We start from the raw sequence: 57671 nt of genomic DNA, 5'->3' as shown, positions 1-57671 counted from the left end.
ACCACGCCGAGGAATCCGCGATAACGAAGATCTGCCGCCCCAGATGGCTCCATTCGGCCAGCGGCAGGCCGGGCGGAAGGGACAGCGCCGTACGCCGCGTGGTGGAACGGCCGTTCACCGACAAGCGGTTGGGGGGACGCGACGGGGCCGGAGACGTCGGCGCCTGGCTCGCGGACGGGTGGCCCGAAGCGCGGACCGCCGGGTTCGTCACGGGGCCGGCTCCGCGCGAATCTCCCATGGACATGCTGCGCACCTCACCTGCCGATCTGGGACGCGCTTCCTCGTCAACCCGACCGGACAACCGCCGGCCTGCTCCGCAGGGCCGCGGTCCGCCGACCGGGCCGCACGCGATCAACCGTGCTGGGCCCATCATCCGTGGCGGCAGGTTGCAGCGCGGTGACAGCGTTCCTCTCCTGTGCCTGCTTTCACCTCAACCACCGCTGCGGGTGGACCGTGGGTTGCACCGCGGTTACGGCAGGCGTTCCGGCGCAGTAACCCTCCCCCCGATCTACTTGTCACCAAACCCCGAGCCGACGGTGCCGGCCCGCTGCCGCGCCGGACGAGGAGGATCCATGGCCACCCAGACCCGGTACTGCGCCGAGTGCCGCGCGGCGTTCACCTGGACGAGCAGCAGCCCCAGCAGGAGGTTCTGCGGGCCGCGGTGCAAGGCGCGGTGGTGGCGCGGCCAGAATCGGCAGGTCGCCGCGGGGGCCAACGGCGCGGCGCCGGGGGCCGAGCCGCACGTGCCGCGGGTGCCGGAGCAGCCGGCTCTCGGCACAGCGCACGCGTGTCCCAACTGCGGACAGCAGCTCACGGTGGTGAACGTGGTGGTCCCGCTCGGGGACAGCCCCGGCGGTGGCCGGGGAGGACAGGCGCGCGAGGGTGCTCGCGGCGGATCACGGCTGAACGGCAGGCCGGGGCAAGGGGGGTCAGCCGTCGAGGGGCTGTAACTTCAGCCGGCCGAGGTGGTCCGGGTCGGCGATCACGTCGATGCCGACGATCGTGCCGTTGGCGACGGCGAGGGCGAACGCGATCCGCGGCCGCCCCTGCTGCATCCACACCAGCCCCGGCGAACCGTCCACCAGCGCCGGGCGGGCGGCCCTGAGCCGCCCTGTGAAGACGTCGGCGACCGCCACCGCGCCGCGCACCTCCTCCGCCGCACCCGCGGCCACGGCGGCGGCGTCGGCGCGGAGCACCACGTCGGGGTCGAGGAGCGCGACGAGCGCATGGAAGTCCTCCCCGCGCGAAGCGGTGAGGAACGCGCCGGCGATTGCACTCCAGCGCGCGGTGACGCCCCAGTCCGCCGGCACGCCCTTCTCCTCATCGGCGCTTGCGGCGTACGAACCGGCAGAGCGTGCGCCCGGCGCGTCCCCGGCGTGGTGCGGGCCGTCCGCGCGGTCGGCCGCGGGGCCCTGCACGCGCCGCCGGGCCCGGAGCGCCAGTTGCCGGGTCGCGGCGGGCGAACGCCGGACGATCGGCGCGATCTCGTCGTACGGGACCGCGAACAGGTCGTGCATCACGAACGCCAGCCGCTCGGCGGGCGCCATCGAGTCGAGCACGGCGAGCAGCGCGAGCCCGACGGAGTCGCCGCGGAACCCTTTCCGGTGTTCTTCCGGCGTGTCCGTTCCCTCGGGTTCAGGCTTATCGATTGCTGCTTTTTCTGCATTTACGGGCTTTTCGTCTTCCATGGGATCCAGCGGGCCGTGCCCCCGCGCCGCCCGGGCCCGGAGGATGTCCAGGGAGACCTCGCCCACGACCGTGCGCAGCCAGCCGTCGAGGCTCTCCACCCCGTCCGGTCCCGCACGGCTCACCCGCAGCCACGCCTCCCGCACGGCTTCCTCGGCCAGCTCGGCCGAGCCCAGAACCCTGTGGGCGACCGCGTGCAGATGCGCGCGATGCTCCTCGAACCGCAGGGCCAGGAACTCGTGCTCGTCCATCGGGTCCTTCCTCCGTTCCACCTGTCACCACCGTGACCAGCGAAGCGCGGCCGATGTGACAAGGGGGCGGCCATGGTGCTCAGGTCGTGAGACGGCGTTGCCGTCCGCGCGGGGCCCGTGGTCCGATCGCCGCATGACTCGCCGCATCGTGATCGTCGGGGCCGGCATCGTCGGCTCGTCGCTGGCCCGGGAGCTGGCGGGGCGGGACGGATGTCATGTCACCGTCCTCGACCGCGCCCCCGCGGGCAGGCTGTACGGGTCCACGGGCCACGCGCCCGGCTACGTCGGCGTGCTCGGCGAGGCCCCGGTCCTCACCGAGCTGGCCCGCGCCACCGTGCGGATCTACCGAGGGCTCACAGACGACTACGACGGCACCGGCGGTGGCCGTGAGCGGGCCGGCGCCGGCTTCGAGGAGACCGGCTGCCTGGAGGTCGCCACCACACCCGCGGCGTACGAGACGCTGCAGGGGCGTGCCGCCGTGGCGCAGACCGCGGGGCTGGCCGCCCGGTTGGTGGGGCCCGAGGAGGCCGCGGCGCTGGCGCCGCGGCTCGTCGACCCGGACACGGCCGTGGCCGGGCTGCACTTCCCCGGCGACGGCACCGCCCGCGCCGGGCTGCTGACCGCGGTGCAGCGGCGCCGGGCGGAGGCGCGGGGCGCCGAGTTCGCCGACGGCGCGGAGGCGACGGGCCTGGAGATACGCGCCGGGCGGGTGCACGGCGTGTGGCTCGCCGACGGCACGCTCGTGCCGGCCGACGACACGGTGCTCGCCTCCGGGATCTGGGGCCCACTGCTCGCCGCCCGGGCGGGCGTGGACCTGCCGCTGACGCCGGTGTCCCACCCGTACGTCTACGGCGGACCGCGCCCGGCGCGGCATCCGCGCGGGCCGTTCGTGCGCTGGCCCGAGCACCACGCCTACGCCCGCGACCACGGCGACCGGGACGGGATCGGCACCTACGACCACGACCTGCGGCCGGTGGCACCCGCGGACCTCGGGGTGCGCGCGGAGGAGCCCTGGCCGGGCGAGCCGTTCGACGGGGCCGTGGCCGCGGCGCTCGCGCTGCTGCCGCCCGCACACCGCTTCGCGCCCGCCGTCCGGCTCAACGGGGTCTTCTCCGTCACCCCGGACAACCTGCCGCTGCTCGGCCCGTTCACGGGGCTGCCCGGGCTGTGGTCGGCGACGGCGATCTGGGTCACGCACGCGGCGGGCGCGGCGGCCGCGCTCGCGGAGGCGATGGACGGCGGCGAGCCGGGCGCGGGGCTCGCGGCGTTGGCGCCCGACCGCTTCGCGGGCGAGCCTGCCGGGGAGCTGCGCGGCCGGGCGCTGCGCCACTACCGGGACATCTACGCCGCGGGGTGAGGCACCGGCGGCCCGGCGGCTACGCGGAGCCGGACCGGCGGCCCCGGAGGCGCGGGGCCGCTCCGGGGGCCTGTGGATAACTTCCGGCGCTGTCGGGCCGGCGCCGTAGGATCCCCGTGAGATCACCGGAGGTGCGCAATGGCCGTGGACGAAGCCCCCGAAGCAGGCACGCCGCCGTGGCGGATGCTGCTCGCGTACGCGCGGCCGCACCGCTGGGCGCTGCTCGCCGGAGCGCTGCTGTCACTGGCGACGGGCGCCACCGGCCTCGCGCTGCCTCTGGTGGCGCGGTCGCTGATCGACGACCTGTCCCACGACCGCTCCATCGCCGGTGCGCTGATCGTGATGTCGGTGCTGGTGGTCGCCAACGCCGGGGTGGGGGCGCTGGGTTCGTACGTGCTTCGGCGCACCGCCGAGTCGGTGGTGCTGACGGCGCGGCGCCGGCTCAGCTCGTATCTGCTGCGGCTGCGGATAGCGGCCGTGGACCGCACGGAGCCCGGGGACCTGATGGCCCGGGTGACCTCCGACTCCACGCTGCTGCGCGAGGTCACCACCGACACCCTCGTCGGGCTCGGCACCGGCGGTCTGACCGCCGTGGCGACGCTGGTGCTGATGGGCGTCGTCGATCCCGTGCTGCTCGCGGTGACCGCCGGCGTGATCTTCGCGGCCGGGACCGTCATCGGCGTCATCGTGCCGCGCATCAACCGGGCCGCCAAGCGGGCCGCGGAGTCCGTGGGCCTGATGGGTGCGGCGCTGGAGCGGGTCCTCGGCGCGCTGCGCACGATCAAGGCGTCGGGCGCCGAGCACCGCGAGGAGCGGGCGGTGCACGAGGCGGCGGAGGAGTCGTGGCGGCAGAGCGTGCGGGCCGCCAAGTGGTCGGCGCTGGCCGGAAACACGGCCGGCCTGTCGATGCAGGTCGCGTTCATCACCGTGCTGGCGGTGGGCGGCGCCCGGGTGGCGACCGGGGCGATCGACGTCGGCACGCTGGTCGCCTTCCTGCTCTACGTCTTCTATCTGATGTCGCCGATCCAGCAGGTGGTGAGCGCGGTCGCGCAGTACCAGACAGGGGCCGCCGCGCTGGAGCGCATCCGCGAGGCGCAGCTCCTGCCGGCCGAGCCCGCTGCGGAGCCCGCGCCGCTGCCGGAGCCGGGCGCCGAGCCGGCGGCGCTGGCCTTCGAGGACGTCCGCTTCCGGTACGCGGACGACCTGCCGTATGTGCACCACGGCGTCAGCTTCGCGATACCGCCGCGCGGCATGACGGCGTTCGTCGGCCCGTCGGGGGCGGGCAAGACCACCGTCTTCTCCCTCATCGAGCGGTTCTACGAGCCGACCGCCGGGCGGATACTCCTCGACGGCCACGACGTGACCCGCTGGGAGATACCCGCGCTGCGCGCCGCGATCGGGTACGTGGAGCAGGACGCCCCCGTGCTCTCCGGCTCGCTCGGGGACAACCTGCTGCTGGGCAACGCCGCGGCCGGCGAGGACGACGTGCGGGAGGTGCTGAAGACCACCCGGCTCGAGGAGCTGGTGGCCCGGCTGCCGCAGGGTCTGGACACCCTCGTCGGCCACCGGGGCACCAAGCTGTCCGGCGGCGAGCGCCAGCGCGTCGCGATCGCCCGCGCGCTGCTGCGCCGGCCCCGGCTGCTCCTGCTCGACGAGGCCACGTCGCAGCTGGACGCGGTCAACGAGGCGGCGCTGCGCGACACCGTCGCGGAGGTGTCGCGGGACACCACGGTGCTCGTCGTCGCCCACCGGCTGTCGACCGTCACCAGCGCCGACCGGATCGTGGTGATGGACCGCGGCGAGGTGCGGGCCGTCGGCACGCACGCCGAGCTGGTCGCCGGCGACCCGCTCTACGCGGAGCTGGCCACCACCCAGTTCCTCGCCGCGGCGGCCGGCAGCGCATGATGGAGGACGAACGACCGAGGAGGACCGCCGTGCGCCCTGAGCTGCAGATCAGCGCCACCAACCCGGAGCACCCCGCCGCGCTGCTCGACCTGCCCTGGGAGCTGCCGCTCGACGTCTGGCCGGAGGACTGCCTGGTCGACCTGCCGCGTGGCATCTCGCGGCACGTGGTGCGCTTCGCCGAGGCCGGCGAGGAGGTCGTGGCCATCAAGGAGGTGCCGGAGCGCGCCGCCCGCCGGGAGTACGAGCTGCTGCGCGACCTCGACCGGCTCGGTATCCCCGCCGTGGACGCGCTCGCGGTCGTCACGGGACGCACCGGCACCGACGGCGAGCCGCTGGAGCCGGCGCTGGTCACCCGGCACCTGGTGGGCTCGCGCCCGTACCGGGCGATGTTCGAGACGACGCTGCGCCCGGGCACCGTGAACCGGCTCATGGACGCGCTGGCCGTGCTCCTCGTCCGGCTGCACCTGGCGGGCTTCGCCTGGGGCGACTGCTCGCTGTCCAACACGCTCTTCCGCCGGGACGCCGGGGCGTACGCCGCGTATCTGGTGGACGCCGAGACCGGGCAGATCCAGCCCCGGCTGAGCAACGGCCAGCGGGAGTACGACATCGAGCTGGCCCGGATGAACATCTCCGGCGAGCTGATGGACCTGGAGGCCTCCGGGGCGCTGCACCCGTCGATCGACCCGATCCCGTTCGGCGCGGCCATCGCCGAGCGGTACGGAGACCTGTGGCACGAGCTGACCAGACAGTCGGTCTACCCGGCCGACAAGCGGCACTACATCGAGCGCCGCATACGCCGCCTGCACGACCTCGGCTTCGACGTCGCCGAGATGCAGATCACGCACTCCCCGGGCGGCGACACCGTCTCGTTCGTGCCGAAGGTCGTCGACGCCGGCCACCACCAGCGCCAGTTGCTCCGGCTGACCGGCATGGACACCGAGGAGAACCAGGCCCGCCGGCTGCTGAACGACCTGGAGAGCTGGATGGCGACCCAGGACGACTACGCGCCCGGTGACCCGCTCGGCGCCCGGCCCGAGGTGCTGGCGCACCGCTGGGTGCGGGAGGTCTTCCGGCCCACCGTGGGCGCGGTGCCGCTGGCCCTGCGCGGCCAGCTCGACCCGGCGCAGGTCTACCACGAGGTGCTGGAGCACCGCTGGTTGCTGGCCGAGCAGAAGCAGCAGGACGTGGGGCTGGAGGCCGCGGTCGCCGACTACGTCGAGAACGTGCTGCCGGGCTCTGTGGCCGGTACCTCCGGCTGAGAGCACCCACGTCCGGCCGGCGGCGCCTCCGCGGCGGGCTGCGGGGCCTCCGCCACGTCCTGCGGCCCGCTGACGGCACCGCCGGGGCTCCCTGCCTGACGACGCCCGCTGCCGCCGACCGCCCCCGGCGCGGTAGCGTCCGTCCATGCCCGGGATGTCGGCCGCCACCGCCGCGCTGCTGCTCGGAGCCGTCGTGGTGCTCTGCGCCGCCGCGGTGCTCATCGGCGTGCGCGTCGCGCGCAACCAGCAGTACGGCACGGCGCAGGAGCGCGCCGCGTACGAGACGCTGCACACCGCCTCCCTCGCCGGCCCCCCGCTGCGCGCCGGCCTCACCGCGGACACCGCCCGCCGCGCCGCCCCGCACCTGCGCGACCTCCTCGGCGCGCCCGCGCTCGCGCTCGCCGACGGCAAGGGCGAGCTGCTGGCCTGGGACGGCCCCGAGGGCAAGCCGGGCCACGACCACTCCGAAGCCGTCCCCGGAGCCGCGGCCCAGGTGACGGAGAGCGGCCGCACGCAGGTCGTCGGCCCCCGCGAGGTGGCCTGCACCTGGCCGGACTGCCCGCTGCGGCACGCCGTCGCGGTGCCGCTGGCGGTCGCCGGCCGCGTCGACGGCGTGCTCGCCGTCTTCACCTCGCAGGCGTCCGCGGGCCTGGTCCGCGCCGCCTCCGAAGTGGCCCGCTGGGTCTCCGCGCAACTGGAGCTGGCCGAGCTGGACAGCTCCCGGGCCGCCGCAAGCGAGGCGGAGCTGCGGGCGCTGCGCGCGCAGATCTCCCCGCACTTCATCTACAACTCCCTGTCCACCGTCGCTTCCTTCGTGCGCACCGACCCGGAGCGCGCCCGCGAGCTGATCGTGGAGTTCGCCGAGTTCACCCGCTACTCCTTCCGCCGCCACGGCGACTTCACGTCCCTCTCCGAGGAACTGCGCTGCATCGACCGCTACCTGCTGCTGGAGCGCGCCCGCTTCGGCGGCAGGCTGGAGGTCTCGCTGCGGGTGGCCCCGGAGGTACTGAGCGTGGTGGTGCCATTCCTGTGCCTGCAGCCGCTGGTGGAGAACGCGGTACGGCACGGGCTGGAGAAGAAGCCGGGACCGGGCCGGCTCACGATCACCGCGGCCGACGGCGGCAGCGAAGCGCTGATAAGCGTCGAGGACGACGGCGCCGGCATGGCGGCGGAGACGCTGGCCCGCATCCTGGCCGGGGATCTGGCCGAGCTGGCGGGGGACGCGCCGCGGGCGCCGGGCATCGGGCTGCGGAACGTCGACGAGCGGCTCCGCCAGGTCTACGGGGACGCCTACGGGCTCGTCATCGAGACCGCTCCGGGCGCCGGGACGAAGGTGCACGTCCGGGTGCCGAAGTTCCATCCGGACGCGGTGCAGAGCGGCCCCGGGGGGATGTGAGCGAGAGACGGGTTTCGCTGCCGCCGCGCCCCGCATAGGGTTCCCGCATGCTGCACACTCTCGCCGTCGACGACGAGGAGCCCGCCCTGGCGGAGCTGGCGTACCTGCTGCGCCGAGACCCGCGGGTGGCCGAGGTGCAGACGGCCGGCGACGGGCAGCAGGCGCTGCTGGCCCTCGACCGGGCGCTGGCCTCGGGCCGTTCCGTGGACGCCGTGTTCCTCGACATCGGTATGCCGGGTCTGGACGGGCTGGCGCTGGCCCGGCTCATATCCCGGTTCGCGCAGCCGCCGCGGGTGGTGTTCGTCACCGCGCACGAGGACCACGCGGTGGAGGCGTTCGCGCTGCACGCCGCGGACTACGTGCTCAAGCCCGTGGCGCCGGAGCGGCTCGCGGAGGCGGTGCGCAGGTGTGCCGAGTCGGCCGCGGAGCCGGTGCCGGAGGAGCAGGAGGAGCCGGCCGGTGCGGCGCCGGCGGAGCGCGCGGCGGCGCCGGACGAGGTCATCAGCGTGGAACTCGCCGGTGTCACGCGATTCGTGCAGCGCAGCGAGGTGCTCTACGCCGAGGCGCAGGGCGACTACGCACGGTTGCACACCGGCGGCGGCAGCCACCTCGTCCGCATCCCGCTCGCGACGCTGGAGGAGCGGTGGGGGGCGGCCGGCTTCGTCCGGATCCACCGCAGCCACCTCGTCGCCCTGCACCACGTGCGCGAGCTGCGCATGGAGGCGGGGCGTACGTACGTGGTCCTCGGCGGGCACATGCTGCCGGTCAGCCGGCGGCATACCCGCCAGGTCCGCGAGATGCTGGTCCGACATCCCCCCACGGCGGCGGTGTGACGTGGCGGGCGATCGGGGGATCTCCGCGGCGAAGAGCGGCACGTGGAAGAGCGGTACGACCGGCGGCCGCGTAGCGAAGGCGAGTTCCCGGAAGAGCAGCACGCAGAAGGGCGGGACCGGGAAGAGCGGCGCGCAGCGGAACGGCGACGCCGATGCCACTCCGCAGACCGGAACGCCCGGCTCCCGCGTGCCCCGCAGCCGCACCCCGCAGAGCACCGCCGCGCCCGGACCCCCCGAGCCGCCGCCCCGCGTGACCGTCGCCCACCCCCGCACCCTCGCCGCCCGCAGCTCCCAGCCGCCGCCCGGCAGCCGCGCCCTCGTCGCCGACGACCTGGGCCGGCAGACCCCGCTGGGCGACGTCTACCTCCGCTCCCTCATGCGCACCCAACTGCGCCTCGCCGCCTTCGTCGTGGGCGCCCTCGGCGTCGTGCTCGGCGCGCTGCCGGTGCTGCTGGCGACGGTGCCCAGCGTCCGCGACAGCACCCTGGCCGGCGTGCCCGTGCCGTGGCTGGTGATCGGGGTGGCGGTGCACCCGGTGATCCTCGCGCTGGCGTGGGTGTACCAGCGCCAGGCACGCAAGAACGAGGCCGAGTTCGCGGACCTGGTCGAGCGGTCGTGACCGCGGTCGTGACAGGACACAGCACGTGAACACCCTCCAGCCCGCCATCGCCGTGGCCGTCGTCTGCCTCGCCACCGCCCTGTTCGGCGTGTACGGGCTGCGCCCCGGCCGCGCCACCTCCGACTTCTACGTCGCCTCCCGCGCGGTGACGCCGCTGCAGAACGCCTCCGCGATCGGCGGCGAATACCTGTCAGCCGCGTCCTTCCTCGGCATCGCGGGGCTCGTGCTCGCCTACGGCGCCGACATGCTCTGGTACGGCGTCGGCTACACCGCCGGCTACCTGGTCCTCCTCGCCTTCGTCGCCGCGCCGATGCGCCGCTCCGGCGCGTACACCGTCCCGGACTTCGCCGAGGCCCGGCTGCAGTCCAAGCGCGTACGGCAGCTCGCCTCGGTGCTCGTCGTCCTCATCGGCTGGCTCTATCTGCTGCCCCAGCTCCAGGGCGCCGGGCTCACCCTGCGCACCGTCACCGGCGCCCCGCTGTGGGTCGGCCCGGTGGCCGTCGCGGCGGTGGTGATGACGACCGTCGCCTCCGGCGGCATGCGCAGCGTCACGGCGGTGCAGGCGTTCCAGTACTGGCTGAAGCTGACGGCGCTCGCGGTGCCGGTCATCTTCCTGCTGCTCGCCTGGCGCGCGGACGGCGCGCCGTGGCCGGACGCCGACGCGCCGCCGCGGTTCCGGGACGCGACGACGGTGACCGTGCACCAGGCGGTCGACGTACGCGTCGAGGATCCGGTGCGGGTCACGGTGCACGGCCGGCTCGACGGCGAGCGGCTGGACGGCGAGCGGGTGCGCATCGGCCCCGGCGTGCACGCGATCGGCGAGGAGACCCGGGTCCGGTTCCCCGCCGGCGCCGACGTGCCGCACCCGGTGGACGAGGAACCCGTCGACGGCCTCGACTGGACGCGCCCGCTGTCCGGTACGGAACACCCCGGCTACGGCACCTACTCCCTGCTCATCGCCACGCTGCTCGGCACCATGGGCCTGCCGCACGTCATCGTCCGCTTCTACACCAACCCCGACGGCCCGGCCGCCCGCCGCACCACCTGGACCGTGCTGTGGCTGCTGGCCGCCTTCTACCTGCTGCCGCCGCTCTACGGCGCCCTCGGCCGCCTCTACACCCCCGAACTCCTCATGACCGGCCGCACGGACGCCACGCTGCTCCTCCTCCCCGACCGGCTGCTCGGCGGCGGCCCGGCCGCGGCGGTACTCGGCACGCTGCTGACCGCGGGCGCGTTCGCGGCGTTCCTCTCCACCGCCTCCGGCCTGACGATGTCGGTGGCGGGCGTGCTGGGGCAGGAGCTGGAGCGCAGACGGGCGCGGCGGGCGACGGCCCCGCCGGGCAAGGCGGCCGACGCCCGCGCGGAGGTGCGGGCGACCGTGCGCCGGCTGCGGCTCGCCGGGGTGGCCGCGGCGGCCGTGCCGTGCGTGGCGTCGCTGGTCGTCGTGGAACGGCCCGTCGCGGACGTGGTGGGGCTGGCGTTCGCGGTCGCGGCCTCGTCGTTCTGCCCGCTGCTGCTGCTCGGCATCTGGTGGCGCGGACTGACCCCGCAGGGTGCCGCCGCCGGGCTGCTCACCGGCGGCGGGGCTGCGCTGGCGACGGTGGCGGCGACGATGTTCGGCGTGCAACCCGGCGGCTGGCCGGGGGCGTTGCTGGCGCGTCCGGCGGCGTGGACGGTGCCGCTCGCGTTCGCGGTGATGGTGGGTGTCTCGTGGCTGACGAGGCGCAGCGTGCCCAGCGGTACGGCGCACGCGCTGCTGCGGCTGCACGCACCCGAGACCCTGGACCTGCCGCGCCGCCCGGGGCGTACGGCGGGCTGACCGAAGGCGCACGGGCCGCCGCCCCACCGTGCTTCGGGCGGCCGGCCCACACGTACGAGCGCCCGGCGCACCGCGTACGGCCGCCGGCGCACCGCTCACCGCCCGCCATCCGGTGCGAACCACCGCCCGGCCGACCGCTCGTCGTGCCGTCGCTACCGCTCGGCGCATCCGCGCCGCCGTTCACGGCACCACCGGCGCACGGCGGCTCGCGCGGCGGCCCCCGCGCTTCTACGGTGGCCGCGCCCGGCCCGTCCGGACACCCCCGTCCCCCAAGGCGCCCATGGAGGCCGCGATGAGCAGCACACCCCCGACCGGCAGATCGCCGGACGTGTACGAAGAAGTACAGCAGAGCGAGGAGTTCGGGGAGCTGCGACGCGCACACCGTTCGTTCGCGTTTCCGCTGACCATCGGATTCATCGCCTGGTACCTGCTGTACGTGCTGCTGTCGAACTACGCGGGCGGCTTCATGGGCACCGAGGTCGCCGGCAACATCAACGTGGCGTTCGTGCTGGGCATCGCGCAGTTCGTCACCACGTTCGCCATCGCATGGTGGTACGCGCGGCACGCCGCCGCGAAGCTCGACCCCAGGTCCGAGCAGCTCAAGGCTGAGGTCGAGGGCCGGGTGGCCGGCAGTGGCACGGAGGTCGGGAAATGACGGGCGCCACCACGAACGCGCTGCAGATGGTCGCCCAGTCGGATCCGGGTGAGCACCGCACGCTGATCGTCACGCTGTTCTCGGTCTTCGTGGCGCTCACCCTGGCGGTGACGGTGTGGGCGGGACGCAAGACGAAGGACGCCACCGACTACTACGCGGGCGGTCGTTCCTTCACGGGCTTCCAGAACGGGCTGGCGATCTCCGGGGACTACATGTCCGCGGCCTCCTTCCTGGGCATCGCCGGCGCCATCGCGCTGGCGGGTTACGACGGGTTCCTGTACTCCATCGGCTTCCTGGTCGCCTGGCTGGTGGCGCTGCTGCTGGTCGCGGAACCGCTGCGCAACTCGGGCCGGTTCACCATGGGCGACGTGCTCGCGTACCGGATGCGCCAGCGTCCCGTACGCACCGCGGCCGGGGTGTCGACCATCGTGGTGTCGATCTTCTACCTGCTGGCGCAGATGGTCGGCGCCGGTGCCCTGGTCGCCCTGCTGCTGGGGATCACCGGGGACGCGGGCAAGAACCTCATCGTGGTCCTCGTCGGCCTGGTGATGATCCTGTACGTCACCATCGGCGGCATGAAGGGCACCACCTGGGTGCAGATCATCAAGGCCGTGCTGCTGATCCTGGGCACCCTGCTGATCACGATCCTGGTGCTGGCGAAGTTCGACTTCAACATCTCCCAGCTGCTGGGCGCCGCCGCGGACAACTCCGGCAAGGGCGCGTCGTTCCTGGAGCCGGGGCTGAAGTACGGGGTGACGACCACCTCGAAGATCGACTTCATCTCGCTGGGCATCGCGCTGGTGCTGGGCACCGCGGGTCTGCCGCACATCCTGATCCGCTTCTACACGGTGCCGACCGCACAGACCGCGCGTAAGTCCGTGCTCTGGGCGATCGGCATCATCGGCGGCTTCTACCTGATGACCATCGCGCTGGGCTTCGGCGCCGCCGCGCTGATCAAACAGGAAACGATCATCGAGTCCAACCCGGCGGGCAATACCGCGGCACCACTACTGGCGGAAGAAGTCGGCGGCGGAGCGGGATCCACCGGAGGCGCGGTCCTGCTGGCGATGATCTCCGCGGTCGCGTTCGCCACGATCCTCGCGGTCGTCGCGGGACTGACGCTGGCCTCGTCGTCGTCGTTCGCCCACGACCTGTACGCGAACGTCATCCGCAAGGGCAAGGCCACCGAGAAGGAGGAGATCGCGGCGGCGCGGATCGCCGCCGTCGGGATCGGCGCCGTCGCCATCCTGCTGGGCGTCTTCGCGGGCAGTCTGAACGTCGCCGGCCTGGTGGCCCTGGCCTTCGCCGTGGCGGCGTCGGCGAACCTGCCGACGATCCTCTACAGCCTGTTCTGGAAGCGGTTCACCACCCAGGGCGCGCTGTGGTCCATCTACGGTGGCCTGTTCACCTCGGTGCTCCTGGTGCTGTTCTCCCCGGTGGTGTCCGGCAAGGAGACCAGCATGTGGCCGGGCGTGGACTTCCAGTGGTTCCCGCTGGAGAACCCGGGCCTGATCTCCATTCCGGCCGGCTTCATCCTCGGCTGGCTCGGCTCCATCCTGTCCAAGGACGAGGACGCCACCGGCAAGAAGTACGCCGAACTCGAGGTCCGTTCCCTCACCGGCGCCGGCGCCCACTAGGCGCCGCCGCCCGGCCGGCGCGGGTCGTACCTGCGACCCGCCCGGCCATGCCGGTTCCCCGCCGGCACCCGAACGGCGGCCGGCCGGCGGTGCCCGAGCGCCTGCCGTCCGGTCGTCACCCACCCCCCTCCCCCAGGGGGCGGGGCACCCTCCTCCGCCCCGCCCCCTCCCCCACTCCCGCGGGCCCGCGGGCCCCGTGCACCGCGGGCCCGCGGGCCCTCCCGCTGCCCGGCCGTCCCCTTCGCTACGCGACCGTCTCCTTCGCCCGTACCTGCAGCGCGTCGAGTGCGGCGCGCACCGCGGGGCTTCCGGTCGCGCCGCGCCGGGTGACGGTGAGGAACGTACGCGACGGGACGGGCACCCCGGTGATCCGCAGCCGCCGGATCGACGGCACGCCGGAGAACTGCGCGAGCCGGGGCACGAGGGCGACGCCGAGCCCGTGGGAGACCATCACCGCCGTCACGGTCCAGTCGCACGCCTCGTGGGTCACGTTGGGCCCGAAGCCGGCCGCGCTGCACGCCGCGAGCACGTGCTGCCGCGACCAGACGCCCGGGGGGCCGATGATCCACCGCTCCCCCGCGGCCTCGGCGAGTTCGATCGCCGTCCGGCCGGCCAGCGGATGGTCCTCAGGCACGACCAGGTCGAAGGGGTCCTCGATGAGCGTGTGCTGCTCGAAGCGCTGGTCGCCGCGGGCCGGTGCCTCTGCGGACGCCTCCACCACGGCGAGGTCCGTCTCGCAGTCGAAGAGCAGGTCGTAGCAGTCGGCGGGCTCCGCCTCGCGCAGCCGTACGTCGAGCCGCGGATGCGCCGCGCGCAGCGCGCCGGCCACCGGCGCCAGCAGCCGGCACATCGCGCTCGGGAATCCGGACATGCGCAGCTCGCCGGCCGGCTCCTCGCCGAGCGCGTGCAGTTCGGCCGCCGCCCGCTCCCACTGCGCCTCGATGACGTCGGCGTGCGCGAGCAGCCCGCGCGCCGCGGGCGTGAGCCGCACCCGGCGGCCCTGCGGCTCCAGCAGCCGGACGTCCAGCTCGCGGGCGAGCTGCCGGATCTGCTGGGAGGCGGCGGAGGGCGTGAGGTGGAGTGACTCGGCGGCGGCGGTCACGGTGCCGTAGTACGCGACCGCGCGGAGCACGCGCAGCCGGCGCAGGTCAATCATGTAGGCCCTCCTTCACAATGCGCTCCATAAATCCAACCTAGACCTGAACGAATGAAACTTCCATGCTGAAGAGGCAAGGAACGCGGGCCCGGCCGAGGGGCCGCGCCGGACGAGAACCGCCGGAGCGTACGGCGGGGAGGGGACAACACGTTGTTCGAGGGTCACTGCCCCCACTGCGGCTGGGCGGACAGCACGCCGTTCCACACGGTCTCGCGGCACCGCACCGGCGGGGGGATGACGATCTGGACCCGGTGCCAGTGCGGCTCCCTGCAGATGCGCACGGTGGACGCGGCCGGCGGCCGCATCGTCACGCGCGGGCGCCCGGCCCCGGACGCGGCGGGCGGGCCGTCCCCCGGAATGGCGCGGCAGCAGCCCGCGGCACGGGTAGAAAGGTGCCATGACGGCTGACGAACCGGCGCCCACGGTCGCCGAGATGCTCCGCGCCAACGAGGCCAACTGGGACGCCCGCGTCCCCGTGCACACGCGCAGCGACTTCTACGGCCTCGACGTGGTCACGGCGCTGGCCGGTGCCGGGCTCGCCGTCGACCTGCTGCGCGAGACGGACCTGCTGCCGTGGCCGCGGTTCGCGGCGATGGAGCGGGACCCGGCGAGCGGCTGGCGGCGGCTGCCGGCCACCCTGCCCGCGGTCCCGCTGCTCCTCGCGCTCCGCGCCACCCCCGCGCCCGTACAGGGGGCTTGATCCGGGGGCCCGTTCCGGGTGACGCTCGCCTGACAACCGCACGAGCCCGGCGTACGCCACCCGCCCCCGCCCCCGTCAGGAAGCGCACCGTATGACGCAGCCCGCCCGCCGTCCCCACATCCTCCTCATCACCAGCGACCAGCAGCACTGGAACACCCTCGGCCGCGGCAACCCCGAGATCCGCACCCCGCACCTCGACCGGCTGGCCGCCCAGGGCACCGCCTTCGAGCGCGCGTACTGCCCCAATCCGACCTGCACCCCGACCCGCGCCTCGATGATCACCGGCAAGTACCCCAGCCAGCACGGCGCGTGGACGCTCGGCACCAAGCTGCCCGAGGACCAGCCGACGCTCGGGCAGCACCTGGGCGCCGCGGGGTACGCCACCTCGCTGGTCGGCAAGGCGCACTTCCAGCCGCTCGCGAGCACGGCGGAGCACCCCTCGATCGAGTCGTACCCGCTGCTGCAGGACCTGGGCTTCTGGCGGGACTTCCACGGCCCGTACTACGGCTTCGACCACGTGGAGCTGGCCCGCAACCACACCGCGGAGGCGCACGCGGGCCAGCACTACGCGCTCTGGCTGGAGCAGCGGGGCTGCGCGGACTGGCGGCGGTACTTCCGGCCGCCGACCGGCACCCTGGACCCCGGCGTGCGGCACACCTGGCCGATCCCCGAGGAACTGCACTACAACGCCTGGATCGCCGAGCGCACCGGCGCGCTGCTGGAGGGGTACGCGGAGCGGGACGAGTCGTTCTTCTGCTGGGCCAGCTTCTTCGACCCGCACCCGCCGTATCTCGTGCCCGAGCCCTGGGACCGGATGTACGACCCGGACGCGCTGACCGTGCCGGAGGCCGTCGCGGGCGAACACGACGGCAACCCGCCGCACTTCGGCCTCACCCAGCAGGACCGGCCGGACTTCTCGCCGTGGCAGGAGTCGGGGCAGTACGTCCACGGCTTCCACTCCCACCTGCTGCCGGCCGCCGAGCGGCGCCGGCTGGTGGCGACGTACTACGGAATGGTGAGCATGCTCGACGCGTACGTCGGCCGGATCCTGGACCGGCTCGACGCGCTGGGGCTGGCCGAGGACACCCTCGTGGTCTTCACCACCGACCACGGGCACTTCTTCGGCCAGCACGGGCTCCAGGCCAAGGGCGCGTTCCACTACGAGGACCTGCTGCGGGTGCCGTTCCTGGTCCGGCTGCCCGGCCGGGTGCCCGCCGGGCGTGCCTCCTCGGCGCTGGTGTCGACCGTCGACCTGGCGCCGACGTTCCTGGAGCTGGCCGGGCTGCCGGTGCCGCGGGAGATGACCGGCGTCAGCCAGGCGGAGGTCTTCACCGGCGGCGCGCCGAGCGCGCGGGACCACGTCATCTGCGAGTTCCGGCACGAGCCGACGGCGGTCAGCCTGCGCACGTACGTCGACGACCGCCACAAACTGACGGTCTATCAGGGACGGACGTACGGCGAGCTGTTCGACCTGCGCGCCGATCCGGGCGAGACGCGCAACCTGTGGGACGACCCGGGGAGCGCCGGGCTCAAGTCCGAGCTGCTGCTCAGGTACATCTGGGCGGAGCTGGGCAAGGAGCCGATGTGGATGCCGCGGGTGGCGGCGGCCTAGGGTACCGCCGGCGCTCCCCGGGGGCGGGTCAGTCCCGGTCGACGTACTCGCGCAGATGCTGCGCCGTGAGCGTGTCCGCCTCCGCGACCAGGGCGGCCGGGGTGCCGGTGAACACCACCCGGCCGCCGTCGTGGCCGCCGCCGGGACCGAGGTCGATCAGCCAGTCGGCGTGCGCCATGACCGCCTGGTGGTGCTCGATGACCACCACCGAGTTGCCGTCGTCGACCAGCCGGTCGAGCAGCGCCAGCAACTTGTCGACGTCGGCCATGTGCAGCCCGGTGGTCGGCTCGTCGAGGATGTACGTCGCCGCCTTCTCGGCCATGTGGATGGCCAGCTTCAGCCGCTGCCGCTCGCCTCCGGAGAGGGTGTTGAGCGGCTGGCCGAGGCGCAGGTAGCCCAGGCCCACGTCGGCGAGCCGGCCGAGGATGGCGTGCGCCTGTCCCGCGGGGAAGAAGCCGTGCGCCTCGGCGACGGACATCTGCAGCACCTCGCTGATGTTCTTGCCGCGCAGCGTGTACGTCAGCACCTCGGGCGTGTAGCGCCTGCCCTCGCACTCCTCGCACACGGACGCGACGCCGGCCATCATCGCCAGGTCGGTGTAGATGAGCCCGATGCCCTTGCACTTGGGGCAGGCGCCCGCGGAGTTGGCCGAGAAGAGCGCGGCCTTGACGCCGTTGGCCTTCGCGAAGGCCGTACGCATCGGGCCGAGCAGCCCGGTGTACGTCGCGGGGTTGGACCGCCGCGAGCCGCGGATAGGCGACTGGTCGGCGACCACGACGCCGTCCCGTCCGGCGAGGTAGCCGTGCACGAGCGAGGACTTGCCGGAGCCGGCGACGCCGGTGACCACGGTGAGCACCCCGAGCGGCACCTCGACGCCGACGTCGCGGAGGTTGTGCAGGTCGGCGCCCTCGACGGCGATGTGCCCGCGCGGCTTCCTGGGCCGCTCCCGCAGCCGTACCCGGTGCTCCAGATACCGGCCGGTCAGCGTGGTGGAGGCGCGCAGCCCCGGCACGTCGCCGCTGAAGGTGACGTGCCCGCCGTCACCGCCCGCGCCGGGGCCGAGGTCCACGACGTGGTCGGCGATGGCGATGACCTCCGGCTTGTGCTCCACGACGAGCACGGTGTTGCCCTTGTCGCGCAGCCGCAGCAGCAGGTCGTTCATGCGCCGGATGTCGTGCGGGTGCAGCCCGGCGGTGGGCTCGTCGAAGACGTACGTGACATCGGTGAGGCTGGAGCCGAGGTGGCGGACCATCTTCACGCGCTGCGCCTCGCCGCCGGAGAGGGTGGCGGAGGGGCGGTCGAGGCTGAGGTAGCCGAGGCCGATCTCGACCAGCGAGTCCAGCAGCCCGCGCAGGTTGTCGAGCAGCGGCCCCACCGACTCGTCCTCGATGCCGCGGACGAACTTGGCGAGGTCGGTGATCTGCAGGGCGGCGCACTCGGCGATGTTCCGGCCCCGGATCTTCGAGGAGAGCGCGGCGGCGGAGAGCCGGGTGCCGCCGCAGTCGGGGCACTCGGCGAAGACGACGGCACGGTCGACGAAGGCGCGGACGTGGCCCTGCAGCGCGTCGCGCTCCTTCACCAGCCACATCCGCGTGATCTTGGGTATCAGCCCCTCGTACGTGATGTTGTGGTTGCCGACCTTGACCTTCACGGTCTCCTTGCGGAGGAGGTCGTGCCACTCCTGGTCGGTGAAGTCCGCGAGCTTCTTGTCCGGGTCGTAGAAGCCGGAGGAGACCAGGACCTCCCAGTACCAGTTGCCGACGGCGAAGTTCGGGATGGTGACGGCGCCCTCGTTGAGCGAGAGCCGGCGGTCCACGAGCTGGTCGACGTCGATCTGCGAGACCTCGCCCAGACCTTCGCAGCGCGGGCACATGCCCTCGGGGACGTTGAAGCTGAACGCGCCGGAGGTGCCCACGTGCGGCTCGCCGAGCCGGCTGAACAGGATGCGCAGCATCGCGTACGCGTCGGTCGCCGTGCCCACCGTGGAGCGGGAGTTGGCGCCCATCCGCTCCTGGTCGATGACGATGGCGGCGGAGAGGTTGTGCAGCCCGTCGGCGTCGGGCCGGGGCAGGTTCGGCATGAAGGACTGGACGAAGGCGCTGTACGTCTCGTTGATCAGCCGCTGCGACTCCGCGGCGATGGTGCCGAAGACGAGCGAGGACTTGCCCGAGCCGGAGACGCCGGTGAAGACCGAGAGCCGCCGCTTGGGGATGTCGAGCGAGATGCCGGCCAGGTTGTTCGCCCGGGCGCCGCGCACCTTGATCACGTCGTGGGTGTCGGCGAGGCTCGCCGCGCCGGCCGCGGGCCCCCGGCCCGGGGGATCGTTCTCTGCTGCTTGCGCTGAACACATGGGCGCGATTCTAATCAAACTTGACTAGCGACCGCTTCCGGGTTTTCTCCGGGCAGGGCGTCGGCCAGCGTCGGCACCGGACCGAGCGCGTCGAGCAGGCCGCAGCACCGCAAAATCCGGTGCGCGAGGCCGCCCTCGGGGCAGACCAGCCGCAGTTCCCCGCCGCGGTCGGCGGTGCGCCTGCGGGCGCGTACCAGCAGCCGCAGTCCCGAGCAGTCGAGGAACTCCGTCCGGCAGAGGTCGATGACCACGCGCGGCGCGGGCGCGCCGGTGATCACGTCGAGGTACGGCTCGAGATCGAGCTGGGCGGCGAGGTCGATCTCGCCGGTCAGCTCGAGGACCGTGAATCCGTGCAGCCGGTAGCTCCGCGCGAAGCGCGACTCCACCCGGTCGGCGTGGTCGTCGCCGGTACGCCACGAAGCTCCGGTCACGTCGTCTGTGTACACCACGTGCTCCCCCCACGGGGCCCGTTCTGCCCAGCCTGGGGCAGGCAGCCGAGGTCATAGTCACCGGGGTCCTGGGTGGACCGCCAACCGTAGTGCGGCATGTCGGGACAGGGGCAAGGTTGGCGCAAACGAGCCGGTCAAGTTTCCCTCGACCGGGCGATTAATCCACAAACAGCTTGACCGATCCTCACACGATATGGCAATGGGCGATACCGCATGAGACACGTCGGCGCGTAAGTCCACGCCGAGCCGCGCTTCCGTCCATGGCCGCGGTCGCCGACGGGCTGGTACGCCTGGGCAGTTGACGTCGTCCGAGGGAGCCGCCATGCCGCAGGAGACCCCAGCGCCAGCACCGCGCAGCCCGTCCGTACGCACGACGCCGCACCCCGGGCCGTACGCCCGCCGCCGCAACCGGCGCCCCCGCAGCCGCGCGCCGTGGCTCGCCGCGGCCGCCGGGATGATACTGCCCCTCGCTCCCGGCGTGCCCGCGAGCCAGGCCGCCGCGCCCAACCCCGCGCCCGTCACGGTCCCTTCGGTCGGACTGGAACGGCTACCGCATCGAGAGCGACGCGTATCCGGAGATCGTCGCGGAACAGCACTACACCAAGCGCCAGTTGCGCGACCTGGAGGAGTACGCGGCGCGCTACGGGGTGACGCTCGTACCGGAGATCGACCTGCCCGGACACGCCGTCTCCATCGGCGACGCCCGCCCCGACCTGGCGTTCGCCTGCGAGTCGATGTCCCGGCCGGGCAACGCCTGGGAGGGATCGGACCGCGGCCACTGGACCCTGGACTACACCAAACCGGAGACGCGGCGCTTCGCCCGCGAACTGGCCGCCGAGGCCGCGGACGTCTTCGACAGCCCCTACCTCCACATCGGCACCGACGAGGTCCCGCTGCGCCCGGCGCAGGAGGCGTGCCCCGAACTCGTCGCGTACCAGAAGAAGCAGGGCTACCCCTACCCCGGCGACGTGCTGGTGGAGTTCATCGACGACCTGGCCGGGGCCGTCCGCGCCGAGGGCAAGTCGGCGCAGGTCTGGCAGTGGTGGGACTTCCAGCAGCCCACGAGCATCGACCCGGACAAGCGCACCGGGGTCACCGAATGGCTCTCGCCCCCCGGCGGCCGGGCCGCCGAGGGCTATCCGACCGTGGGAATGGAGGAGAGCAAGCTGTACATGAGCGCCGGGTTCGGCGCCACGCCCGGGGACTACGCCTTCTTCGACGTGCGCGACGTGTACCGCGACTACCCGTTCGAGTCCGCGCCCAGCATCCTCGGCTACCGGATGGCGCGCTGGTCCGACCGCACCTACGACTACTCCGTCGGCTGGGTCGACTACTTCGCCCGCCGCCCGCTCACCGTCGTCGCCGACCGCACCTGGGCGACCCCGGCCGGCTCCCCGGTGCAGCCGTTCCTCGACGCGTACGACCGCGTCGGTGACGCGCTGCCGGTCACGGTCCCGGACCCGGCGGACCCCGGGTCGCAGATCGGCGCCAACCCCGGTCTGTACGGGCAGGAGGGCTGGACGGCGGCGGCCACCAGCGAGGAGAGCGCCGGCGAGCCGGGCGGCGCGGCGCGCGCCGTCGACAACGACCCGTACACCCACTGGCACAGCGACTACGGCGCCGCGCTGCCGCAGCAGTTGTCCGTCGACACGGGCGCCCGGCGGCGTCTCGCCGGGGTGCGCTACATGCCGCGGCAGGACGGCGGCATCAACGGCCGGGTCGAGGACTACGAGGTGCTGGTCTCCGCCGACGGCGAGCGCTGGCAGACGGTGGCGGCGGGCAGCTTCCCCGAGGACCGCACGGAATTCACCGTGCCGTTCCGGGAGGTGAAGGCGAGGCACATCGCGCTGAAGGTGCTCAGTGAGCACGGCGCGTCGGACACGTTCGCCTCGGTGGCGGAACTGGACGCCGTACGCGCCCGGTGAGCACCGCGGGGCGCGCCCTGGTGAACCTCTGATGGCGCCGGGGCGCGCCCCTGGCGTACTGACATAACTGAATACCCGGACAACCCTCACCCCCGGACGGGGCCTGGCTGCACTCGGTGACGTCCGCGGGCGGCACCGCGTACCAGTCCGAGCTGGTCGAGCGGTTCGGCAGCCGCTGAGGCGTTAATTCGGTTGCCGCGCCCGGCCGGCCGCTGCTCCACTGGCCGGGCACGGCAGACCCCTGTCCCAGGACCGAGAGGAAACGCACATGCGCGCAGCGTTCATGTCCACCCAGCAGGCCATCGCCACCTACGCAAGGGACATGACGCTCCGTGCACACGCTGAACCTGGGAATCCTGGCCCATGTCGACGCCGGTAAGACCAGCCTGACCGAGCGGCTGCTGCACGCGGCCGGGGTCGTCGAGGAGGTCGGGAGCGTCGACGACGGCAGCACCCGCACCGACTCGCTCGCGCTGGAGCGGCAGCGCGGCATCACCATCAAGTCCGCCGTCGTCTCCTTCGCGCTCGACGGCCTCACCGTCAACCTCATCGACACGCCCGGCCACCCGGACTTCATCGCCGAGGTGGAGCGGGTGCTGCACGTGCTCGACGGCGCGGTGCTCGTGGTCTCCGCGGTGGAGGGCGTGCAGGCGCAGACACGCGTGCTGATGCGCACGCTGCGACGGCTTTCGATCCCCACGCTCGTCTTCGTCAACAAGACCGACCGGCGCGGGGCGCGCGACGACGCGCTGGTGCGCGACATCGCCGCGAAGCTCACGCCCGGCGCCGTCGCCATGGGTTCCGTCCGCGGACTCGGCACCCGGGCCGCCGCGTTCACCCCGTACGGCCCGGACCACCCCGGCGACCCCGGCAACGCCGCCTTCGCCGGCCGGCTCGCCGACCTCCTCTCCCGCCGCGACGACGCGCTGCTCGCGGACTACGTCGCCGACGAGGCGGCGGTGACGTACCGCAGGCTGCGCAAGAGCCTCGCCGAGCAGACCGCGGGCGCGCTCGTGCACCCGGTGTTCTTCGGCTCGGCCGCCACCGGCGCGGGCGTCGCGGAGCTGACCGCGGGCATCAAGGAACTGCTGCCGGCGCCCGCAGGGGACCCGGAGGGCCCGCCCGCGGGCACGGTCTTCAAGGTCGAGCGCGGTCCCGGCGGCGAGAAGGCCGCGTACGTGCGGATGCTCGCCGGCACGCTCCGCACCCGCCAGGAGGTGGCGTACGGCGACGGCGACCGCGCCCCCGTGACGGAGAAGGTCACCGGCGTCGAGGTCTTCGAGCAGGGCGCGGCGGTGCCCGCGGCCGGGGCGGGGGCCGGCCGCATCGCCCGGGTACGGGGCCTGGCCGGGGTGCGCATCGGCGACGCGGTGGGCGCGGCCGTGGGCCGGGCGGCGGAGGCGCGGCGGCACCACTTCGCGCCGCCGACGCTGGAGACGGTGGTGGTGCCGGACCGGCCCGCCGACCGGGGCGCGCTGCACGCGGCGCTCTTCCAGCTCGCCGAGCAGGACCCGCTGATCGCACTGCGCCGGGGTGCCGGTCCCAGCGGTCTGCAGGAGCTGTACGTCTCGCTCTACGGCGAGGTGCAGAAGGAGGTCATCGGGGCCACGCTCGCCGGCGAGTACGGACTGCCGGTCTCCTTCCGCGAGTCGTCCGTCATCCACGTCGAGCGGCTGGCGGGCAGCGGCTCGGCGTACGAGAAGGGCGACACGGACACCAACCCCTTCCTGGCCACCGTCGGCCTGCGCGTCGACCCCGCGCCGCCCGGCACGGGCGTGGTCTTCGCGCTCGCGGTGGAGCTGGGCTCGATGCCGTACGCGTTCTTCAAGGCCGTCGAGGACACGGTGCGCGCGACCCTGCACCAGGGCCTGTCCGGCTGGGAGATCCCCGACGTGCGGGTGACGCTGACGCACTCCGGCTACTGGCCCCGGCAGAGCCACGCCCACCAGGGCTTCAGCAAGGCCATGTCGAGCACCGGCGCCGATTTCCGCGGCATCACCCCGCTGGTGCTCGCGGACGCCCTGAAGCGCGCGGGCACCCGGGTGCACGAGCCCGTGCAGCGGTTCCGGCTGGAGGCGCCCGAGGACGCGGTGCCCGCGCTGTGGCCGGTGTTCGCGGCGCTGGCCGCCGTGGTCGACGGGCAGGAGGTGCGCGGCGGGGTCGCGGTGCTGGAGGGCGAGGTGCCGGCGGCGCAGGTGCACGGCCTCGAGCGGCGGCTGCCGGGGCTGACCCGGGGCGAGGGCGTGCTGGAGACCTCCTTCGGCCGCTACCGGGAGGTGCGCGGTCCGGCCCCGGCCCGGCCGCGCACCGACCACAATCCGCTGGACCGCAAGGAGTATCTGCTGCACGTCCAGCGGCGGGTGTGAGAGGCGGTACGGGTACGGGTGGTGGCCTCCCGTACCCGTACCGCGGCTGTGTGCCCCGCCGGGGCCCGCGCTTCAGCGCGCGAGCGCGGCGAGGGGTTCGCGGGCCAGGACGTGCACCGCCTCCTCGGCGAGCCGGCGGATGTCGCCCCGCGGCTCCTCGGGGTAGCGGTCGCGGCGGCGCGCCCAGGCGTCCTCGTAGGCGAACCAGTCGACGGCGGCGGGCTCCTCGCCGGTCGCCAGCGCGGTGTCGAGCGTGGCGAAGTAGGTCTTCCAGCGGCTGTGGTAGAAGTCGCCGAGCAGGCCCTGCCATTCGCGGTTCGCGTAGTCGTGCAGCCCGGCCTCGCTGCCGGCGCGCGGGCCCCAGGTGGTGATGAGCGAGCGCGCGTCGTACTCCAGCCGGTCGCGCTCGGCGCGGTCGGCGCCCCAGGCGCGGGCCTCGGCGAGGTGCCGGCCGAGCAGGTGCTGCGCGTCGGTGCCCACTACCCGGTCGAGCAGCCGGATCAGCTCCAGCCAGGCGGCGGTCAGCTCGCGCAGCCGATCGCGGTCGCCGGCCTCGTACGCCTCCTTGATCCGCGCCAGCAGCGGGCGGCCGCGGTTGGCGAGCGCCTGTCTGGTGACGTCCATGAGGTCGTAGCGGTACGCGGCGGAGCGGCGCAGCCCGGGGGCGACGGCGAGGAGTCCGGTGAGGGCGCGGTCGAAGGCGGCGATGTCGTAGCGGTCCTCCTGCGGGCTCCAGGCGGCGGCACTGCGGACGGTGAGACCGGGGCGGGCGCAGAAGAGGCTGTCGGCGCCCTCGCTCCAGGAGTCGGCGCGCGTGGTGCCGTACGCGGTCTCGCGCAGCACCTGCCAGGCGGCGGCCGCGTGCGGGTCCTCGGCGCCGTAGCGGGCGGTGGCGTACTCGCGGAACCAGGCGTCGAGGTCGATCCGGCCGGGCGTCCAGGCGAGTTCGGTGAAGAGGGACATCGCGGCGGCGTTGTTGCCGGCGCCCTCCGGCATCATGGCGATGCCGGCCAGCGCGCTGCCCGGCTTGTCGCGCCAGGCGGGGTAGAGCGCGGCCCAGTCGGGGGTGTTGGCGCCGAGGGAGGTGTGGCCGCCGAAGTTCCAGATGGAGCCGAAGGCGTAGGGGGTGCCGAGCCAGTCGGCCTCGCGGTCGGTGACGGTGGGGAACCGGTCGGAGAGGCCGTCGAGGATGAGCATGCGGTCGCGGTCGACGGCGTCGAGGATCTCCCGGCGCGGGTTGTGCTGCCAGCCGAGTATCGCCCAGAGGGCGTCGGGGTGTTCGCGCCGGAGTGCGGCCTCCACGGCGCGGGCGGCGGCGCCCACGGGGACGTCGCCGGGGTCGCCGCCCTCGTGCAGCAGGTCCATCTTGTACAGGCCCGCGGGGCCGAGCAGATCGCGCTGGTGGCCGTAGAAGGCGGCGGCGACCTCGGCGAATCGCGGGTCGCGCGGGTCGAGCCAGCCGGGGCGGTCGAAGCCGACCCAGCCGCCCTGCGGGACGACGTGGGCACCGGGGTTCTTCTCCGCGAAGCCGTCGGGGACGGTGCCGAAGTAGCCGGGGAGCACGGGCGTCATGCCCAGTTCGCGGATGCGTGCGGTGATGCGGGCGCCCAGTTCGGCGCGGAGGCGCAGCAGCCGGGCGGAGACGGGGCCGCCGAAGTACGCCATGTTCTGCAGCAGCCACCAGGGCTGATGCGCGGGGGCGGGGATCCAGGCGCGCAGTTCCTCGTCGGAGTAGCCGAAGGCGCGGAAGGTCTCGTAGTAGACGGCGTCGGTGCCCACGCAGACCAGCACCTCGTTGACGCCGTGCAGCGCGAGCACGTCGAGGGCGCGCTCCCAGGCGGCGAAGTCGCGGTAGGCGCCGGTGTAGCCCTCGTTGGTGTCGTTGTACGCGAAGCGGTGCGGCACGTGCGCCTCGCCGGTGAGGGGGGCGCCGGGGGCGGGCAGGCGCGCGGGCAGGTCGAGCTGGTCGCCGTTCCAGGAGATGTGCCCGCGGGCGGTGCGCCTGAGGTACGCGCCGGCGCCGGTGAGCAGCGCGCCGGTGCCGGTGGCGGCCACCGCGATCCGGCCGGGGGAACCGGTGACGCGGTAGCGGTCCGGGCCGTCGGCGGGGAGCAGGGAGAGCTCGAACTGCCGGTGGTGACCGGGCAGCAGCCGGGCCAGCGCCCGACGGGCGCCCGCGGTGCCGTCGCCGCCGCCCCCGTCGCCGTCGCCCCCGTCGCCGTACGCGCCGCCGCCGCGCGCCGCCGCGGGCGCCGCGCGGCCGAGGGCCGGCAGCAGCACGGCACCGCCGGCGATCGAGGTTCCTGCCAGGAAGTGCCTGCGGTTCACGCTCATCGGTTCCCTCCGGGGAAGTCGGTGCTCAGGGCCTCAGTGCTGGTGCGCCGGGCGGCGCTGGCCGGCCGCGAAGTACTCGGCGAGGGCGGGGTCCGGCGGCGGTACGTCGTACGCCGTTCCGCCGGTGCGCAGCGACCGGGTCGCGAGGACGCCCGCGGCGACGCTCATCCGGGCGGCCAGCGGCGAGGTGTCGGTGGCGTCGCCGAGGCGGACGAAGCGGCAGAACTCGGCGATGACCCGGTCGTCGGCCCGGCCGTGCGCGCCCTCGCCCGCGGGCACGCGGTGGATGGCGTCCGCGCCGGGGCGGTAGCCGGAGGGGCCGGTGTGCCAGACGCGGACCTCGTCGCCGGGGCGGTCGCCGAAGTTCTCCAGCCGGCCCTCGGTGCCGATGACGGTGTAGCTGCGCCAGTAGTCGGGGCTGAAGTGGCACTGCTGGTAGGCGGCGATGACGCCGTTGTCCAGGCGCATGTTCATCACGGAGACGTCCTCGACGTCCACCACCGGGTTCAGGTCGCGGCGCGCGGCGGGGGGCCAGGTGTCCTCGCGGTGCCGGCCGGCGGGGCGCGGGGTGCCGGGCGGACGACGGGGCAGGTCGCCGTAGAGCATGAGGGCCCCGAGGGCGTGCACCCGGCTGGTGTAGCCGCCGGCGAGCCAGTGCACGACGTCGATGTCGTGGGCGGCCTTCTGCACCAGCAGCCCGGTGGTGCGGCGGCGGTCGGCGTGCCAGTCCTTGAAGTAGTAGTCGCCGCCGTACGCGACGAAGTGCCGCACCCACACGGTGCGCGGCACGCCGATGTCGCCGCGCGCGACGATGTCGCGCATCAGCCGGACGACGCCCGTGTGCCGCATGGTGTCCCCGACGTACAGCGGCGTGCCCGTCTCGTACGCGGTGCGCAGGATCGCGTCGCACTGCTCGACGGTGATGCCGAGGGGCTTCTCGACGAAGACCGGCTTGCCCGCTTCGAGCGCGGCGCGCGCGACGGTCGCGTGGGTGTCGTCGGGGGTGGTGACGACGATGGCGTCGACGCCGTCGGCGTCCGCGGCGTCGAGGAGCCGACGGTGGTCGGCGTACGCGACGGCGCCGGGGAAGCGCGCGCCGACGCCCGCGCGCACCACCGGGTCGGTGTCGGCGACGGCCGCCACGACGGAGCCCACCCCCGGCCGGTGGGCGGCGTCGGCGAGGTTGCCGCGCAGCCCGAGGCCGACGACCCCCAGCCGCAGGTCCGTCACGATGCTCCCGCGCCCGCTCATGCCCGCACCACGGACATCCCCTGCTCCTCGAACTCGCGCGCCCTGTCCGCCGCCCGGTCGTCCGTGACGAGCACGTCGATGTCCGCCGGGGGGCAGATCCGGGCGAAGGTGCGCACCCCGAGCTTGGTGGAGTCGGCGACCACGACGAGCGTCGCGACCTGCGCGGCGAGCAGCGCGTTGATGCTCGCCTCGTGCTCGTCGCGGGCGCTGGCGCCGTGCTCGGCGTCGACGGCATCGGCGCCGACGAAGGCGATGTCGAGGCGGATCTCGCGCAGGATGTGCCCGGCGAGCGGGCCGACCAGCTCGTACGAGGACGGCATGGCGACGCCGCCGGAGACGACGACCTTCACGCTGCGCCGCACGGCCAGCTCGGCGGCGATGTTGAGCGCGTTGGTGACGACGGTGACGGCGGGCTGGCCGTCACCGCGGGCGCCGTCGCCCTCACCGTCGCCCCAGTCGGCGCGGGCGGCGAGCGCGCGGGCCACCGCGGCGGTGGTGGTGCCGCCGTTGAGACCGACGACCATGCCGCGCTCGACCATGGCGGCCGCGGCCCGGCCGATGCGCTCCTTCTCGGCGGCGTCCCGCCCGGCGCGGTGGCGCAGCGGCAGGTCGTACGCCACGTCGTTCGGCACCGCGCCGCCGCGGGTGCGGACGAGCAACTGCTGCTCGGCAAGCTGGTCCAGATCGCGCCTGATGGTCGCCGCCGACACGGCCACCTCGAGGGCCGCGGCCTCCACGTCGAGCCGGCCGCGCTCGGCCAGCAGCCGCAGCAGCGCACCGTGCCGTTCGTGCTGGTTCAACCCGAATCCTCCCAGCCGAAATGCTTGAAGATGCTTGGAATTCTGCCTTAGCATGCACGATTGAACAATGCTTCTCACACAGGGCGGGCGATGAAGATGACGTACGTAGCCGCTGAGCTGGCCGATCAGCCCGCGTGCTGGCGCCGGGCGACGGAGCTGGCGGGGGTGCACGGGCCGCTGCTGCCGCAGCCCGGTGAGCGGGTCGCCGCCGTCGGCTGCGGCACCTCCTACTTCATGGCGCAGGCCTACGCCACGCTCCGCGAGGAGGCGGGCCACGGCGAGACGGACGCCTTCCCCGCCTCGGGCTTCCCGGCGGGCCGGCGGTACGACCGGGTGCTGGCGCTGACCCGCTCCGGCACCACCACGGAGGTGCTGCGGCTGCTGGGCACGCTGGGCGGCTCGGTGCGTACCGCCGCGATCGTCGCCGACGGCGCCACGCCGGTGGCCGAGGCCGCGGACGACACGGTGGTGCTGGACTTCGCCGACGAGCGCTCGGTGGTGCAGACCCGCTTCGCCACCACCGCGCTGACCCTGCTCCGCGCCCACCTCGGGGTGCAGCCGGCCACGGCGGTGGAGGACGCGGAGCTGGCGCTCGTCGAGCCGCTGCCGCAGGGGCTGCTGGCCGCCCGGCAGTTCACCTTCCTCGGCGCCGGCTGGACCGTGGGCCTGGCGAACGAGGCGGCGCTGAAGATGCGCGAGGCGGCGCTGGCCTGGACGGAGTCGTACCCGGCGATGGAGTACCGGCACGGCCCCATCAGCATCACCACCTCGGGCACCGCGACCTGGATGATCGGCGACGCCCCCGCGGGTCTGGAGGACGAGGTGCACGCCACCGGCGCGCTCTGGATCACCGGCGGTCTCGACCCGCTGGCCGAGCTGGTCCGGGCGCAGCGGCTGGCGGTGGCGCTCGCCGGCGCCCGCGGCCTGGACCCGGACGAGCCGCGCCACCTCACCCGTTCGGTGATCCTCAGCCCGGCGGGCTGAGGATCACCGGGGACGGGTGGTTCAGAAGGGGCCCTGGAGGGCGCCGAGCCGGTCGGTCAGCCGCAGGTTCTCGGTGTAGTCGACGGGGCAGGAGATGACGTCCACCCCGTCGTGGGCGAGGGCGTCGCGCAGCGTGGGCAGCAGTTCGTCCGCGGACTTCACCGCGTGCCCGCGGGCACCGAAGCTCTCCGCGTACGTCACCAGGTCCGGGTTGGCGAAGCGGGTGTGGGAGTGGCGCCCCATCTCCAGCTCCATCTTCCAGGTGATCAGCCCGTATTCGTCGTCGACGAGGACGAGCACGGTCATCGGGATGCCCTCGCGGACGGCGGTCTCCAGCTCCTGGGAGTTCATGAGGAACGCGCCGTCGCCGGTCATCGCCAGCACCTGCGCGTCCGGCCGGGCGAGCTTGGCGCCGATGGCGCCGGGCACGGCGAAGCCCATGGTGGACAGGCCGTTGGAGATGAGGCAGGTGTGGGGCTCGTACGTGGGGAAGAGCCGGGCCATCCACATCTTCCCGGCGCCGGTGTCGACCAGCACCACGTCCTCGCGGCCCAGCGCCTCGCGGACGTCAGCGACGACGCGCTGCGGGGCGAGCGGGAAGGACGAGTTGCGGCGGCCGTGCGCCAGTTCCTCGGCGAGCAGGCCGCGGATGAGCCGGCCGTCGCCGTGGAAGGTGCGGCCGACGGCCTCCGCGAGGCCGTCGAGCGAGGACGACGGGTCGCCGAGCACGCCGACCGCGACCGGGTAGTGGGAGTCGACCTCGGCGGGGAACTGGTGCAGGTGCAGGATCTGCTTGTCGCCCTGCGGGTTGATCTTGACCGGGTCGAACTCCTGCGGCTCGTACCCGACGCAGATGAGCACGTCGGCGTTGTCGAATCCGAAGTTGGTGTAGTCGTGGCGCATGAAGCCCACGGCGCCCAGCGCGTTGGGGTGGTCGTCGGGGAAGACGCCCTTGCCGTTGAAGGTCGTCGCCACCGGGATGTCGAGCCGCTCGGAGAAGCGGATCAGGGCGTCCTTGGCGCCCGCCCGGGTGGCGCCGTGCCCGGCCAGCAGGATGGGGCGCGCGGCACCCGCCAGCACCTCTGCGGCGCGCTCCAGTTGCGCCGGGGACGGGGCCTCGGGGCGCGGCCGGTTGATGGGCAGCGGATTCAGCGGCGGGTCGGGCACGAGGCCCTCTATGTCCTCGGGCAGCGCGAGGAACACGGCACCGGGCCGCTCGCTCTGCGCGGTCTTGAACGCCTGGCGCACCATCTCCGGCACCGCGCCCGGGGCCCGTACCTGCTGGGACCAGTCGGTGACCGGGGCGAACATCGCGGGCAGGTCGATGACCTGGTGCGACTCCTTGTGCACCCGGTCGAGGCCGCCCTGCGCGGCGAGCGCGACCACCGGGGTGCTGTTGGTGTGCGCGTCGGCGACGCCGAGGAGCAGGTTGATGGCCCCGGGGCCGAGGGTCGCGGAGCACACCCCCGCGCGGCCGGTGATACGGCCGTACATCTCCGCCATGAACGACGCGCCCTGCTCGTGGCGCACCAGGACGTAGTCGATGGACGGCGAGGCGTTGACGGCGTCGACGAAGCGGATGTTCTCCTCGCCCGGCACGCCGAAGACGTGCGTCACGCCCTCCGCCTCCAGGCAGCGCACCAGAAGGTGTGCCACGTCTTCGGGGGTGTCTGCAGTGCTCATGCCCCGAGCGTAACCCGCGGGCGCACGCGAAAGGCTCCGCCGGAATTCGGTCGGAGCCTCGGAATGCTATGCTGGGGAATTCTCTGCGCACATTCAGAAATCATGAACTAGCGCCAGGGGAAAGTGCGATGCGGGCATTCTATCCGTGCGGGAGTTGAATTGTCAAACAAGGTGTCGGACGAGGTGCAGCACGAGGAAATGCGACGGGAGCAGGAATTCCTTGACCTGCTCCGGCAGCGCCTCACCGAGCTGCGCGACGGCGCGGCGGCGGGGGTACGGGCGGCCCTGGCCCGGGACGGGGGCAACACCCTCCAGGCCAGACTGGAACGCGACGTGCTGGTGGCCGAACAGTCCGGGCTGCTGGCCGCGTTCAACGCAGGCGAGCAGGGCCTGTGCTTCGGCCGGCTGAGCTTCCGCGACGGCCGCGACCACCACATCGGCCGCATCGGCATGCGCGCGGACGACGAGGAGCGCACGCCGCTCGTCGTCGACTGGCGGGCGGAGGTGGCCCGCCCCTTCTATCTCGCCACCGGCCACACCCCCATGGGGCTGCGCCGGCGACGGCACATCTCCACCGAGGGCGGCCCCGACGGCCCCCGGATCACGGGTCTGCACGACGAGATCCTCGACCTCACCGACACCGAGCGGACCGGTCTCGAGGGCGCCGACGCCGACGCGGTGCTCCTCGCTGCACTCGACGCCGCCCGCACCGGCCGGATGCACGACATCGTGCAGACCATCCAGGCCGACCAGGACCGCATCATCCGCGCCCCGCACCGCGGCGTCCTCGTCGTCGAGGGCGGGCCCGGCACCGGCAAGACCGCCGTGGCCCTGCACCGCGCCGCCTATCTGCTCTACGCCCACCGCGAGCAGCTCGCCCGCCGCGCCGTGCTCATCGTCGGCCCGGGCCCCGCCTTCCTCGGCTACATCTCCGAGGTGCTGCCCGCCCTCGGCGAGACCGGCGTGCTGCTGGCCACCCCCGGTGAGCTCTTCCCCGGCGTCGACGCCACCGGCACCGACACCCCGGCCGCGGCGGCGGTCAAGGGCGGCACGGCGATGGCCGGCGCGCTCGCCGCGTACCTCCGAGACCGCCAGCGGCTGCCGGAGTCGACCGTCGTCATCCCGCACGAGGACGGCGAGCTGCATCTCGACTACTGGCTGGCCAACGCGGCCCGCCGGCGGGCCCGGGACACCGAGCTGCCGCACAACGCGGCCCAGCCGCACTTCGCGTTCAACGTCATCGACGGGCTCACCCGGCAGCTCACCGACCGCCTCGGCGAGGACCCGTTCGGCGACGAGAACCTGCTGGGCCCGGACGACATCGCCCAGCTCGGCAAGGCGGTCGCCGCCAACGAGGAGGTGCACGCGGCCATCGCGGAGCTGTGGCCGCTGCTGACGCCCCAGGAGCTGGTCGCGGACTTCCTCGCCGGGCCCGTGCACCTGCCGGAGGCGGACGGGGAGTTGATCCGGCGCGCCGGCGGGCCCTGGACGCCTGCGGACGTACCGCTGCTGGACGAGGCGGCGGAGCTGCTGGGGGACGACGGCCCTGCGCAGGCGGCGGCGCGGGCGCGCGCCGAGGCGGAGCGGCAGGAGCGGATCGCGTACGCGCAGGGCGTGCTGGAGATGTCGTACGGCTCGCGCACCCAGGAGTTCGAGGACCGCGACGACGACGAGGCGGAGGTGCTGGCCGCGCACGACCTCATCGACGCCGAGCGGCTGGCCGAGCGCCAGGAGGAGGCCGACCACCGCACCGCGGCCGAGCGGGCGGCGGCGGACCGGACCTGGGCCTTCGGCCACATCATCGTCGACGAGGCGCAGGAGCTGTCGCCGATGGCGTGGCGGCTGCTGATGCGGCGCTGCCCGACGCGGTCGATGACGCTGGTCGGCGACCCGGCGCAGACGGCGGAGCCGGGGGCGTGCGGGGCGTGGGAGGCGATCCTCGGCCCGTACGTGGACAAGCGCTTCGAGCACATCACGCTGGGCGTCAACTACCGCACGCCGGCGGAGATCATGGAGGTCGCGGCCGAGGTCGCGCGGGCGGAGGACCCCGGGTACGTGCCGCCGCGCTCGGTGCGCGCCACGGGGGTACGCCCCTGGGCGGAGCGCGCCGGGGAGGGGCCCGGCGCCGTGCCGGCGGCGGTCGCGGCGGCCGTGGCCCGCGAGTCGGACGGCGCGGGGCGGCTGGCGGTGATCGCGCCGCGGGAACTGCTGCCGGCGCTGACGGCGGCGCTGCCCGACGCGGCCTCGGGCGCGGCGCCGGACCTGACGCGGCCGGTGGTGCTGCTCGGGCCGCGGCAGGCGAAGGGGCTGGAGTTCGACACGGTGATCGTGGCCGAGCCGGCGCTCTTCGGGAGCAGCGACCTGTACGTCGCCCTGACCCGGGCGACGCAGCGCCTCGGCGTCGTGTACGCGGACGCCCTGCCGGCGGCGCTCGGCGGGCTCGTGTAGGGCGGTGAGGTCGGCGCGCCGCACCGGACCGGGAGGAGCCCGGTGCGGCGCGCCCGCCCGGCCGTGGGCCGGGCTGTCAGGGGGCTCTCACCCGCCGTGCGGCTCGCCGTCCGGCACCGCGGCCGGGGTGTCCGGGTCGCGGTGCGGGTCGAACTCGGCGTGCATCCTGCGGGTGTGGTCCACGTACCGCGGCGGGCCGGTCAGCGTCACCTCGGCGGTGAGCCGCGGCGCCGCGCTCGACGCGGAGAGCCGCAGCTCCAGCGCGCCCGGCTCCACCACCCGGCGCCCGTCGCGGCCGGTGAACGACGCCACGTCGGCCGGGACGACGGCCCGTACCCGGCGCTCCTCCCCCGCGTGGAGCGCCACCCTGGCGTAGCCGACGAGGCGCTGCACGGGCTGCACGACGGAGGCCACGGGGTCGTGCAGATAGAGCTGGACGACCTCGGTGCCGTCCCGCTCGCCGGTGTTGCGGAGGGTGAACGACAGCGCGAACTCGCCGTCGGTGGCGCACTCGTAGGCCGCCACCTCCAGTCCCGACCAGGCGAACGTCGTGTACGACAGCCCGTGGCCGAACGCGAACGCCGCGGTCGGGTCGACGTTGGACACCTCGTTCGCCTGGCCCAGCCGGGGTGCGAGGTACGTCGTCGGCTGCGCCCCCGGGCCGCGCGGCACGCTGACGGGCAGCCGGCCCGAGGGGTTCGTCCGCCCGGCGAGCACACCGGCCACGGCCGTCGTGCCCTCCTCGCCGGGGAAGAAGGACTGCACGATCGCGGCCGCCTCGTCCGCCGCCCGCCCGAGCGCGTACGGCCGCCCGGCCAGCAGCACGGGCACCACCGGGGTCCCGCTCTCCAGCAGGGCGTCGAGCAGGTCCTGCTGGACGCCGGGCAGCGCCAGCGACTCCGCGTCGCAGCCCTCGCCGCTGGTGCCGCGGCCGAAGAGCCCGGCGCGGTCGCCGAGCGCCGCGATCACGACGTCGGCCTCACGCGCGGCCCGTACCGCCCCGGCGATGCCGTCCGTCTCCGGGCCGTCGACGGAGCAGCCGGCGGCGACGGTGACGGTGGCTTCGGGGAACTCCCGGCGCAGCGCCTCGTGGAGCGTGGGCAGCCCGATCCCGACCGGGGTCCCGGGGTGCTTGACGCCGACGTGGACGGGGAACGAGTAGCAGCCGAGGACGGCGTGCGGCTCGTCGGCGTTGGGGCCGACGAGGGCGATCCGGCGCGGGCCGCGCAGCGGCAGGGTGCCGTCGTTGGCGAGGAGCACCACGGACTGCTCGGCGACCTCACGGGCCAGCTCCCGGTTGCCGGCGGAGTCCAGATCCACGGTGCCGCGCACCGCGCCGGGTTCCGCCTCCGCGCCCGCGTCCGCCAGCGCTTCCGGCACCGGCGACCAGCCGGCGTCGAGCAGCCCCAGCCGGACCTTCTGCGTCAGCACCCGGCGCAGCGCGCGGTCGACGAGGCCCTCGTCGACCCGCCCGTCCGCGAGCGCCGCGAGCAGCGGCGGCCCGAAGGTCTTGACCGTCGGCAGCTCCACGTCCACCCCGGCGGCGAGAGCGGCGCCGGCGGCGCCGGCCCAGTCGCCGGCCACGCCGTGCAGCGTACGGAGGAAGGAGATGCCGAAGTAGTCGGCCACGACGGTGCCGTCGAAGCCCCAGGTGTCCCGCAGCAGCCCGGTCAGCAGCGACGCGTCGGCCGCGGAGGGCACGCCGTCGGTGTCGGTGTACGAGCTCATCACCGACCCCACGCCGCTCTCCCGCAGCGCCATCTCGAACGGCGGCAGGAGCACGTCGGCGCGCTCGCGCTCGCCCACGGCGACCGGCGCGAGGTTGCGCCCGGCGCGGGAGGCGGAGTAGCCGACGAAGTGCTTGAGGGTGGCGAGGACGCCGGCGGACTGCAGGCCCTGGATGTACGCGGTGGCCACCGTGCCGACGAGGTACGGGTCCTCGCCGATGGTCTCCTCCACCCGGCCCCAGCGCACGTCGCGTACGACGTCCAGGACCGGCGCGAGCCCCTGGTGGACGCCCACGGCCCGCATGTCCCGGCCGATGGCCGCGGCCATCCGCCGCACCAGCGCCGGGTCGAACGTCGCGCCCCACGACAGCGGCACCGGGTACGCGGTCGCGCCCCAGGTCGCGAAGCCGGCCAGGCACTCCTCGTGGGCGAGGGCCGGGATGCCGAAGCGCCCGGCGGCCACGACCCGTTCCTGGGTGCGCTGCAGCGACAGCGCGCCGAGCGCGGGGTCGACGGGCGCGGTGCCGAACGGCCGCGTCAACTGGCCGAGCCCTGCGGGCAGCAGCGCGCCGAGGTCGACCGCCTCCTCCATCTCGTGCTGGTACGGCGCCACTTCGCCGCCTTCGGCGGAGGCGCCGACCCAGACCCCGAAGAGCTGGGCGACCTTCTCCTCGACGGTCATGGCGTCGATCAGCGCCGACACGCGGGTGCCGATGTCGTGTGCGGGGTCGTTCCACACGGGGGTGGCCGTGTCCGGGGCGTCTGCCCGGGGTGTCTCTACTGCCACGTTCGCGGTCACTTTCCTCCGACGCCCATGAGGCCCTGGACCAGGGCCCGCCGGGCGAACAGGTAGACGAGCAGGACGGGGATCATCGACAGGACCACGGCGGCCAGCAGCCCGGGCGCGTCGATCCCGCGCTCGGTCTTGAAGTTGTAGAGGCCGAGCGTGATGACCTTGATGCTGTCGGACTGGGTGAGGACCAGGGGGAAGAGGAAGCCGTTCCACGCCTGGAGGGCGGAGAAGACCACGATGGTGGAGAGGCCTCCCCGGGAGAGCGGGAGGACGAGTTGGAAGAACACCCGCCGGGGGCTGGCGCCGTCCATGGCCATGGCCTCGAACAGTTCCCTGGAGATGTCCCGCATGGTGCCGCTGAGGATCAGTGCGGAGACCGGCAGGCAGAAGGCCGCCGTGGGCAGGATGACGCCGACGAGGTTGTCGTAGAGCCCGGCCTCGCTGATGAGGTAGAACATCGGGACGATCACGGCCTGGAGCGGGATGGCCAGGCCGAGCAGGAAGAGCCGGAAGACGCCGGTGGTGACGGGGCCGCGGCTGCGCACGATGGCGTACGACAGCGGCGGCACCAGCAGCAGCACGATGCCGACCACGCAGACGGTGACGAGCACGGTGTTGAGGAAGTAACGGCCGAAGCCGGTGTCGAAGGCGCCGGTGAAGTTGTCGAGGGTGAAGCCGTCGGGGAGGGCCAGCGGGCCGTCCTGGGCGAACTCCGACTGGCTCTTCAGGGTCGCCGAGATCATCACGTACAGCGGCAGCCCGATGAGGAAGAGCCAGACCAGCGAGCCGGCGCCGGCGAGGTAGTTGGGACGCCGTCTCATCACAGGCCCTCCGTGGTGCTGCGCATCTTGTCGTAGCCGGAGAGCCGCACCATGACCAGCGAGATGAGCGTCGCCGCCAGCACCAGCACGAGCGCGATGGCCGCGCCGACGCCGTAGTCGAAGCTCTTGAAGGCGCGTTCGTACATGTAGTAGGCGCTGATGGTGGTGTCGGTCCCCGGGCCGCCCTGGGTGAGGATCAGGACGGTCTCGAAGGTGGTGAGCCCGCCGACGACCATGAGGATCATCGAGGTGATCATCGCGTTGCGCAGCTGCGGCAGCGTGATGTGGAAGAACTGGCGGTAGCGCCCGGCGCCGTCGACCTCCGCCGCCTGGTAGAGCACCGGCGGGATCGCGCGGGCCGCGCCCTGGTAGATCAGCGTGTGGAACGGGGTGAACTGCCAGGTGCTGACGAAGGCGAGGACGCCGATCGCGGACGCCTGCTCGCCGTAGAGGTTGCCGTCGCCGAAGAGCCAGGTGGCCTCGGCGGGCACGCCGAAGTTCGGGTCGAGCAGGGCGCCCCAGACGACCGCCACCGCGGTGGCGGAGAGGAGCAGCGGAAGGAAGTAGATCGCCGAGAGCACCGCGCGGTTCTTCTGGTTCCCGGCCGCCCAGACGCCCAGCAGGATACTCAGCGGGGTCTGGATCGCCACGCCGAGTCCGGTGAGCAGCAGGCTCAGCCAGATGCTCTTGATCATCACGGGGTCGTCGAGGACCCGCCGCCAGTTGTCGAGCCCGGCGAACTCCGGGTCGCCGATGCCGTCCCAGCTCATGAAGGAGAGCACCACGACCATGATCAGCGGTACGACGGCGAAGGCGGCGAAGAACAGCGTGGCGGGGGCCGCCCAGAGGAATCCCGGGCGGCCCACGTCGGCCACGTTCGCGGTCCGCGTCCGGCGCCGCTCCTTGACAGGGGCGGCGGGGCGGACGCGCGTCATCTGTGTGGTCATGGGTCGTCAGGAGGTCGGCAGGGCCTGCATGGCCGAGATGAAGCCGTCCTCGTCGATCCCTCCGTTGAAGAACTGCTGGACGGCCTTGTGCATGTCGGTGGCGGCGGACTGCGGGTACGCCTGGTCCCAGGAGAGCTGGAAGTGCGGTGCCTTCTCGACCAGGTCGTACTGGTACTTCGAGTACTCGGGGCTCGCCGCCTGATCGAGGAAATCCGGGGTGTTGGCCGTGGTCGGCAGGTTGCCGATGGACAACTGGTCCTTGACGAACTGGTCGGAGTACATGAGCTTGAGGAACTCCGCGATGGCCTCGGGGTGTTCGGCCTTCTTCATCACCGAGTAGTAGTTGTTGGTGTTGCCCGCGAGGTTCGCCGGGTCGCCCTTGCCGCCGTCGACGGACGGGAAGGCGCTGTAGCCGAGGTCCTCGGCGGCGAACTCCTCGTTCAGGCTCTGCTGGGTGGAGTAGTACCAGGAGCCCATCAGCTCGAAGCCTGCCTTGCCGGACGCGACGAGCTGGGGCGAGCCGTTGTTGGTGAACTTCACCGAGTCGTACGTGTCCCCGAACGCGCCGGCGTCGACGAGTTCGCGGATCATGCCGAGCGCCCGCCGGCTGTCCTCGCTCGCCCACGCCTCCTTGTCACCGTCCAGCGCCTGCTGGAACAGCTCGGGGCCGGCGATGCGGTCGTAGAGGTACTGGAACCACATCTGGGTGGGCCACATGTCACCGCCGCCGAGCGCGATGGGGGTGACGCCCGCGTCCTTCAGCTCCGCCACCGCGGCCAGCAGGTCGTCCCAGGTCTCGGGCGGCTCCACGCCGGCGTCGGCCAGCACCTTCTTGTTGTGGAAGAGCATCACCGGCTGCGTGCCGCGCATCGGGACGCCGTACGCCTTGCCGTCCACCACCGAGGCGTCGAAGACCGACGGCAGGAAGTTGTCCTTCAGGCCCGGGTCCTTCTTGATGAAGTCGTCGAGGGGCAGCAGCAGGTCGGCGTCGACGAACGGCTTGATGCTGCCGCCGCCCCAGTGAAAGAAGACGTCGGGGGCCTGCGGGGTGCTGATGATCGTCTGCAGCTTCTGCTGGTAGTCGGCGCCCGGGATGGTGTCCAGACGGGCCTTGACCTCGGACGTCTTGTTGAACTCGTCGACGAGCTTCTTCTCCACCTTGTTGGTGGCGTCGCCGTAGACGAGGACGGTGAACTCGTTCTCGCCGGAGGCCGATCCGCCGTCGTCACCGCAGGCCGCCAGGGTCAGCGTGAGCCCCAGCGCCACGCCGCCGGCGAGTATGCGGGGCATCCGCCTTCGAGTCTTCATACGCACGCCTCTCGAAAATTTCGTCCAGATCACCGAAAGTCGATGTAGGGCTGGACAGTAAGGCGAGCGACCGCAGACGGTCAACGGGCCTGCGGACGCGCGACCAAACCGTTACCGCTGACCGTGCCTTATCCTTCGAACCATGCGTGAAGACGACGATGTGGACGGCCGTGTGACCCTGGCCGAGGTGGCGACTCAGGCCGGGGTCTCCCTCTCGACGGTTTCGAAAGTTCTCAACGGGCGGTCCGATGTCTCTCGGCCTACGCGCTCGAAAGTCGAGCAACTGCTGGAGACCCACGGCTACCGCCGCCGGGCCCAGGCCGCCCCGCAGGCGCCGCTCATCGAGCTGGTCTTCCACGAGCTGGAGAGCGTCTGGGCGATGGAGCTGATCCGCGGCGTGGAGAACGTCGCCAAGCAGAACCACGCGAGCGTCGTCCTCACCGAGAGCGGCACGCGGCACGCGCCGGACCCCGACTGGATCGAGGGCGTCCTGCGCCGCCGCCCGCTGGGCGTGGTGCTCGTCTTCTCCACGCTGCCCGACCGGGTGAAGAAGCAACTGCGCTCGCGCGCCATCCCGTTCGTCATCGTCGACCCGGCGGGCGACCCCGAGCCCGACGTGCCCTCCGTCGGCTCCGCCAACTGGGCCGGCGGCATGGCCGCCACCCGCCACCTCATCGAGCGCGGCCACCGGCGGATCGCCATCATCACCGGCCCCGAGGACATGATGTGTTCCCTCGCCCGGCTCGACGGCTACCGCTCGGCGATGGCCATGGCAGGACTCGACGTCGACCCGGCGCAGGTCCGCTTCGGCGACTTCCACGTCCAGGGCGGCTTCGACCACGCCATGGAGCTGCTCGACGGGCCCGGCCGGCCCACCGCCGTGTTCGCCGGCAGCGACCTCCAGGCCCTCGGGGTGCTGGAGGCGGCCAGGCTGAAGGGGCTGAGCGTGCCGGACGAGCTGTCCGTCGTCGGCTACGACGACGTGCCCCTGGCCCAGTGGTCCAGCCCCGCGCTCACCACCGTCCACCAGCCGCTGCGGCAGATGGCGGAGGAGGCGGCGCAGATGCTGCTGCGCCCGCGCGAGCCCGGCAAGGGGGCGCTGCGCATGGAGCTGGCCACCCGGCTGGTGGTACGGCAGAGCACCGCGGCGCCCGAGGAGCCGCCCTCCGGCCGGTAGGCACCGGGCGCTCCGCTCCCCGGTCCCGCCGGAGTCCCGTTGCGGCGCCCGGGGCTCGCCTGCTCCGCTCCGGCACCGCGAGCGGCAACCTCCCGCCGTCCGGCGGCAACCCACGGCCGGAGCGTGCCGCCGCCACGCGGGCGCGCATCCCCCCACCCGCACACGTACCGGACGGAGAGCAGCACATGCGCACGCACAGGAGGAAGCCCCGCACCATGTCCGTCGTCGCCACCGCGGCCGCGACCGCCGCCGCCACCGCCGCCCTGCTCGTCCCGGGCGCGCTGGCCGACGAGCCCGCCGCGGCCGCGGCCGCCCCGATCGGCTTCGGCGCCGGCACCACCGGCGGGGCCGGCGGCCCGACCGTGAGGGTGTCGGACGCGGCCGCGTTCACCGCCGCGGTGCAGAGCGACGGACCGCGGATCGTCCAGGTCGACGGCACCATCCAGCTCGGCGGCATGACCAAGATCGCGTCCGACAAGACCGTCGTCGGCGTCGGCGGCAACGGCCGCATCACCGGCGGCGGCGGGCTGAACATCAGCGAGGTCAGCAACGTCATCGTGCAGAACCTGACGATCTCGGGCAGCGACGACGACAACGTCAACGTCCAGTACTCCACGGACGTCTGGCTGGACCACAACACGCTGACGGACGCGAGCGACGGCAACCTGGACATCAAGCGCGCGTCGGACGGCATCACGGTCTCGTGGAACCACTTCCACGGCCAGGACAAGAACGCGCTGCTCGGCCACAGCGACTCCAACGCCGGCGAGGACGCCGACGCCCTGCACGTCACGTATGCCTTCAACTGGTTCGACGGCACCAACCAGCGCAACCCTCGGGTCCGCTTCGGCAACCCGGTGCACGTGCTCAACAACTACTACGACGACATCGGCTCGTACGGCGTCGCCTCCACCGAGGACGCCGGCGTGCTGATCGAGGGCAACTACTTCGAGAACACCGAGGACCCCTTCCACCTCGGCGAGGCCAGCTCGGGACCCGGCACCATCGAGGCCCGCGGCAACCACTTCCAGAACTCCGGCACCGGCGAGGCCGGCGGCTCCGTCGCGGGCATCCCGTACTCCTACTCCGTGCAGCCCGCGCAGAGCGTCAAGAGCACCGTGACCGGCGGGGCCGGCGCCGGGAAGCTCTGAGAGACGGCGGCGCGCGCCGCGGCGGCCCGCGGGACACGTCCTGCCCCTCCCGCGGTACGAAGTTCCCCGCGGCGCGCGGCGCTTCACCTCCGTAGGCAACCGCCGTCCGGCTCCCGGGCACCGCCCGGCGGGGCGGACGGCGGCCCGGACTCCCCTCCCCCGGGGCGAGGTTGCGGTATTCAACGGGAACGGCGCGCGGGTTATCCTCCTGCGGACCAGGGGCATCGCCCCGACCGTGCGAGCGCACGCACCGTTCCCCCACACCCTCAACCCCACCCCAGGAGGGTCACCATGAGAGTGCGTACCATCTCGGCGATCGCCGCCGGGTTCTGCCTCGCCGTCTCCGGCGCCGCCCTCTCCGCGGCCAGCGCGGACCCGCCCGCGAAGTCCCGGCAGGCGGCGGTCGAACTCACCACCGTGGCCGAGGCGAAGAACCCGAGCGCCGGCACCGCGGGCCCGGGCGACACGGTCTGGATCGCCGAACGCGCCGGCACCGTCCGCGTCCTCACCGACTCCGGCCTCGGCGAGCCCGTGCTGGACATCTCGGACGACACCACGACGAACGGCGAGCGCGGGCTGCTCGGCATCGCCTTCGACCCGGAGTTCGAGCACTTCTACGTCTCCTTCACGGACCGGGAGGGCACCAGCACCGTCGACGAGTTCGCCGTCGCCGACGGCGCACCCGACCCCGGCTCGCGGCGCACCGTCCTCACCCAGGAGCAGCCGTACGCCAACCACAACGGCGGCCAGATCGCCTTCGGCCCCGACGGGATGCTGTACATCGCCCTCGGCGACGGCGGCGCGGGCGGCGACCCGCACGACTACGGCCAGAACCTGGACACGCTGCTCGGCAAGCTGCTGCGGATCGACCCGGGCGGCGGCGACCCGTACGCGATCCCCGAGGACAACCCCTTCGTGGACGACGCGGACGCACGGGACGAGATCTGGGCGTACGGGCTGCGCAACCCCTGGCGGTTCTCCTTCGACGCCGAGACCGGCGACCTGTGGATCGGCGACGTCGGGCAGAACCGGGTCGAGGAGATCGACTACGCCCCGGCGGACAGCGCCGGCGGCGAGAACTACGGCTGGGGCCGGATGGAGGGCTCGGAGGTCTTCGACGGCGAGGAGCCGGCGAACCACGTGCCCCCGGTGCACGAGTACGGCCGCGACGGGCTCGGCTGCTCGGTCACCGGCGGCTTCGTCTACCGCGGCGAGGCGATCCCGGACCTGGCGGGCCAGTACCTGTTCAGCGACTACTGCGACGGCACCGTCCGCGCGCTCGACGTCGAGAACGGCGAGGTCACCGGCGAGAGCGACCTCGGCGTCAGCGGCGGCGAGGTGATCTCCTTCGTCCAGGGCGGCGACGGCGAGCTGTACGTGCTGGACCTCGGCGGGCCGGTCCAGCGGCTGGACCCGGCCGCGTAGCACCGGCGACCCCGCGGGCCGCCGCGGCGCGGCCCGCGGGCACCGGTGACCGCACGCCCCGTTCCGGTCGCGGGCGCGGGACGTTACCGTGCGGTAGATGAAGCGACCGGGGCTGAGTGACCTGACGGGACGGCGGATCTTCGTCACCGGCGCGGCGGGCGGCATCGGCCGCGCCACCGCCGCGCTGGCCGCGGACCGCGGCGCGGAGCTGTACCTCACCGACCTGGACGGGGACCGCCTCGACGCCACCGCCGCGCGGATACGCGCCCGGGGCGGGACCGTGCGCTACGCGGGCGCCGCCGACATCGCCGACCTCGACGCCGTACGGGCCGTGGCCGACGAGGTGCACGCCGCGGCGGACGGGCCGATGGACGTCGTGATGAACATCGCCGGGATCTCGGCGTGGGGCACGGTTGAGCATCTGGAGCACCGGCACTGGCGCGCCATGGTCGAGGTGAATCTGATGGGCCCCGTGCACGTCATCGAGACGTTCGTGCCGCCGATGATCGCGGGCGGCCGCGGCGGGCACCTGGTCAACGTCTCCTCGGCGGCGGGCCTGCTCGGGCTGCCGTGGCACGCCGCGTACAGCGCCGGCAAGTTCGGGCTGCGCGGCGTCTCCGAAGTGCTCCGCTTCGACCTGCGCCGGCACGGCATCGGCGTCAGCCTGGTCTGCCCGGGCGCGGTGGACACGCCGCTGACCGAGACCGTGGAGATCGTCGGCGTGGACAAGGAGAGCAAGGCGTTCAAGCGGCTCCAGGCGGGCTTCCGCAGGCAGGCGGAGTCGCCGGAGGCGGTCGCCGGGATGATCCTCAAGGGCGTGGCGCGGAACCGCTATCTGGTGCACACCTCCGGCCGGGTACGGGCCGCGCACGGGCTGCAGCGCGCGGCGCCGCCGCTCTACGCGCTCGCGATGCGGGCGATGAACTCCGCCACCCACCGGCTGCTGCGCCGCGCGGTCCTGGGCCCGCCCGGGCGGCCCGCCCCGGGCGGCGACCCGGGCCCGCGGAAGGACGGGGGCGCGCGGTGAGCGCGCCGCGCATCGCCCCCGGCGGACGACGCGACGTCGGCGCGGCCACCTGGCTGCTCAGCCGCGCGGCGGGCCGCGTCGCCGGCACCCGGCCGCCCGCGCTCTTCCTCGTGCTCGGCCGCCACCGCCGGCTGTTCCGCGGCTGGCTGCGGTTCGCCGGCCGGCTGATGCCCCGCGGCACACTGCCGCGCCGGGAGACGGAGCTGGTGATCCTGCGGGTGGCCCATCTGTGCGACTGCGCGTACGAGTTCGAGCACCACCGCAGGCTCGGCCGCCGGGCCGGGCTCACCCCCGCCGACGTCGCCCGGGTCGAGGCGGGCCCCGGGGCGGAGGGGTGGACGGAGCGGGAGGGCGCGCTGCTCGCCGCGGTCGACGCGCTGCACCACGACCGGGACCTCGACGACGCGCTCTGGCGGCGGCTGCGGACCCATCTGGACGAGCAGGGGGCCATCGAACTGCTGCTGCTCGCCGGGCACTACGAGATGCTCGCCACGACCATCGCCGCGCTGCGCCTGGCGCCGGACCCGGCCGGCTAGCGGGCCCGCCGCGGCCCTCCCGTACCCCCGGCCAGGGGTAGGCATTCAGCTATTCCACAGTTTTCCGACCAATTTTCTAGGAAAACCATTGACGCAGGCCAGCGCGGTACGCAGCATGAGGGCATGTCCGTTGCCGTGCACTCCCCGGGCTCCCCCGCCGGCGGCGCTGGCGCCGGCGGGGAGGTCTCAGGGAGCGCACGCCGGTCACGTACGCGCGCTTCCGTGACCCGGGCGGGCGCACGAGCGGCGGCGGGAGCCGGAAGCGGGGGAGCAGGGCCCTTCGCACTCCTCCGGGTTAGCGAAGGGCCCTGCCCGTCTGTGTGGAGCCCGGCGCGGCCCGGCTTTTGGCGGTCCGCTCACTGTCTCCCATTGTTTCCTAGTATTCCCATCGGTGTGCTAGGAATTATGAAAGCAGTAGCCTCGTCGCGTCAACAGGTGCCCGGGGGTGGACCGGTCCCCGGGACGCGAGATCATGGACGAGTCCGTTCCCGGCTCAGCTGGAGGTACCGTGGCCGCGCCTTCGTCTTCCCCCGCCGCTGGTCCCGCCCGCCACGTCGTGGCCGTCGTCGGCGCGGGCGCCGCGGGGGCACTGACCGCGATGCAGCTCTGCGAGACCGCGATCCGCCGCAGCACGCCGCTGGAGCTGGTGCTGATCGACCCGGCGTCCGAGGCGGGCCGCGGCGTCGCTTACGCCACCCCCGACCCGCGGCACCGGCTGAACGTCCCGGCCGGCGGCATGAGCTGCTACCCGGACGACCCCACGCACTTCGTGCGCTGGCTCCGCGCCCACGGCGAGCCGGCCGCCGCCGCCTGCGACTTCGTCTCCCGCCACCGCTACGGCGCCTATCTCGCCGACTCCCTCGGCCAGGCCGTCATCCGCGCCCACGGCACCGTCGCGGTGAGCAGGCTGCGGACGAAGGCGACGGGCTGTACGTGGACCGCCGGCGGGCGCGCCGCCCTGCGCCTCGCCGACGGTCGCACCCAGCGGGCCGACAGCGTCGTCCTCGCCACCGGACCCGCGCCCGGCCCCCGCGGCTGGGCCCCCGCGGCCCTGCGCGCCAGCGACCGCTTCGTCCCCGACCCCTGGGCCCCCGGCGCCCTCGACGCGCTCGCCGGGGACGCCCACGCCGCCGACGACGTGCTGCTCGTCGGCACCGGCCTGACCGCCGTGGACATGGCGCTGAGCCTGGAGCGGTCCGGCCGCCGCGTGCACGCCGTCTCCCGCGGCGGCGAACTGCCCCGCCCGCACGCCCTGACCGCACTGCCGCCCCTCCAGGCGGACCCCGGCCTGCCCGGCCTGCCGCTGGCGGAGCTGCGCGCCGCCGTACGCCGCCACGTGGCCGCCGCCGTACGCGCCCACGGCGACTGGCGCCCCGCCGTGGACGGGCTGCGCCCGCTGACGCAGGCGATGTGGGCCCGGCTCTCCGACGACGACCGGGCCGACTTCCTGGCCCGCGACGCCTCCCGCTGGAACGTCCACCGGCACCGCATGCCCCCGGCCACCGCGGAGTCCGTGCAGCGGGCGCTGGCGGCGCGGCGGCTGCGGCTGCACAGCGGGCAGGTGCGGGACGTCGCCGAGGGCCCCGACGGCGGCCTGGCCGTCACCCTGAGCGGCGGCCGGACGCTGCACGTCGGCTGGGTGGTCGACTGCACGGGGCCCGGGCTGCGCGTCGAGGAGTGCGCCGACCCGCTGTGGCGGGGGCTGCTCGCGGACGGCACGGCCACGCCGGGCCCGCTGGGCATCGGGGTGGCCACCGACGCCGGCCGGCTGCGCCCGGGTCACGCCCCGGCGATACGGGCCGGCTTCCCCGGCGCCGCTCCCCCGCCGCTGTTCACCCTCGGCGCCGCGCGCCGCGGCGAGTTGTGGGAGACCACCGCCGTGCCGGAGATCCGTGTCCAGGCCGCCGAGGTCGCCGCCGCCGTGCTGGAGCCGCTGCGCGAGCCGGTACGGGGCCGGCGCCGGCCCACCGACCTCAACGGCCTGCCCGTCTCCACGCACGCCGCTGCCGCCGCCGCTTACCGCACGGGGCTCGAGCGGCTGCTGAAGGTCCGCGCCGGCGCCGGGACCGCGCTCGCCCGCGCCGTGGAGCTGGACCCGGGCTTCGCGCTCGGGCACGCCGCGCTCGCGCTCGTCGGGCACGAGTGCGGCGCGGACGTCGACGTGCCGCGGGCGCTGGCCGACGCGCAGCGCGCGGCGCGCGAGCGCGCGGACGAGCGCGAGCGGGCCTTCGTGGAGGTCGTCACCCGCCGGATCGCCGGCTCCGGCGGCGACGAGGCGCTGACCCGGCACCTGGCCGCGTATCCGGGGGACGCGCTGGCGCTGAGCGTCGCCGTGCCGACCATCGCGTTCTCCGGCGTCACCGACCTGGACGGCGCGATGGCCCGCCGGCTGGTGGAGCGCACCACGTCCGCGTACGAGGGGCACTGGTTCCACACCTCGCTGCTGGCCTTCATGCGCCAGGACGACGGCCGCTTCGACGAGGCCGGGGAGCTGGCCCGGCGGGCGCTGGCCGTGGAGCCGGCCGCGGGGCACGCGGTGCACGCGCTCGCCCACGTGCACTACGAGACCGGGGCCCACGAGCGCGGGCGGGACTGGCTGGACGGCTGGATCGGCGACCAGGGCCGCGGCGCCACGCACCGGGCGCACTTCTCCTGGCACGTCGCGCTGCACGAACTGGCGCTCGACGACCCGGACGCGGTACGGCGGCGCTGGTTCGCCCAGTTGGCGCCGGGCCGGGTGAACGGGGTGCGGGCGCTGGTGGACTCGGGGTCGCTGCTCTGGCGGGCCCGGATGTCGGGGTGCTGGACCGGCGAGCAGCCCGTGGAGGGCGTGCTGGCGGCGGTCGAGCGGGAGGTCGTGGAGCGGCCGGCGACGCCGTTCACCGCGATGCACAGCGCGGTGGCGCTGACCGCCGCGGGCGACCTGGCGGCGCTGCGCCGGCTCCGTACGCACGCGGCGGGCGCGGACCCGGTGCAGCGCGAGGTCGTGGCACCGCTCTGCGAGGCGCTGGAGGCGGTGCTGGAGGAGCGGTGGCCGGACGCGGTGGCGCGGCTGGAGTCGATCCGGCCGGTGCTGCGCAAGGTCGGCGGCAGCGCGGCGCAGCGCGAAGTGGTGGAGGAGACGCTGCTGTTCGCGCTGGTGTCGGGCGGCCGGTGCGAGGCGGCCAGGCGGCTGCTGGAGACCCGGCTCGACCGCCGCGACTCCCCCGCCGACCACCGCCGCCTCGCGGCCCTGCCCGGTCTCGACTGACGTCCGTACGGCACCGTCCCGCGGGCGGCGCCGTACGGGCCGTGCTCAGTCTTCCGCGGCTCCGGGCCGCAGCGGGCGCCAGTACTGGCGGGTGCCCTCCTCACGCAGCACGTAGCCGAGGCGCTGCGCCTCCTCGCGCAGCTCCTCCGCGTCGGTGGCGTTCTTCTTCCCGAGCGCGTGCTCCCGGGCCTTCAGCACGGCGTTGGCCGCCGCGGACAGCTCCGCGGAGTCGCGGACCCAGCGGTGGTAGCAGCCGGCGTACGGGTCCTCGTGCAGCCACCGGTAGCCGTGCGCGGTGAAACCACGGGCGAGGTCGGCGGGCTCCAGATCGGTGGGCCTGCGCAGCAGTTGGCGGGAGGCGGCGTCGAGGATCACCAGCCGGTCCTTGTCCAGGAAGGCGGCGGCGACCTCGGCGCGGGCCAGGATGCGGGACTCGCCGTCCTTGTCGATCCGTACGGTGTCGCCCTCGAAGGTCACGCGCATCGCCAGCACGTACACGAGGAGCCCGCCGGCCAGCCCCAGCACCAGCCCGACGACGGGACCCGCGACCGCGGTCCAGCCGTCGTCGAAGGAGGCCACCAGCTCGAACGGGCCGCGCATCGGCGCCCACTCCAGCCCGGCGACCTCGTCCGCGACGCGCGGGACGAGCCAGCCGAGGAAGAGGCCGAGCGCCGGCAGCCCGGCGAGCAGCAGCAGGCGGTACAGCAGGCCGGGGCCCACCGTGGCGGCGGCGCGCTTGGCGAGGGGGTCGCCGGAGGGGCCGCCCCCGGGCTCACCGCCTGGTTCGCCGCCGTCGCGGTCGTCACGGGACATCGCGGGTGCTCCGGAATCCATCGTCGGTCGTCCTTCCTGCCGGTCCCCGGCGACGCTACGGACGCGGGGCGGGGCGGCGGATCGGCCGAAGGTCTGCGGAGCGATGCGGCGGGTACGACTTTGGTCGCTTTCCCGCGCCGCCCGGGCACACGCCGGTGCCGAGGTCGGCCCGCAGCCCGTGAAGCCGCGGCCCGGAAGAGAACCGGCCCCGGAGCCAGGGGCTCCGGGGCCGGTGAACTCACCGCCTGATCACAGGGGCTGGACGGTGATGTTGCGGTAGCGGACCGCGTTGCCGTGGTCCTGGAGCCGGATGGCGCCGGCGACCGGCGTCTCCGGCTTCCCGGCCCCGGTGGGGCCGTCGACGGCGACGTCGTCCTGGACCTTGACGCCGTTCCACACCACCGAGATGCGTGCGTCCTCGGTCTTCTTGCCGTCCGCGTCGAAGCGGGCGGCCCGGAAGGTGATGTCGTACGTCTGCCAGGTCCCCGGCGGCTTCGCCGCGTTCACGTCGGCCGCCTTCTTCTTGTAGATGGCGGCGGCGTCGTCGTTCGCCAGCGGGTCCTTGCCGTACGAGTCCAGGATCTGGACCTCGTACCGCTCCTGGAGGTACACGCCGCTGTTGGCGCGGTCCTGCCCGGTGACGTCCGGCGGCAGTTCGGGCAGCCAGAACTCCACGTGCAGCTTGAAGTCCTCGTACGCCTTCTTGGTGCGGATGTCGCCGCAGCAGACCTCCATGGCCTCGCCGTCGAGCAGCGGCCACTCCGGCGTCCTTCCGTCCACGTGCTGGAAGGCGGAGCGGTCCGCGCCGTCGAAGAGCGTGACGGGCTCGCCGCTGCGGTGGACGCTGATCATGTCGAGGTTGACGTGCCCGGTGTCGTCGCCCTCGTTGACGTAGCGGATGGTGTTCCCGCCCGCGCGCAGCGAGACCTTCTCGGTCCTGGTCGTCCACTCCTGCCAGGTGCCGGTGGACGCGAGCTGCGCCTGCTTCACCTTCGTGCCGTTGACGTACATGCTGACCGTCTTGGTGCCGGTGAAGGGGTTCGGGCCGTTGGAGTAGCGCAGTCCGACGTCGTAGGTGCCTCCCTTCTCGGTCGTGACGTCGAACGTGGTGGAGGCGCCCTTGGTGCCGTAGCCGGCGACGAAGCCGCGGCCGGAGTGGCCGGCGTGGTCGTCGGCCAGGTTCGCGCCGCCCTCGAGCCGGGCCTCCTCGGCCTCGTACGCGGTGGGCACGCGGTCCTCGTCACCGGGGATGTTGTTCAGCGTGTACCACGCCTCAGTGCTCCACAGCTCCTGGCCGCCCTCGGCGGTGAACGGGCGCGGCGAGCGCACGTGCACCACGTGGCCGGGCTTCAGGCCGGGGATCTCCAGGGTGACCTTCTTGCGGTCGTCCGACAGCTTCGCGGAGGTCACCGGCAGCACCTCCTCGTCCACCTTGGGCCCGCCGTACTCGGGGGTGGGGACGTAGCGCCACTGGGTGACCGAGTAGCTCTCGGCGAGCGCGTCGGCGGTCTCCTGCGACAGCGGCTTCGTGTAGCTCATCTCGAAGCCGGTCTCGGTGGCGTCCATGGAGACGATGTCGAACGCCTCGTTCCCGCCGGGCGTCAGCTTCTGCAGGCCGTGCTTCAGCTTGCCCGGCTGGCCCCAGTTGCCGCCCGCGCCCAGGCCGCCGGCGTAGATCGCGCCGTCGGGGCCCATGCTGATGCGGTTGACGCCGGCCTCCAGGCCCTGGGTCATGCGGAAGACCGCGCCCTGGTACTCGCCCTCGACCTTCTGCAGGTCGGCCCGCTGGATGCCGCCGTAGGTGACGTCGCCGAAGAGGAGCTGGCCCGCGAAGGTGCCCTTGTCCATGTACAGCGGCGTGCTGGGCGAGTTGGCTATCTCGTTCTGCGGCAGCCAGAGCACGGGCTGGGTGACGGGCTTGTCGTCGAACGGCCCGTCGGGGTTGGTGTAGTGGTTGAAGAAGCGGTCCTGCTTGACGTGCAGGAGCTTCGACGACGGCAGCCAGCCGCCCTGGTTGTCGAGGACGAACAGGTCGTCCTTCGGCCCCCAGCCGATGCCGTTGGGGGTGCGCAGGCCGCCGGCGACGTAACTGATCTGGCCCGTCTTGCGGTTGACCTTGATGGTCGTACCGCGGTTCTCGGAGGGCTGCGGGTCGGTGGTGGCGCCGCCGTAGTTGATGGCGACGGACAGGTTCAGGTAGAAGAACCCGTCCTTGTAGAGCAGGCCGAAGGCGAACTCGTGGAAGTTGTCGCTGAACGGCCAGGTGGCGACGGTCTCGTACGCGTCGGTGACCTCGTCGCCGTCCTCGTCCTTCAGCCGCGTCAGCTCGTGCTTCTGCGAGACGTAGAGATCGCCCTCGACGTACTTGATGCCCTGCGGCTCCTTCAGGCCCTCGGCGACCTTCTTCACCGTCACCTTCTCCGGCGAGGTGTCGCCGGTGACGTTGTCGAGGAGGTAGACCTCGCCGGTGACGTTGTCGGTGCCGCCCCAGGTGGTCACGGCGAGCCGGTCGTCCGGCAGCCAGTCCATCGCGGTGACCTGCGGCTCGAAGCCGTCCGGGCGCAGGTCGGTCAGCGTGAAGTCCGGGTGGACGCTGTTCAGCGGCAGGCCGTCGCCGGGCGAGTCGGTGTAGCCCTCGCACTCCTTGCGGCCCGGCGCGGTGACGCGGACGACGCCGGCGTCGGTGCTGAGCACCGAGTTCGGCACGGTGGCGAAGCCACTGGCGCCCGGGGGCTGCCAGGCCAGGGTGACCTGCTGGCCGCCGCCGCGCTCGAAGTGCTCGATGAAGAGCGAGTGGTAGCCGGCGGTCAGCTCGACGGTGCCGTCCTTGGGGGGATCGGTGCCGTGCAGCCCGTCGTGGTCGATGACGACCTGGTTGTCGATGAGCAGCCGCGAGCCGTCGTCGCTGGTGAGGCGGAAGGTGTACGTGCCGTCCTGGGGCACGTTGATGTTGGCGGTGGTGTGCGAGACGAAGTTGTCCTCGAAGCCGAAGTCCCCGGCGGTCGAGAAGTCGATCTGCGGCATGAGCTTGTCGACGTTCGGGGTCTGCGCGGGCTTGAGCGTGCAGATCTCCTCGAGCGGGACCTGCACGTCGTACGTGCGCAGCGTCACGCCGGGCTCCTGCGGCGGGAGTTCGGCGAAGGGCTGGTTCTGCGGGCCGGGGGCCCGGTCGGGATCGGGTGCGGGATCGGCGCCGGCGGGTGCGGCCCAGACCCCGCCGACGAGGAAGGCCGCCGCGAGCACCGTGGTCATCCGTCTGCGGACACGGTGGTACAGCCGTGCGGACATTCGTTCCTCCAGACGCGAAAGGGGGCGGGAAGAACCTTCGGATTCCGGGCGGGTGCGGCGCTGAGCCTAAGGACTTCGTCCGGGCCTGTCCATAACTTTGTCATCAGAGAGAAAAAAGTTCCGGGACCAGCTCCCGGGCGTCGCGGCGGGCGGGGAGCACGGCCTCCTCGGGCGCGGGGGTGGCCGGCCACCGGGTGCGTACCCCCGTGTCGGCCCAACCGCCCACGGCGGCGAGGAACTTGTCGAGCGCCGGATTCGACAGGCCGCGGACCTGGAGCGGCGCGATGTGCCGGCGGAACAGCTCGGCGAGCCGGCGCTCGACGTCCCGGGCGGCGGCCGGGTCGGCGTGCATCGACTCGTACCAGCGGACGGAGCCCGCCGGGGCGAGGGCGGCGACGTTGGAGTAACTGCCGTGCGCGCCGCGGGCGATGCCGGTGGCGAGCAGGTGGCCGGGGACGAAGACGGAGCAGCGCTCGGCGTACGGGCGTACGGCGGCGTACCAGTCGTCGTCGCCGCTCGCGGTCTTCAGCCCGACGAGGGCGGGCACCTCGTCCAGCAGCCGGCCGAGGAGCGTGGGTGACACCGGGGTCTTGGCGTGCGGCGGGTTGTAGAGCACCAGCGGCACCGGGTCCGCGGCCTCGGCGATCCGGGTGAGGAAGGCGACGGCCTCGTCGTCGGCGAGCGGCAGCCAGTCCGGGAGGATCACCTGCAGTGCGCCGGGGGCCAGTTCACGGGCGCGGCGCACGCGGGCGAGGGCGGTCTGCGCCACCGGGTGGGAGGCGCCGATCTGGAACGGCACGCCCGCCGCGGTGCACCGCTCGGCGAGCAGTTCGTTGATGCCGTCGAACTCGTCCTCGGTCAGCGTGTGGAACTCGCCGGCCGTGCCGTGCGCGTAGATCCCGTGCAGCCCCGCGTCCAGCAGCGCGTCCAGTTGCCCTGCCAGCCGGCCCCGGTCGATCGCGTCATGCGCGTCCAGAGGCAGCAGCAGCGTTCCCCAGACCCCGGTGATGTCCTTCGCTCTGAGTGGTGTCATGCCTGGAGCGTACGAGCCCGGCGCGCCGCGGGAAGAGGCCGAGAGGCTCTAGAACCAGCCCGCGGGGAGCGTCGTGCCCCCCGCGCGGAGGTGGCGGAGGGCGGCGGCGATGGAGTGGCAGTCGAAGAGCGCCGAGTGCTCCGCGCCCGCGGCGGGCCGGGGCAGGCCGAGGGCCTGCCAGAGCCGGCCGGAGTTGACCCGAGCGGTCTGCGGGGCGAGGGTGTTGAGCCAGGGGCGCACATTGAGGAAGCCGTTGCCGAGAAAGCCGTGCGCGACCCGCTCGCCGCGGGCCCTGGCCCAGCCGACGTTCTCGCCGAGCACGATCATGTCGTTGCCGTAGGAGAGCACCGTGTGGCCCGCGCAGAAGCCGAGGAAGTCGCCGAGCGCCTCCGCGGGGGCGCGGCCCTCGCGGTCGACGGTCTCCTGGTCGATGCCGGTCAGCTCGCTGAAGTACGGGGAGAGCCGCGGGTTGACGACGGGGCGGACCAGGGTCTCGAACTCGTCCGTCACGGCGAAGTCCGCGTCCAGCCGCAGGGCGCCGATCTGCACGATCTCCCGCAGCTCGCCCGGCGCCGACCAGTCCCGCTCCGGCGCCCCCGGCCACGTGGTGAACTCCAGGTCGAAGACGATGATTGCCGACACGCGGCCCTCCTCCGGTTGCACGGCAGCCAGCGTACGGCCGCGGCCGCGCGGAACGATCAACCGGGGTGGTCCGCCGCCAAGTCGCCCGCTCCGGGCTCGGGCGCGGCGGCGTCCGCGGCGGCGAGGCGGGCGTCGGCGCGGTCCGGGGCGTACAGCTCGTCGACGACCATGGCGGCGGCGCCGACGAGGGCGGAGCGGTCGCCGAGCCGCGCGGTGACGACGTCGAGGTGCGCCGTGGTCCGCGGCATCGCGCGCCGGTACAGCAACTCGCGTACGCCGGTGAGGAACGGCACGGAGGACAGCTCGCCGGCGATCATCAGCACCCCGGGGTTGAGGAGCGTGACCACCGTGACCAGCACCTCGCCCACCCGCTGCCCCGCCTCCCGGGCCAGCCGCACCGCCTGCGGGTGCCCCGCGGCCAGCAGGTCGCGCACGTCGGAGCCGGAGGCCGCGGGCACGCCGAGGCCGTCGAGCCGGGCGGCGAGCGCGTGCCCGCTGGCGACGGCGGCGAGGCAGCCGTACGAGCCGCACGTGCACAGCGCCTCCCGGCTGTCGTGCAGCCGAATGTGCCCGATGTCGCCGGCGCCGCCGTCGATGCCGCGGTAGACGCCGCCGTCCACGACGACGCCCGCGCCTATGCCGGTGGACGCCTTGACGAGCAGGAAGGCCGCGCAGTCGGGGAAGCCGGCGCGCTGTTCCCCGTACGCCATGAGGTTGGCGTCGTTGTCGACGAAGACGGGGACGTCCGGGGCGCCGCCCAGCCGGGCGGCGAACGTACGCCGCAGGTGCCCGGTGAGGGGGTAGCCGTCCCAGCCCGGCATGATCGGCGGCTCCACCACCCGGCCGGCCGCGACGTCCACGGGACCGGGCACGGAGAGGCCGATGCCGCAGACCCGCGCCGCGCTCTCGCCCGCCTCGGCCAGCAGCGGGCCGAACCAGCGGCACACCTCCGCCAGCACCGGCTCGGGGCCGTCGCCGATGACCAGCGGCCCGGTCTTCTCCGCGAGTAAGTTGCCCGCGAGGTCGAGGACGGCGGCGCGGCCGTGCCGGGTCTCCAGGTCGGCGGCGAGGACGACGGCGTGCCGGTCGTCGAACTCCAGCCGGGCGGAGGGCCGGCCGCCGGTGGAGGTGCCCGCCACCTCGCAGATCCAGCCGGCGCGGAAGAGCTGGTCGAGCCGGAGCCCGACGGTGGACCGGGAGAGCCCGGTGGCCCGCTGCAGCTCGGCGCGGGTGGGCGCCTCGCCGCTGCGGATGAGGCGCAGCAGGCGGCCCGCGCTCGCCGGGTTCGCCGCCATCGTCCCCGCTGCTCCCTTTCGTCGGCCGGTACGCGCCGCGCCGCCCTGGCGCGCCGCACTCCTCCCCCCGGAGAACAGAAGTACCACGCGAGGCCGGTAACCGCCGAGCGGGGCGGTGTCGGGCGGGAGGAGGCGGGGACTCAGCGGCGGCGTGCGCGGCGTACGGCCAGGGCGACGGCGGCGAGCGCCGCCGCGACCGCGGCGCCGGCGGCTGCCCGCTTGGCGACGGGCACACCGGCGGTACGGACCAGGTCGAGCGGCTCGGTCCCGGGGGCGGAGGTCTCGACGGCGGGCACGGCGGGCGCGAGTCCGGACGCGGGCTCGGCTCCGGGGCCGCGGACGGCACCGGCACCGGCGTCCGCCCCGTCCGCGTCCGTGGCCGCGTCGGTGGCCACCTCCGCGCCGCCGTCCGCCAGCTTCCCCGCCAGGCACTCCGCGAACCGCCCCACCAGCCGGTCGCCCACCTCTGCCAGCACCCCCCGGCCGAACTGCGCGGGCCGGCCCGTGACCGCCAGGTCCGTCACCACCGACACCCGCGTGCCGCCGCCGGTCTCGGTCAGCTCCCCCGTGACCGTGGCGCGTGCCGTGCCCGTGCCGCGCGCCTCCTTGCCGTTCGCGGACAGCACCATCCTCCGGCCCGCCTCGTCCTTCTCCCGGAAGGAGGCCGTGCCCCGGTACGTGAGCGCGATCGGGCCGACCTTCACCTTGACCGTGCCGCGCACCGTCTCGCCGTCGAAGCTCTCGACCGCCGCCCCCGGCATGCAGGGCGCGATGCGCTCGATGTCGAGCAGCGCCCGCCACGCCTCGTCGGCCGGTACGGGAACGGTGAACTCGTGCCGCAGCTCCATGGCGGGTCCCTTCGTTGCGGGTTCGTCGTCATGCGTCGGCCGCTCCCCGCACCACCGCCGCCAGCCGTTCGAGCGCGGCCAGGCTGTGCCCGGAGACGAAGGCGTCGACGTGCGGCAGCACGGCGGCCATGCCGCCGGCGAGCGGCTCGTAACCGGGCCGCGCCTTGCGCGGGTTGGCCCACACCACGCGGTGCGCCAGCCGGTGCAGCCGGCGGGCCTGGGCGCCGAGCAGGGTGACGTCGCCGCGCTCCCAGCCGTCGGAGAGCACGACGGCCACCGCGCCGCGGGCCAGGCCGCGCTGCCCCCAGCGGTCGAGGAACGCCCGCAGGGTCTCGCCGAGCCGGGTGCCGCCGCTCCAGTCCGGCACGGCGGTGCCGACCGCGGCCAGCGCGGCGTCCGGGTCGCGGTGGGACAACTGCCGGGTGACGCGGGTCAGCCGGGTGCCGAGGGTGAAGACCTCGGTGGCGGGAGCGGCGCGGGCGGGGCGGCCGTGGCGGGCGGCGTGGGCGAAGCGCAGCAGGGCGTCGGCGTACGGGGACATGGAGCCGCTGACGTCGAGCAGCACCACGACGCGGCGCGGCTTCCGCGCGGGGGCGCGGCGGCGCAGTACCGCCGGTTCGCCGCCGCCGCGCAGCAGGTCCCGTACGGTACGCCGCGGGTCGACGGCGCCGCGGCGCGCCGGGCGGCGGCGGGCGGTGCGGCGCTGCTCGCCGCGGAGCGCGAACGCCGTGCGCAGCCGGTGCAGTTCGGCCCGCTCCGCGGCGGTGAGCCCGGCGATGTCGCGGTGGCGCAGCACCTCGGCGGAGCCGGCGCGGGCGGCGGCCGGAGCCGCGGGGCCGGTGCGGTCGCCGGCGTCGCCGGGCGCCTCGACGGCGGCGGGAGCGGTACGGCGGACGCGGGGCGGCGGTGCGGTACGGGGCGGGCGCGGGGGCACCGCGCGGTCGCCGAAGTAGGCGGCGAACGCACGGTCGTAGGGCGCCAGGTCCTCCGCCCGGCCGCAGAGCGTGAGCCGGCCGGCCCAGAACACCTCGCGCCGCGCGGTGCCGAGCGCGTCCACGGCGCCGAGGAACGCCTGCACCCGCTCGCCGTCGGCCGGCACCCCCGCCTCCCGCAGCGCCCGCGCGAACCCGACGAGCACGGCGACGCCGTCGCCCCAGGCGCCGGCCGTGACCGTGCCCGTGGCGGCGGCGGCCGGGTCCGGGACCGGGCGGCCGGAGCCGGGCACGCCCGCGTCCGGTCCGCCCCGGCCCGTACTCCGGCCCCCGCCGTCGTCTCCCCGCTCCCCCACCGCGGTCAGCTCCCCCGGGCCGCGGCCAGCAGCCCCCGCAGGTCGAGCGCCACCGCCCGCTCCGTGTCCTCGCGGTACTTCAGCACCGAGCCCAGCGTCGCCACCGCCAGTTCGGCGTCCAGCTCCGTCGCGCCGAGCGCCGCCAGCGCCTCCGCCCAGTCGATCGTCTCCGCCACCCCCGGCGGCTTGACCAGGTCCATGCCGCGCAACTGCTGCACCGCCGCGGTCACCTGCGCCGCGAGCCGCCGTGCCACCCGCGGGCGGCGGCTGCGGACGATCGCCAGCTCGCGGGCGTAGCCGGGGTGCGCGAACCAGTGGTACAGGCAGCGCCGTTTGAGCGCGTCGTGGACCTCGCGGGTGCGGTTGGAGGTGAGCACGACCACGGGCGGGGTCTCGGCCCGCAGCGTGCCCAGTTCGGGGATGGTCACCGCGTACTCCGACAGCAGCTCCAGCAGGAACGCCTCGAACTCGTCGTCCGCCCGGTCGATCTCGTCGATCAGCAGCACGCTCGGGCTCGTCCGCAGCGCGCGCAGCAGCGGGCGGGCGACGAGGAACCGCTCGCCGTACAGCTCGTCCTCCAGGCGCCCCGCGTCCGTGACGCCCGCCGCCTCCGCCGCCCGCAGGTGCAGCAACTGGCGTGGGAAGTCCCAGTCGTAGAGGGCCTGGGAGGCGTCGATGCCCTCGTAGCACTGGAGCCGGATCAGCGGCGCGCCCATGACACCGGCGAGGGCGGCGGCCAGCGCCGTCTTGCCCGCGCCCGCCTCGCCCTCGCAGAACAGCGGGCGGTGCAGGGTGAGGGCGAGGTGGCAGGCGGTGGCCAGGCCGTC

44 protein-coding genes (2 of these 44 running past the window's edge) are annotated in these 57671 nt (G+C 74.0%); 21 read left to right on the top strand and 23 right to left on the bottom strand.

What is annotated here, in order from left to right:
• From FB457_RS31085 to FB457_RS31075, 3 genes are all read right to left on the bottom strand, one after another.
• Positions 1-118 carry the 5' portion of an LmbU family transcriptional regulator gene (locus tag FB457_RS31085; protein ID WP_145784035.1) on the bottom strand. The gene continues 440 nt to the left of window position 1, outside the view, so the window shows 118 of its 558 coding nt (coding positions 1-118); it begins with the start codon at positions 116-118; its stop codon lies beyond the left edge, outside the window.
• 390 nt (positions 119-508) lie between these two features.
• The gene (locus FB457_RS35495) at positions 509-667 is read right to left on the bottom strand and encodes a hypothetical protein (protein ID WP_173534905.1); all 159 of its coding nucleotides are present in this window, start codon (positions 665-667) and stop codon (positions 509-511) included.
• 262 nt (positions 668-929) lie between these two features.
• A complete protein-coding gene (locus FB457_RS31075) occupies positions 930-1937 on the bottom strand; it encodes a sigma factor (RefSeq protein ID WP_047019274.1) in 1008 nt (335 codons plus the stop codon).
• Between the two features lie 133 nt (positions 1938-2070).
• Here FB457_RS31075 and FB457_RS31070 point away from each other — a divergent pair, with 133 nt between their 5' ends.
• The 9 genes from FB457_RS31070 (at position 2071) to FB457_RS31030 (ending at position 13417) form a co-directional block, all read left to right on the top strand.
• Positions 2071-3294, top strand: a complete 1224-nt coding sequence (locus FB457_RS31070; RefSeq protein WP_145784033.1) for an FAD-dependent oxidoreductase — start codon at positions 2071-2073, stop codon at positions 3292-3294.
• A gap of 138 nt (positions 3295-3432) precedes the next feature.
• Positions 3433-5199 (top strand): ABC transporter transmembrane domain-containing protein, encoded by a 1767-nt coding sequence (locus FB457_RS31065; RefSeq protein WP_145784031.1) that lies wholly within the window; start codon positions 3433-3435, stop codon positions 5197-5199.
• 29 nt (positions 5200-5228) lie between these two features.
• Positions 5229-6458 carry a DUF4032 domain-containing protein gene (locus tag FB457_RS31060; RefSeq protein WP_253911531.1) on the top strand — a complete coding sequence of 410 codons (1230 nt, stop codon included), beginning with the start codon at positions 5229-5231 and terminating at the stop codon, positions 6456-6458.
• A 154-nt stretch (positions 6459-6612) separates the two neighbouring features.
• On the top strand, positions 6613-7854 hold the full coding sequence (locus FB457_RS31055) for a histidine kinase (RefSeq protein ID WP_047020615.1): 1242 nt from the start codon (positions 6613-6615) through the stop codon (positions 7852-7854).
• Positions 7855-7901: 47 nt separating this feature from the next.
• Positions 7902-8687, top strand: a complete 786-nt coding sequence (locus tag FB457_RS31050) for a LytR/AlgR family response regulator transcription factor (RefSeq protein ID WP_145784029.1) — start codon at positions 7902-7904, stop codon at positions 8685-8687.
• A 1-nt stretch (position 8688) separates the two neighbouring features.
• Positions 8689-9306, top strand: a complete 618-nt coding sequence (locus FB457_RS31045; protein ID WP_047019269.1) for a hypothetical protein — start codon at positions 8689-8691, stop codon at positions 9304-9306.
• A gap of 25 nt (positions 9307-9331) precedes the next feature.
• Positions 9332-11125: a sodium/solute symporter gene (locus FB457_RS31040; RefSeq protein WP_047019268.1), complete on the top strand. Its 1794-nt coding sequence runs from the start codon at positions 9332-9334 to the stop codon at positions 11123-11125.
• A gap of 280 nt (positions 11126-11405) precedes the next feature.
• The gene (locus FB457_RS31035; RefSeq protein WP_047019267.1) at positions 11406-11780 is read left to right on the top strand and encodes a DUF485 domain-containing protein; all 375 of its coding nucleotides are present in this window, start codon (positions 11406-11408) and stop codon (positions 11778-11780) included.
• Positions 11777-13417: a solute symporter family protein gene (locus tag FB457_RS31030; protein WP_047019266.1), complete on the top strand. Its 1641-nt coding sequence runs from the start codon at positions 11777-11779 to the stop codon at positions 13415-13417. The genes FB457_RS31035 and FB457_RS31030 overlap by 4 nt, the downstream gene beginning before the upstream one ends.
• 244 nt (positions 13418-13661) lie before the next feature.
• Here FB457_RS31030 and FB457_RS31025 read toward each other — a convergent pair whose 3' ends face one another.
• Both FB457_RS31025 and FB457_RS35490 read right to left on the bottom strand, forming a co-directional pair.
• Entirely contained in the window at positions 13662-14573 is a 912-nt protein-coding gene (locus FB457_RS31025; protein WP_047019265.1) for a LysR family transcriptional regulator, read from the bottom strand.
• A gap of 161 nt (positions 14574-14734) precedes the next feature.
• Positions 14735-14884 carry a hypothetical protein gene (locus FB457_RS35490; RefSeq protein WP_173534904.1) on the bottom strand — a complete coding sequence of 50 codons (150 nt, stop codon included), beginning with the start codon at positions 14882-14884 and terminating at the stop codon, positions 14735-14737.
• Positions 14885-14970: 86 nt separating this feature from the next.
• Between FB457_RS35490 and FB457_RS31015 the strand changes: the two genes are divergently transcribed.
• Both FB457_RS31015 and FB457_RS31010 read left to right on the top strand, forming a co-directional pair.
• Positions 14971-15273 (top strand): hypothetical protein, encoded by a 303-nt coding sequence (locus FB457_RS31015; RefSeq protein ID WP_486589200.1) that lies wholly within the window; start codon positions 14971-14973, stop codon positions 15271-15273.
• Between the two features lie 91 nt (positions 15274-15364).
• Positions 15365-16885 carry a sulfatase family protein gene (locus FB457_RS31010; RefSeq protein ID WP_047019263.1) on the top strand — a complete coding sequence of 507 codons (1521 nt, stop codon included), beginning with the start codon at positions 15365-15367 and terminating at the stop codon, positions 16883-16885.
• A 28-nt stretch (positions 16886-16913) separates the two neighbouring features.
• On the opposite strand, the gene FB457_RS31005 is transcribed toward FB457_RS31010, so the two are convergent.
• Both FB457_RS31005 and FB457_RS31000 read right to left on the bottom strand, forming a co-directional pair.
• Positions 16914-19151, bottom strand: a complete 2238-nt coding sequence (locus FB457_RS31005) for an ATP-binding cassette domain-containing protein (protein ID WP_047019262.1) — start codon at positions 19149-19151, stop codon at positions 16914-16916.
• A 98-nt stretch (positions 19152-19249) separates the two neighbouring features.
• Positions 19250-19681 (bottom strand): anti-sigma factor antagonist, encoded by a 432-nt coding sequence (locus FB457_RS31000; protein ID WP_145784027.1) that lies wholly within the window; start codon positions 19679-19681, stop codon positions 19250-19252.
• 557 nt (positions 19682-20238) lie between these two features.
• On the opposite strand from FB457_RS31000, the gene FB457_RS30995 reads away from it, so the two are divergent.
• Both FB457_RS30995 and FB457_RS30990 read left to right on the top strand, forming a co-directional pair.
• Positions 20239-21609, top strand: a complete 1371-nt coding sequence (locus FB457_RS30995; protein ID WP_486589203.1) for a family 20 glycosylhydrolase — start codon at positions 20239-20241, stop codon at positions 21607-21609.
• 332 nt (positions 21610-21941) lie between these two features.
• Positions 21942-23975, top strand: a complete 2034-nt coding sequence (locus tag FB457_RS30990) for an elongation factor G (protein WP_145784025.1) — start codon at positions 21942-21944, stop codon at positions 23973-23975.
• A 72-nt stretch (positions 23976-24047) separates the two neighbouring features.
• On the opposite strand, the gene FB457_RS30985 is transcribed toward FB457_RS30990, so the two are convergent.
• Genes FB457_RS30985 through FB457_RS30975 form a run of 3 tightly spaced genes read right to left on the bottom strand, consistent with a single transcriptional unit; the run spans position 24048 to position 28360 of the window.
• Positions 24048-26309: an alpha-N-acetylglucosaminidase gene (locus tag FB457_RS30985; RefSeq protein ID WP_145784023.1), complete on the bottom strand. Its 2262-nt coding sequence runs from the start codon at positions 26307-26309 to the stop codon at positions 24048-24050.
• A 33-nt stretch (positions 26310-26342) separates the two neighbouring features.
• Entirely contained in the window at positions 26343-27560 is a 1218-nt protein-coding gene (locus FB457_RS30980; protein ID WP_078898559.1) for a Gfo/Idh/MocA family protein, read from the bottom strand.
• On the bottom strand, positions 27557-28360 hold the full coding sequence (locus FB457_RS30975) for a DeoR/GlpR family DNA-binding transcription regulator (protein ID WP_145784021.1): 804 nt from the start codon (positions 28358-28360) through the stop codon (positions 27557-27559). The genes FB457_RS30980 and FB457_RS30975 overlap by 4 nt, the downstream gene beginning before the upstream one ends.
• 96 nt (positions 28361-28456) lie before the next feature.
• Here FB457_RS30975 and FB457_RS30970 point away from each other — a divergent pair, with 96 nt between their 5' ends.
• A complete protein-coding gene (locus FB457_RS30970) occupies positions 28457-29344 on the top strand; it encodes a sugar isomerase (protein WP_145784020.1) in 888 nt (295 codons plus the stop codon).
• 21 nt (positions 29345-29365) lie between these two features.
• Here FB457_RS30970 and FB457_RS30965 read toward each other — a convergent pair whose 3' ends face one another.
• Positions 29366-31027 (bottom strand): acetolactate synthase large subunit, encoded by a 1662-nt coding sequence (locus tag FB457_RS30965; protein ID WP_186462071.1) that lies wholly within the window; start codon positions 31025-31027, stop codon positions 29366-29368.
• Between the two features lie 198 nt (positions 31028-31225).
• Here FB457_RS30965 and FB457_RS30960 point away from each other — a divergent pair, with 198 nt between their 5' ends.
• A complete protein-coding gene (locus FB457_RS30960) occupies positions 31226-33475 on the top strand; it encodes a HelD family protein (RefSeq protein WP_047020612.1) in 2250 nt (749 codons plus the stop codon).
• 87 nt (positions 33476-33562) lie between these two features.
• Here FB457_RS30960 and FB457_RS30955 read toward each other — a convergent pair whose 3' ends face one another.
• The 4 genes from FB457_RS30955 to FB457_RS30940 are packed head-to-tail and all read right to left on the bottom strand — an operon-like array spanning position 33563 to position 39071.
• Entirely contained in the window at positions 33563-36001 is a 2439-nt protein-coding gene (locus FB457_RS30955) for a beta-xylosidase/alpha-l-arabinosidase (RefSeq protein ID WP_078898557.1), read from the bottom strand.
• Positions 35998-36816 carry a carbohydrate ABC transporter permease gene (locus FB457_RS30950; protein WP_145784018.1) on the bottom strand — a complete coding sequence of 273 codons (819 nt, stop codon included), beginning with the start codon at positions 36814-36816 and terminating at the stop codon, positions 35998-36000. The genes FB457_RS30955 and FB457_RS30950 overlap by 4 nt, the downstream gene beginning before the upstream one ends.
• Entirely contained in the window at positions 36816-37763 is a 948-nt protein-coding gene (locus FB457_RS30945; RefSeq protein ID WP_047019254.1) for a carbohydrate ABC transporter permease, read from the bottom strand. Before FB457_RS30945 ends, FB457_RS30950 begins: the two co-directional genes overlap by 1 nt.
• A 6-nt stretch (positions 37764-37769) precedes the next feature.
• The gene (locus FB457_RS30940) at positions 37770-39071 is read right to left on the bottom strand and encodes an ABC transporter substrate-binding protein (RefSeq protein ID WP_047019253.1); all 1302 of its coding nucleotides are present in this window, start codon (positions 39069-39071) and stop codon (positions 37770-37772) included.
• Positions 39072-39213: 142 nt separating this feature from the next.
• On the opposite strand from FB457_RS30940, the gene FB457_RS30935 reads away from it, so the two are divergent.
• From FB457_RS30935 to FB457_RS30910, 6 genes are all read left to right on the top strand, one after another.
• Positions 39214-40248: a LacI family DNA-binding transcriptional regulator gene (locus FB457_RS30935; RefSeq protein ID WP_078898556.1), complete on the top strand. Its 1035-nt coding sequence runs from the start codon at positions 39214-39216 to the stop codon at positions 40246-40248.
• A gap of 185 nt (positions 40249-40433) precedes the next feature.
• On the top strand, positions 40434-41399 hold the full coding sequence (locus FB457_RS30930) for a pectate lyase family protein (protein WP_047019252.1): 966 nt from the start codon (positions 40434-40436) through the stop codon (positions 41397-41399).
• A gap of 291 nt (positions 41400-41690) precedes the next feature.
• Positions 41691-42824 (top strand): PQQ-dependent sugar dehydrogenase, encoded by a 1134-nt coding sequence (locus FB457_RS30925; RefSeq protein ID WP_047019251.1) that lies wholly within the window; start codon positions 41691-41693, stop codon positions 42822-42824.
• Positions 42825-42921: 97 nt separating this feature from the next.
• Positions 42922-43851, top strand: a complete 930-nt coding sequence (locus FB457_RS30920) for an SDR family oxidoreductase (protein ID WP_253911530.1) — start codon at positions 42922-42924, stop codon at positions 43849-43851.
• On the top strand, positions 43848-44387 hold the full coding sequence (locus FB457_RS30915; RefSeq protein WP_047019250.1) for a carboxymuconolactone decarboxylase family protein: 540 nt from the start codon (positions 43848-43850) through the stop codon (positions 44385-44387). The genes FB457_RS30920 and FB457_RS30915 overlap by 4 nt, the downstream gene beginning before the upstream one ends.
• A gap of 556 nt (positions 44388-44943) precedes the next feature.
• Positions 44944-47637 carry an FAD/NAD(P)-binding protein gene (locus FB457_RS30910; RefSeq protein WP_047019249.1) on the top strand — a complete coding sequence of 898 codons (2694 nt, stop codon included), beginning with the start codon at positions 44944-44946 and terminating at the stop codon, positions 47635-47637.
• A 45-nt stretch (positions 47638-47682) separates the two neighbouring features.
• Here the strand turns inward: FB457_RS30910 and FB457_RS30905 are convergent, their stop codons facing one another.
• The 8 genes from FB457_RS30905 to FB457_RS30870 all read right to left on the bottom strand — a co-directional run.
• Positions 47683-48471 (bottom strand): YqeB family protein, encoded by a 789-nt coding sequence (locus tag FB457_RS30905; RefSeq protein WP_253911529.1) that lies wholly within the window; start codon positions 48469-48471, stop codon positions 47683-47685.
• Between the two features lie 228 nt (positions 48472-48699).
• Positions 48700-51738: a 3-keto-alpha-glucoside-1,2-lyase-like domain-containing protein gene (locus FB457_RS30900; RefSeq protein WP_047019247.1), complete on the bottom strand. Its 3039-nt coding sequence runs from the start codon at positions 51736-51738 to the stop codon at positions 48700-48702.
• 103 nt (positions 51739-51841) lie between these two features.
• Positions 51842-52771, bottom strand: a complete 930-nt coding sequence (locus FB457_RS30895) for a dihydrodipicolinate synthase family protein (RefSeq protein ID WP_047019246.1) — start codon at positions 52769-52771, stop codon at positions 51842-51844.
• 48 nt (positions 52772-52819) lie between these two features.
• Complete coding sequence (locus FB457_RS30890) at positions 52820-53413, bottom strand: 3'-5' exonuclease (protein ID WP_145784016.1); 594 nt, start codon at positions 53411-53413, stop codon at positions 52820-52822.
• A 56-nt stretch (positions 53414-53469) separates the two neighbouring features.
• The gene (locus tag FB457_RS30885) at positions 53470-54708 is read right to left on the bottom strand and encodes an ROK family transcriptional regulator (protein ID WP_145784014.1); all 1239 of its coding nucleotides are present in this window, start codon (positions 54706-54708) and stop codon (positions 53470-53472) included.
• A 140-nt stretch (positions 54709-54848) separates the two neighbouring features.
• On the bottom strand, positions 54849-55556 hold the full coding sequence (locus tag FB457_RS30880) for an SRPBCC family protein (protein WP_047019243.1): 708 nt from the start codon (positions 55554-55556) through the stop codon (positions 54849-54851).
• Between the two features lie 28 nt (positions 55557-55584).
• Positions 55585-56844 carry a vWA domain-containing protein gene (locus FB457_RS30875; protein ID WP_078898554.1) on the bottom strand — a complete coding sequence of 420 codons (1260 nt, stop codon included), beginning with the start codon at positions 56842-56844 and terminating at the stop codon, positions 55585-55587.
• A gap of 5 nt (positions 56845-56849) precedes the next feature.
• On the bottom strand, positions 56850-57671 hold the 3' portion of the coding sequence (locus FB457_RS30870; protein WP_047019242.1) for an AAA family ATPase. The gene runs 189 nt beyond the window's last position; 822 of the gene's 1011 nt are visible here — the last part of the coding sequence; its start codon lies beyond the right edge, outside the window; the stop codon is at positions 56850-56852.

The organism is Streptomyces sp. CNZ287, from assembly GCF_007827615.1.
Note: the sequence above shows the minus strand (reverse complement) of the source record. Positions and strands in the feature narration are given on the sequence as shown.

What these genes read in the sequence shown, in the direction of transcription:
- FB457_RS31070 (WP_145784033.1), top strand. Translation starts at nt 2,071, where the DNA reads ATGACTCGCCGCATCGTGATCGTCGGGGCCGGCATCGTCGGCTCGTCG.
- FB457_RS30985 (WP_145784023.1), bottom strand. Translation starts at nt 26,309, where the DNA reads ATGAGCGTGAACCGCAGGCACTTCCTGGCAGGAACCTCGATCGCCGGC.
- FB457_RS31025 (WP_047019265.1), bottom strand. Translation starts at nt 14,573, where the DNA reads ATGATTGACCTGCGCCGGCTGCGCGTGCTCCGCGCGGTCGCGTACTAC.
- FB457_RS30965 (WP_186462071.1), bottom strand. Translation starts at nt 31,027, where the DNA reads ATGAGCACTGCAGACACCCCCGAAGACGTGGCACACCTTCTGGTGCGC.
- FB457_RS30895 (WP_047019246.1), bottom strand. Translation starts at nt 52,771, where the DNA reads ATGACACCACTCAGAGCGAAGGACATCACCGGGGTCTGGGGAACGCTG.
- FB457_RS30930 (WP_047019252.1), top strand. Translation starts at nt 40,434, where the DNA reads ATGCGCACGCACAGGAGGAAGCCCCGCACCATGTCCGTCGTCGCCACC.
- FB457_RS31050 (WP_145784029.1), top strand. Translation starts at nt 7,902, where the DNA reads ATGCTGCACACTCTCGCCGTCGACGACGAGGAGCCCGCCCTGGCGGAG.
- FB457_RS31015 (WP_486589200.1), top strand. Translation starts at nt 14,971, where the DNA reads ATGACGGCTGACGAACCGGCGCCCACGGTCGCCGAGATGCTCCGCGCC.
- FB457_RS30920 (WP_253911530.1), top strand. Translation starts at nt 42,922, where the DNA reads ATGAAGCGACCGGGGCTGAGTGACCTGACGGGACGGCGGATCTTCGTC.
- FB457_RS30940 (WP_047019253.1), bottom strand. Translation starts at nt 39,071, where the DNA reads ATGAAGACTCGAAGGCGGATGCCCCGCATACTCGCCGGCGGCGTGGCG.
- FB457_RS31030 (WP_047019266.1), top strand. Translation starts at nt 11,777, where the DNA reads ATGACGGGCGCCACCACGAACGCGCTGCAGATGGTCGCCCAGTCGGAT.
- FB457_RS31075 (WP_047019274.1), bottom strand. Translation starts at nt 1,937, where the DNA reads ATGGACGAGCACGAGTTCCTGGCCCTGCGGTTCGAGGAGCATCGCGCG.
- FB457_RS30885 (WP_145784014.1), bottom strand. Translation starts at nt 54,708, where the DNA reads ATGGCGGCGAACCCGGCGAGCGCGGGCCGCCTGCTGCGCCTCATCCGC.
- FB457_RS31035 (WP_047019267.1), top strand. Translation starts at nt 11,406, where the DNA reads ATGGAGGCCGCGATGAGCAGCACACCCCCGACCGGCAGATCGCCGGAC.
- FB457_RS31065 (WP_145784031.1), top strand. Translation starts at nt 3,433, where the DNA reads ATGGCCGTGGACGAAGCCCCCGAAGCAGGCACGCCGCCGTGGCGGATG.
- FB457_RS30935 (WP_078898556.1), top strand. Translation starts at nt 39,214, where the DNA reads ATGCGTGAAGACGACGATGTGGACGGCCGTGTGACCCTGGCCGAGGTG.
- FB457_RS30945 (WP_047019254.1), bottom strand. Translation starts at nt 37,763, where the DNA reads ATGACCACACAGATGACGCGCGTCCGCCCCGCCGCCCCTGTCAAGGAG.
- FB457_RS30970 (WP_145784020.1), top strand. Translation starts at nt 28,457, where the DNA reads ATGACGTACGTAGCCGCTGAGCTGGCCGATCAGCCCGCGTGCTGGCGC.
- FB457_RS30960 (WP_047020612.1), top strand. Translation starts at nt 31,226, where the DNA reads ATGCGACGGGAGCAGGAATTCCTTGACCTGCTCCGGCAGCGCCTCACC.
- FB457_RS30905 (WP_253911529.1), bottom strand. Translation starts at nt 48,471, where the DNA reads ATGGATTCCGGAGCACCCGCGATGTCCCGTGACGACCGCGACGGCGGC.
- FB457_RS31055 (WP_047020615.1), top strand. Translation starts at nt 6,613, where the DNA reads ATGTCGGCCGCCACCGCCGCGCTGCTGCTCGGAGCCGTCGTGGTGCTC.
- FB457_RS30925 (WP_047019251.1), top strand. Translation starts at nt 41,691, where the DNA reads ATGAGAGTGCGTACCATCTCGGCGATCGCCGCCGGGTTCTGCCTCGCC.
- FB457_RS30950 (WP_145784018.1), bottom strand. Translation starts at nt 36,816, where the DNA reads ATGAGACGGCGTCCCAACTACCTCGCCGGCGCCGGCTCGCTGGTCTGG.
- FB457_RS30900 (WP_047019247.1), bottom strand. Translation starts at nt 51,738, where the DNA reads ATGTCCGCACGGCTGTACCACCGTGTCCGCAGACGGATGACCACGGTG.
- FB457_RS31010 (WP_047019263.1), top strand. Translation starts at nt 15,365, where the DNA reads ATGACGCAGCCCGCCCGCCGTCCCCACATCCTCCTCATCACCAGCGAC.
- FB457_RS30880 (WP_047019243.1), bottom strand. Translation starts at nt 55,556, where the DNA reads ATGGAGCTGCGGCACGAGTTCACCGTTCCCGTACCGGCCGACGAGGCG.
- FB457_RS30980 (WP_078898559.1), bottom strand. Translation starts at nt 27,560, where the DNA reads ATGAGCGGGCGCGGGAGCATCGTGACGGACCTGCGGCTGGGGGTCGTC.